The 57,671-nt window shown below is 61.4% G+C and carries 45 protein-coding genes and 1 pseudogene (1 of these 46 running past the window's edge); 28 read left to right on the top strand and 18 right to left on the bottom strand.

Features of this window, described 5'->3' with window-relative positions; genetic code table 11:
- Together AC2FNJ_RS10190 and AC2FNJ_RS10195 are read left to right on the top strand one after the other, a co-directional pair.
- The coding region (locus tag AC2FNJ_RS10190; RefSeq protein ID WP_496764123.1) for a hypothetical protein at positions 1–210 on the top strand (210 nt) is incomplete at its 5' end.
- Positions 211–327: 117 nt separating this feature from the next.
- The gene (locus AC2FNJ_RS10195) at positions 328–1,356 is read left to right on the top strand and encodes a right-handed parallel beta-helix repeat-containing protein (RefSeq protein WP_496764124.1); all 1,029 of its coding nucleotides are present in this window, start codon (positions 328–330) and stop codon (positions 1,354–1,356) included.
- Positions 1,357–1,425: 69 nt separating this feature from the next.
- Here the strand turns inward: AC2FNJ_RS10195 and AC2FNJ_RS10200 are convergent, their stop codons facing one another.
- Positions 1,426–2,274, bottom strand: coding sequence for a sulfotransferase (locus tag AC2FNJ_RS10200; RefSeq protein ID WP_496764125.1), 849 nt, complete (start codon positions 2,272–2,274; stop codon positions 1,426–1,428).
- Between the two features lie 249 nt (positions 2,275–2,523).
- Here AC2FNJ_RS10200 and AC2FNJ_RS10205 point away from each other — a divergent pair, with 249 nt between their 5' ends.
- The 9 genes from AC2FNJ_RS10205 (at position 2,524) to AC2FNJ_RS10245 (ending at position 18,630) form a co-directional block, all read left to right on the top strand.
- Positions 2,524–4,002: a lipopolysaccharide biosynthesis protein gene (locus tag AC2FNJ_RS10205; protein WP_496764126.1), complete on the top strand. Its 1,479-nt coding sequence runs from the start codon at positions 2,524–2,526 to the stop codon at positions 4,000–4,002.
- A gap of 133 nt (positions 4,003–4,135) precedes the next feature.
- Positions 4,136–5,008, top strand: coding sequence for a glycosyltransferase (locus tag AC2FNJ_RS10210; RefSeq protein WP_496764127.1), 873 nt, complete (start codon positions 4,136–4,138; stop codon positions 5,006–5,008).
- 126 nt (positions 5,009–5,134) lie between these two features.
- Positions 5,135–11,479, top strand: coding sequence for an Ig-like domain-containing protein (locus AC2FNJ_RS10215; protein ID WP_496764128.1), 6,345 nt, complete (start codon positions 5,135–5,137; stop codon positions 11,477–11,479).
- A 161-nt stretch (positions 11,480–11,640) separates the two neighbouring features.
- Entirely contained in the window at positions 11,641–12,417 is a 777-nt protein-coding gene (rfbF, locus tag AC2FNJ_RS10220) for a glucose-1-phosphate cytidylyltransferase (protein WP_496764129.1), read from the top strand.
- Positions 12,418–12,419: 2 nt separating this feature from the next.
- A complete protein-coding gene (locus tag AC2FNJ_RS10225; protein WP_496764130.1) occupies positions 12,420–14,741 on the top strand; it encodes an NAD-dependent epimerase/dehydratase family protein in 2,322 nt (773 codons plus the stop codon).
- A gap of 17 nt (positions 14,742–14,758) precedes the next feature.
- Positions 14,759–15,934 (top strand): class I SAM-dependent methyltransferase, encoded by a 1,176-nt coding sequence (locus tag AC2FNJ_RS10230; RefSeq protein ID WP_496764131.1) that lies wholly within the window; start codon positions 14,759–14,761, stop codon positions 15,932–15,934.
- A complete protein-coding gene (locus AC2FNJ_RS10235; RefSeq protein WP_496764132.1) occupies positions 15,931–17,106 on the top strand; it encodes a class I SAM-dependent methyltransferase in 1,176 nt (391 codons plus the stop codon). Before AC2FNJ_RS10230 ends, AC2FNJ_RS10235 begins: the two co-directional genes overlap by 4 nt.
- 3 nt (positions 17,107–17,109) lie before the next feature.
- Entirely contained in the window at positions 17,110–17,496 is a 387-nt protein-coding gene (locus tag AC2FNJ_RS10240) for a hypothetical protein (RefSeq protein ID WP_496764133.1), read from the top strand.
- A gap of 228 nt (positions 17,497–17,724) precedes the next feature.
- Entirely contained in the window at positions 17,725–18,630 is a 906-nt protein-coding gene (locus AC2FNJ_RS10245) for a sulfotransferase domain-containing protein (RefSeq protein WP_496764134.1), read from the top strand.
- 15 nt (positions 18,631–18,645) lie between these two features.
- Here AC2FNJ_RS10245 and AC2FNJ_RS10250 read toward each other — a convergent pair whose 3' ends face one another.
- The 6 genes from AC2FNJ_RS10250 to AC2FNJ_RS10275 form a co-directional block, all read right to left on the bottom strand.
- Entirely contained in the window at positions 18,646–19,866 is a 1,221-nt protein-coding gene (locus tag AC2FNJ_RS10250) for a glycosyltransferase family 4 protein (protein ID WP_496764135.1), read from the bottom strand.
- 29 nt (positions 19,867–19,895) lie between these two features.
- Positions 19,896–21,164, bottom strand: coding sequence for a nucleotide sugar dehydrogenase (locus AC2FNJ_RS10255; RefSeq protein WP_496764136.1), 1,269 nt, complete (start codon positions 21,162–21,164; stop codon positions 19,896–19,898).
- 88 nt (positions 21,165–21,252) lie between these two features.
- Positions 21,253–22,647 carry a mannose-1-phosphate guanylyltransferase/mannose-6-phosphate isomerase gene (locus AC2FNJ_RS10260; RefSeq protein ID WP_496764137.1) on the bottom strand — a complete coding sequence of 465 codons (1,395 nt, stop codon included), beginning with the start codon at positions 22,645–22,647 and terminating at the stop codon, positions 21,253–21,255.
- 108 nt (positions 22,648–22,755) lie between these two features.
- A complete protein-coding gene (locus AC2FNJ_RS10265; protein WP_496764138.1) occupies positions 22,756–23,595 on the bottom strand; it encodes a CpsD/CapB family tyrosine-protein kinase in 840 nt (279 codons plus the stop codon).
- Between the two features lie 41 nt (positions 23,596–23,636).
- Entirely contained in the window at positions 23,637–25,163 is a 1,527-nt protein-coding gene (locus AC2FNJ_RS10270; RefSeq protein WP_496764139.1) for a GumC family protein, read from the bottom strand.
- 52 nt (positions 25,164–25,215) lie between these two features.
- The gene (locus AC2FNJ_RS10275; protein WP_496764140.1) at positions 25,216–26,133 is read right to left on the bottom strand and encodes an ExeA family protein; all 918 of its coding nucleotides are present in this window, start codon (positions 26,131–26,133) and stop codon (positions 25,216–25,218) included.
- Positions 26,134–26,834: 701 nt separating this feature from the next.
- Between AC2FNJ_RS10275 and AC2FNJ_RS10280 the strand changes: the two genes are divergently transcribed.
- Both AC2FNJ_RS10280 and gmd read left to right on the top strand, forming a co-directional pair.
- Positions 26,835–27,773, top strand: coding sequence for a glycosyltransferase family 2 protein (locus AC2FNJ_RS10280; protein ID WP_496764141.1), 939 nt, complete (start codon positions 26,835–26,837; stop codon positions 27,771–27,773).
- A 385-nt stretch (positions 27,774–28,158) separates the two neighbouring features.
- A complete protein-coding gene (gene gmd / locus AC2FNJ_RS10285) occupies positions 28,159–29,277 on the top strand; it encodes a GDP-mannose 4,6-dehydratase (protein ID WP_496764142.1) in 1,119 nt (372 codons plus the stop codon).
- A 25-nt stretch (positions 29,278–29,302) separates the two neighbouring features.
- On the opposite strand, the gene AC2FNJ_RS10290 is transcribed toward gmd, so the two are convergent.
- Positions 29,303–30,322 (bottom strand): replication initiator protein A, encoded by a 1,020-nt coding sequence (locus AC2FNJ_RS10290; RefSeq protein ID WP_496764143.1) that lies wholly within the window; start codon positions 30,320–30,322, stop codon positions 29,303–29,305.
- Between the two features lie 434 nt (positions 30,323–30,756).
- On the opposite strand from AC2FNJ_RS10290, the gene AC2FNJ_RS10295 reads away from it, so the two are divergent.
- On the top strand, positions 30,757–32,145 hold the full coding sequence (locus AC2FNJ_RS10295) for an AAA family ATPase (protein ID WP_496764144.1): 1,389 nt from the start codon (positions 30,757–30,759) through the stop codon (positions 32,143–32,145).
- A gap of 32 nt (positions 32,146–32,177) precedes the next feature.
- Positions 32,178–33,242: a ParB N-terminal domain-containing protein gene (locus tag AC2FNJ_RS10300; protein WP_496764145.1), complete on the top strand. Its 1,065-nt coding sequence runs from the start codon at positions 32,178–32,180 to the stop codon at positions 33,240–33,242.
- Between the two features lie 25 nt (positions 33,243–33,267).
- Here AC2FNJ_RS10300 and AC2FNJ_RS10305 read toward each other — a convergent pair whose 3' ends face one another.
- Positions 33,268–34,578, bottom strand: coding sequence for a UDP-glucose dehydrogenase family protein (locus tag AC2FNJ_RS10305; RefSeq protein ID WP_496764146.1), 1,311 nt, complete (start codon positions 34,576–34,578; stop codon positions 33,268–33,270).
- A gap of 559 nt (positions 34,579–35,137) precedes the next feature.
- On the opposite strand from AC2FNJ_RS10305, the gene AC2FNJ_RS10310 reads away from it, so the two are divergent.
- Entirely contained in the window at positions 35,138–35,491 is a 354-nt protein-coding gene (locus AC2FNJ_RS10310; RefSeq protein WP_496764147.1) for a hypothetical protein, read from the top strand.
- A gap of 660 nt (positions 35,492–36,151) precedes the next feature.
- Here AC2FNJ_RS10310 and AC2FNJ_RS10315 read toward each other — a convergent pair.
- Both AC2FNJ_RS10315 and AC2FNJ_RS10320 read right to left on the bottom strand, forming a co-directional pair.
- Positions 36,152–36,469 carry a type II toxin-antitoxin system RelE/ParE family toxin gene (locus tag AC2FNJ_RS10315; RefSeq protein WP_496764148.1) on the bottom strand — a complete coding sequence of 106 codons (318 nt, stop codon included), beginning with the start codon at positions 36,467–36,469 and terminating at the stop codon, positions 36,152–36,154.
- Between the two features lie 4 nt (positions 36,470–36,473).
- Entirely contained in the window at positions 36,474–36,737 is a 264-nt protein-coding gene (locus tag AC2FNJ_RS10320; protein ID WP_496764149.1) for a ribbon-helix-helix domain-containing protein, read from the bottom strand.
- 209 nt (positions 36,738–36,946) lie between these two features.
- Here AC2FNJ_RS10320 and AC2FNJ_RS10325 point away from each other — a divergent pair, with 209 nt between their 5' ends.
- Together AC2FNJ_RS10325 and AC2FNJ_RS10330 are read left to right on the top strand one after the other, a co-directional pair.
- On the top strand, positions 36,947–37,261 hold the full coding sequence (locus AC2FNJ_RS10325) for a hypothetical protein (RefSeq protein WP_496764150.1): 315 nt from the start codon (positions 36,947–36,949) through the stop codon (positions 37,259–37,261).
- Positions 37,262–37,673: 412 nt separating this feature from the next.
- The gene (locus AC2FNJ_RS10330; RefSeq protein ID WP_496764147.1) at positions 37,674–38,027 is read left to right on the top strand and encodes a hypothetical protein; all 354 of its coding nucleotides are present in this window, start codon (positions 37,674–37,676) and stop codon (positions 38,025–38,027) included.
- A gap of 660 nt (positions 38,028–38,687) precedes the next feature.
- Here the strand turns inward: AC2FNJ_RS10330 and AC2FNJ_RS10335 are convergent.
- The 5 genes from AC2FNJ_RS10335 to AC2FNJ_RS10355 all read right to left on the bottom strand — a co-directional run bounded on the left by AC2FNJ_RS10335 (position 38,688) and on the right by AC2FNJ_RS10355 (position 43,581).
- The gene (locus tag AC2FNJ_RS10335; protein WP_496764148.1) at positions 38,688–39,005 is read right to left on the bottom strand and encodes a type II toxin-antitoxin system RelE/ParE family toxin; all 318 of its coding nucleotides are present in this window, start codon (positions 39,003–39,005) and stop codon (positions 38,688–38,690) included.
- A gap of 373 nt (positions 39,006–39,378) precedes the next feature.
- Entirely contained in the window at positions 39,379–40,833 is a 1,455-nt protein-coding gene (locus tag AC2FNJ_RS10340; RefSeq protein ID WP_496764151.1) for a mannose-1-phosphate guanylyltransferase/mannose-6-phosphate isomerase, read from the bottom strand.
- Between the two features lie 27 nt (positions 40,834–40,860).
- Positions 40,861–41,829 (bottom strand): GDP-L-fucose synthase, encoded by a 969-nt coding sequence (fcl, locus tag AC2FNJ_RS10345; RefSeq protein ID WP_496764152.1) that lies wholly within the window; start codon positions 41,827–41,829, stop codon positions 40,861–40,863.
- Between the two features lie 155 nt (positions 41,830–41,984).
- Positions 41,985–42,215, bottom strand: coding sequence for a transposase domain-containing protein (locus AC2FNJ_RS10350; RefSeq protein WP_496764184.1), 231 nt, complete (start codon positions 42,213–42,215; stop codon positions 41,985–41,987).
- Positions 42,216–42,279: 64 nt separating this feature from the next.
- Complete coding sequence (locus AC2FNJ_RS10355; RefSeq protein WP_496764153.1) at positions 42,280–43,581, bottom strand: tetratricopeptide repeat protein; 1,302 nt, start codon at positions 43,579–43,581, stop codon at positions 42,280–42,282.
- 214 nt (positions 43,582–43,795) lie between these two features.
- Here AC2FNJ_RS10355 and AC2FNJ_RS10360 point away from each other — a divergent pair, with 214 nt between their 5' ends.
- The 6 genes and pseudogenes from AC2FNJ_RS10360 to AC2FNJ_RS10385 all read left to right on the top strand — a co-directional run bounded on the left by AC2FNJ_RS10360 (position 43,796) and on the right by AC2FNJ_RS10385 (position 51,066).
- Positions 43,796–44,686 carry a transferrin-binding protein-like solute binding protein gene (locus AC2FNJ_RS10360; protein ID WP_496764154.1) on the top strand — a complete coding sequence of 297 codons (891 nt, stop codon included), beginning with the start codon at positions 43,796–43,798 and terminating at the stop codon, positions 44,684–44,686.
- A gap of 13 nt (positions 44,687–44,699) precedes the next feature.
- A pseudogene (locus AC2FNJ_RS10365) lies at positions 44,700–44,978 on the top strand (integrase core domain-containing protein); the annotation flags it as partial.
- Between the two features lie 832 nt (positions 44,979–45,810).
- On the top strand, positions 45,811–46,299 hold the full coding sequence (locus AC2FNJ_RS10370; protein WP_496764155.1) for a hypothetical protein: 489 nt from the start codon (positions 45,811–45,813) through the stop codon (positions 46,297–46,299).
- A 319-nt stretch (positions 46,300–46,618) separates the two neighbouring features.
- Complete coding sequence (locus AC2FNJ_RS10375; protein ID WP_496764156.1) at positions 46,619–48,787, top strand: calcium-binding protein; 2,169 nt, start codon at positions 46,619–46,621, stop codon at positions 48,785–48,787.
- 309 nt (positions 48,788–49,096) lie between these two features.
- Positions 49,097–49,990, top strand: coding sequence for a UTP--glucose-1-phosphate uridylyltransferase GalU (gene galU / locus AC2FNJ_RS10380; protein WP_496764157.1), 894 nt, complete (start codon positions 49,097–49,099; stop codon positions 49,988–49,990).
- Between the two features lie 221 nt (positions 49,991–50,211).
- On the top strand, positions 50,212–51,066 hold the full coding sequence (locus AC2FNJ_RS10385; RefSeq protein ID WP_496764158.1) for an ExeA family protein: 855 nt from the start codon (positions 50,212–50,214) through the stop codon (positions 51,064–51,066).
- A gap of 15 nt (positions 51,067–51,081) precedes the next feature.
- Here AC2FNJ_RS10385 and xrtD read toward each other — a convergent pair whose 3' ends face one another.
- A complete protein-coding gene (gene xrtD, locus AC2FNJ_RS10390; protein WP_496764159.1) occupies positions 51,082–52,680 on the bottom strand; it encodes a VPLPA-CTERM-specific exosortase XrtD in 1,599 nt (532 codons plus the stop codon).
- 114 nt (positions 52,681–52,794) lie between these two features.
- Positions 52,795–54,192: a hypothetical protein gene (locus tag AC2FNJ_RS10395; RefSeq protein ID WP_496764160.1), complete on the bottom strand. Its 1,398-nt coding sequence runs from the start codon at positions 54,190–54,192 to the stop codon at positions 52,795–52,797.
- A gap of 419 nt (positions 54,193–54,611) precedes the next feature.
- On the opposite strand from AC2FNJ_RS10395, the gene rfbC reads away from it, so the two are divergent.
- The 4 genes in view from rfbC to rfbA are tightly spaced (each overlapping or abutting the next) and all read left to right on the top strand, a layout consistent with a single transcriptional unit that may run on beyond the window.
- Positions 54,612–55,172, top strand: a complete 561-nt coding sequence (gene rfbC, locus AC2FNJ_RS10400; protein WP_496764161.1) for a dTDP-4-dehydrorhamnose 3,5-epimerase — start codon at positions 54,612–54,614, stop codon at positions 55,170–55,172.
- Positions 55,169–56,209 (top strand): dTDP-glucose 4,6-dehydratase, encoded by a 1,041-nt coding sequence (gene rfbB, locus AC2FNJ_RS10405; protein WP_496764162.1) that lies wholly within the window; start codon positions 55,169–55,171, stop codon positions 56,207–56,209. Before rfbC ends, rfbB begins: the two co-directional genes overlap by 4 nt.
- Positions 56,206–57,057 (top strand): dTDP-4-dehydrorhamnose reductase, encoded by an 852-nt coding sequence (rfbD, locus tag AC2FNJ_RS10410; protein ID WP_496764163.1) that lies wholly within the window; start codon positions 56,206–56,208, stop codon positions 57,055–57,057. The genes rfbB and rfbD overlap by 4 nt, the downstream gene beginning before the upstream one ends.
- A protein-coding gene (rfbA, locus tag AC2FNJ_RS10415; RefSeq protein ID WP_496764164.1) for a glucose-1-phosphate thymidylyltransferase RfbA crosses the window boundary here: on the top strand, positions 57,057–57,671 show its 5' portion. It continues 258 nt past the right edge of the window; only the first 615 of its 873 coding nucleotides appear in the window; it begins with the start codon at positions 57,057–57,059; the stop codon falls past the right edge of the window. The genes rfbD and rfbA overlap by 1 nt, the downstream gene beginning before the upstream one ends.

Here is a 57,671-nt window from a genome sequence, read left to right on the forward strand (position 1 = left end):
GAACTCATCCTGAAACTGCCCGGCGTTTTTCATCCCACATCAGAAATCTCATTCTGGGCGGTCGCCGTCGTTGCGCTGATCCTGACACAGGTGCAGGCGGTGCTGTCATTCCGGATCTTCGAGGGTCCACTGATGCGATACGGACGGAGCCTTGAAAAGCAGGATGGAAATCAGCCTGTCGTAACGGCTTCCGAGAAGGATTTGACCTAGAAAGGGGGGGACGTGCGAAAAAGGCTCATCTTGATCGCGGTGTGTACGACGCTTGCCAGAGCTCTCATCCCAGCGCCGGTACAAGCGACAGACCTTGCGACCGAGCTTCAAAGCGCTTTGTCCAAAGCGTCGGGCGGTGAAACGATCCTGCTGAAATCCGGCGATTATGGCAAGGTGGATATCAGGAACCTGAAGTTCAACGACTACGTCACCATTGCCTCTGCCAACGGCGCCCAAGGCGCAACTTTCGAGGGGGTGAATATCCAGAATTCCAGCTATCTGCGCATTGACGGTGTCCTTGTGGATTCACCAAGCGCCCGCGCAGCCATCGGGATCAATGGCAGTCATCATATCGAGGTGCTCAATTCCGAGATCAACGGGCCGATCACGACTCCTGGCACCCCGATTTTCGACGTCAACTTCGGCATCGAGGTTCGGGACGGCAGCCACCACATCCGGATAGAAAACAACGATATCCACCATGTTGCGGTGGGGGTCGGCAACTATGGTACCAACAACTTCGTACTCGCCGAAAACGCTTTCAACTATCTTGGCTCCGACGCATTCAAATTTGCCGGCGTCGACGGCGGTCTGATCAAGAACAACATGGGTCCGACCCATTTCTATCCCTACGAGGATACCCACGCCGATTTCATGCAGTTCCAGGGGCCGCCGTCGAAAAACCTCGAGATCACGGGCAACGTGCTGCTGCTGCGAAACCGCTTCGATATGCAGGGGATCTTCTTTGGCGGCAACGGCACGCACAGCAACGTCGCCATCCAGCAGAACATCATCTACACCCAGATGGCCAACGGCATCCGCATCAAGAACGGGACCGGCGTCGCCGTCAGTCACAACACGCTGATCAACGCGCTCAGCGCCGACCGGCCGGTGACGCGGATCTCGGTCCCGCCCGGCGCGTTGGTGCAATACAATATCGATTCAAGAAAGAAGGGCGGGCTGAAGGGCACGAACATCGCGATGCAGCATCTCGATCCGTCCGGCGGGTTCCACTATTCGGATCTGTTCGTCGGGTTGATGGAACATCGGGGCATCACCATCGCAAACCTGCGACCGGTTCCGGGCAGCCCGGCGGAAAGCCATGGCGCCTCTGCCCGGCTCAAGGCACTGAAGGCGGGCGATTAGGGCCTGGCGCACCAAACGGCAAATCGGTTTCACGGAACGCCGTCTGTCACCAGAACCGACAGGACGCGCTTAGGCCTGCGAAGCAGCTTCCCGGGCCGGGAGGCCTCCGGGCGTCAGGGATGTATCGGCCGGAACGGTCTCGGCGCTGGTCTGGGCCGTGGGCGAGGGCAGCGACGGGCAATGGATGTCGTTGCTCCATTCCTCTTCGGGGATCCCGAGATCGTTCAGGGCCGACCGGATCATCTCGACATTCTTGATCCGTGGTCCGGACTTCGGATTGCGGTTCGCATGCGGTTTCTTCGCGAGCGGCGGGTGCCCCAGGAAGGTGGCGATTTTCTCCGCGGCATGGGGATCCCGGATATAATTGATCAGCAACAGATCCTCCGGCCGTTCCCGGTAGTGGTTCAGGACATCGATGTGATAGGCGTTGCGTTGAATGGTCCAGGCCCGGATGGAGCTTTCCTTGATCGTCCATAGCGGATGGCGCTTCTTGTTCGGCGGCAGACGGCGGATATGTTCCAACCGGCTGTCAATCCAGGTGTCGAGATCGCGAACCTGCAGAATGAATTTCGCATTCGGAAACATTTCATCCAACTTGCGGAAATTGTCCGGAATGCCGTCGCAAAAGGCGTCATACATCCGATACATCGTGGTGCGGGACGTGTCGCGCCATTTCGTCCCGTGATACGAGTGATACCCGAGGTCCTGAAAGATCCGGTGCAGGGAGGTTGTTCCGCTCTTGTTCTCGCCGATGGCGAAGACTTTTCTGGCATTCCGGCCTGCAAAAAAACGGGTCAGACTGCTGCGTCCCGAGACGACAAACTCAGCCAAATCAAGTTTCATAATCGCACTCTCCCGCACAATCACCGTTAAACAAATGCCCAGGCCACCTGCCTGCCGACCGGATAATGCTGGCATCCCGGCGCCATGGCAATGCTTTTCCAGATCTTCGGAACACTACCGGAACGGGCGGCGCCCCGCGCAGGTGATCCCGCAGAAACACCCGCGGATTTCCCCCAGAATTGCCTTGAACTTTTGCGGAATTCGGCAAAAAGGTTAGGCGCATTCTTGTAGACGGTATGATTGAGTATGGGCGGCCCCCCGCGGAATAGTGCAAGTCGTTACGTTGTGAACGCCTCCAGTTCGATCGCGACCGCCATTCTCCGCATGACGGCGCTGGTTTGGGTCAACCAGTATCTTTTGCGCCGGATCGAGCCGGCGGAATACGCGCTGGTGCCGGTGATCGCCTCCCTGCTGATTGTGGCTGAGATTGTCCCGACCATCTTTCTGCGCGGCCTGGCCCGGTTCATGGTCGAAGCCGACGCCCGGCGCGACGGGCGCAACATGACGTCGATCGTCTCCTCGATGGTTCCGGTTCTCTTTGTGGTTGCAGCGGTGCTGTTCGCCGCCGGCCTGCTGGCGGTGGTTCATATCGATCTGGTCATCACCGTGGCGCCGCAATACCGGGGCCAGGCCCAGGCGATGCTGCTCATGTTGGTATCCGTCCTGTGCCTGAGAATCGCGGCGACGCCCTTCCGGGTCGGCCTGCACGTGCGGATGCGGTTCGTCGAACAGAACCTGATCCTGCTGGGAACCGAGATGTTGCGGGTCGGCCTGCTGCTGCTGTTGCTGCTGGCGGTCAGCACACAGGTTCTGTGGGTGGCGGTGGCCTCTTCGGTGGCGAATACGGTGAACATGCTGATCCTGATCATCTGTACCGTCCGCATCCTGCCCGACGCCCGTCTGCGCCTGTCGGCCATATCCTTCGCAACCATCCGGCGGCTGCTCGGCTTCAGCCTCTGGACCCTGTTCCAGGGTCTTAACAATCTGGTGCTGAAGGCGCTTCCGGCGCTGCTGCTCAACCGGCACAGCTCCGCCACGGACGTGGCCTCGTTCCATGTGGGCAGCCTGGCCGACGCCCAGATTCGCAGGCTGGTCATCGCCGCTTCGGCCCCGGCCAAGCCGGCCCTGACCACGATCTACGCGACCGAAGGCGAAAGCGCGCTCCAGAGTTTCTACTATCGGGGCGGGCGCTACTATCTGTGGGTCACGATGTTCCTGCTGCCGCCCCTGCTGGTTTTCGCCTATCCGCTGATCACGCTCTATGCCGGCGAGCGCTATATCCTGGCGGCCCCGGTCATGCTGCTGCTGCTGGGGATCTATCCGATCGCCTGGGCCAGCGGGATGTTTTACGAGATCGCCTATGCGATCGGCCGGATCCGCGCCTTCAACATCTGCACCATGGTCCTCAGCCTGTGCGCCCTGGCCGGCATGTGGTATTTCGTGGTCATCCGCGACATGGGCGCGCTGGGAGCGGCGCTGGGGCTGAGCGGGGCCTATGCCCTGGTCTATCTGTTCCTGATGTGGCCGGTCGGGCTCTGGTTGGTCCGGGGACGGTGGTCGGTCTTCGCGCGGCAGACATTGCTACCCGGTCTGGGCCCTTTCGCCTCCGCCTGTCTGGCATGTCTGATTTTCGCGCAGGCCTGGCCCATCGATGGCTGGGGAAAGTTTTTCATCGGCTGCGCTCTGTCAGCCCTTGTTTATACCGCGGTGCTGTTCATCATGTGCCTCGATCCGCAGGATCGGATTCTCTTGACCCGAGCGCGGCGCAAGATTGGCGCGCGGCTGAAGGGAAAGAACAAATAGCATGGCTGCCAGAGCGTAGAGAAATGAAACAAATCTTCAACAAAGGGCGAATTGTTTCGACATTTTTCGGATGGACTTAAAAGCACCCACTCTCTCTCGGCAAGGTAGTTCTCAGCCCATTGTCAGCATCGGCATGCCGGTTTTCAATGGCGGGAAATTCATCGCCCAGGCGCTGGAGGCAATTCTGGCTCAGGATCTGGGCGATTTCGAACTGATCATTTCCGACAATGCTTCAACGGATGACACCGCAGAAATATGCGCGGACTATGCCGCCAGGGATGCGCGGATCTCCTATACGCGGCAACCCGAGAATCTGGGCGCCGCAAAGAACTACAACTACGTCTTTCAGACCGCATCCGCGAAGTATTTCAAATGGGCCGCGCATGACGATCTGCTGAAGCCGCAGTTTCTGACCCGTTGCGTTCAAAGGTTTGAAGAACTGGAGACCCCTCCGGTCATCGTCTACCCCCGTTCCGAGTTCATCAATGAATCCGGGCAGGTTCTGCGCGCGGACCGGAACTCCATGCACACAACCTCCATCTCACCTGCCGTGCGTGTGTTTCGCTCGGTGCAGGCCATGGGTCTGGTAACCTCGGTTTTCGGAGTATTTCAGCGCGAGGCCCTGGCCCGGACGCGATTGATCGGAAGTTTTGTCGCCTCCGATTACGTGTTGCTGCTGGAATGTGCCCTGCTGGGAAACATCGTCCACCTCGAAGGCGAACCGTTGTTTCAGCGCCGCATTCATGGCGACATGTCGCGGCAGGCAAACCGGACCGAGGAAGAGGTGCTGCGCTGGTTCGACCCGGCGGCGCGGGCAAAACTGTCGTCCAAACAACGCCTGTATCTCGAATTTTTGAAGTCGATATACGAAATCAACGGGCTGAACGCCTTTCAAAGAACCCTGTGCGCGACATCGCTGCTGAGCGGGTTTGCGGTCCGGCGGTCGCGCGTCACCGCAGGGCGCTGGCGGCGGCAGATCCTTGGTGGGCGCGACCGGCTCCCTTGATTTCCGTCTGCGAAATGCGGCACAATGACGGTGATAAAATATACTTGTTGGTCTCTATGCCCCGCCTGCGCATTGCTGTAGATGTAGGGGGGCATGTTTTTTAGTGTTTGATGAGTGAGTGAAGCCATGAGTGTTTCCGACGATTTTGCGTCAGGTGTACTGGATTCTGTTTGGACAATTGAGGGCCCGGCAGGAATTTCCCACGCACTGGGGGCGAATGCCACGGACGCCTATCTGGAACTGGTGACGCCGGATGGTGACTATGACGTCTGGAACACCAACAACGGCGCCCGCGCGATGCAAGCGACGGCGGATACCGATTTCCAGATCGAAACGCGGTTTCTGACCACACCCACCGAAAAGTACCAACTCCAGGGTCTGCTGGTCGAGCAGGACGCCGACAACTGGATCCGGTTCGGCACCTATTCCAACGGCAAGAAGCTCTTCGCCACCGCAATCGTCACCGTTGACGGCGTGTCGACACAACTGCTCCGGGTCAGGATTCCCGAAGGCACCGCACCCTATCTGCGGGTTGACCGGACCGGCGATGTCTGGACCATGGAATACTCCCTGGACGGCAGCACCTGGGTGACGGCAGGCGATTTCACCCATGACCTGACGGTCGCGAAAACCGGTGTGTATGCCGGCAATACCGGCAATGCGGCGGGTTACACCGCGCAGGTGGACTACTTCGAGAACACCGCGGACCCGCTGGTGGACGAGGACGGCACCATCGTGCCCCCCAACAGCCCGCCGGATGCGGTCGATGACGGGCTCGCCACCGACGAGGACGTGGCGCTGGTGATCAATGTCGCCGCCGACCTGCTGGCCAATGACAGCGACCCCGAGGGCGACCCGATCGGCCTCACCGGCATCACCCAGCCCGCCAACGGCACGCTGACCGACAATGGCGACGGCACCTATACCTACACCCCGGATCCGGGCTTCTCCGGAACCGACAGCTTCACCTACACCATCTCGGACGGCACCGGCACCGACACCGCGACGGTGAACGTCACCGTCAACGACACCACGCCCTCCAACGATCCGCCAAATGCGGTCGATGACGGGCTCGCCACTGACGAGGACGTGGCGCTGGTGATCGACGTGGCCGCCGACCTGCTGGCCAATGACAACGACCCCGAGGGCGACCCGATCAGCCTCACCGGCACCACCCAGCCCGCCAACGGCACGCTGACCGACAATGGCGACGGCACCTATACCTACACCCCGGATCCGGGCTTCTCCGGAACCGACAGCTTCACCTACACCATCTCGGACGGCAACAGCACCGACACCGCGACGGTCAATCTGACCGTGGGCACGCCGCCGCCGCCGAGCGGGCCGATGTCGGACGATTTTGCATCGGGGGTCTTGGATTCGGCTTGGAGCATCGAAGGTCCATCCGGGATTTCCGCCGGCCTCGGAACGAATGCCACGGACGCCTATCTGGAACTGGTGACGCCGGACGGTGACTATGACGTCTGGGACGCCAACAACGGCGCCCGCGCGATGCAGGCCACCGACAATACCGATTTCCAGATCGGAACCCGCTTCCTGACCACACCGACCGAGAAATTCCAACTGCAGGGCCTGCTGGTCGAGCAGGACGCCGACAACTGGATCCGGTTCGACACCTATTCCAACGGCAGAAAGCTCTTTGCATTTGCCGCGATCACCGTTGACAGCGTGTCGACCCAGATGTTCCGGGTCACGATCTCGGGCGGTACGGCCCCTTATCTGCGGGTCGACCGGACCGGCGATGTCTGGACCATGGAATATTCCCTGGACGGCAGCGTCTGGGTGACGGCGGGCAGCTTCTCGCACACGCTGAACGTGACGCAAACCGGGGTATTCGCCGGCAATACCAGCAATGCGACGGGTTACACCGCGCAGGTGGACTACTTCGAGAACACCGCGGACCCGCTGGTGGACGAGGACGGCACCATCGTGCCCCCCAACAGCCCGCCGGATGCGGTCGATGACGGGCTCGCCACCGACGAGGACGTGGCGCTGGTGATCAATGTCGCCGCCGACCTGCTGGCCAATGACAGCGACCCCGAGGGCGACCCGATCAGCCTCACCGGCACCACCCAGCCCGCCAACGGCACGCTGACCGACAATGGCGACGGCACCTATACCTACACCCCGGATCCGGGCTTCTCCGGAACCGACAGCTTCACCTACACGATCTCGGACGGCACCGGCACCGACACCGCAACGGTGAACGTCACCGTCAACGACACCACGCCTTCCAACGATCCGCCAAATGCCGTCGATGACGGGCTCGCCACCGACGAGGACGTGGCGCTGGTGATCAATATCGCCGCCGACCTGCTGGCAAATGACAGCGACCCCGAGGGCGACCCGATCAGCCTCACCGGCACCACCCAGCCCGCCAACGGCACGCTGACCGACAATGGCGACGGCACCTATACCTACACCCCGGATCCGGGCTTCTCCGGAACCGACAGCTTCACCTACACGATCTCGGATGGCACCGGCACCGACACCGCAACGGTGAACGTCACCGTCAACGACACCACGCCCTCCAACGATCCGCCGCAGGCGACGAATGACGGCTATCAGCTGGACGCCCAGGGGAACCTGACCGTTTCGGCGGCGGACGGCGTGCTGCGCAACGACTCCGATCCGGACGGGGATGCGTTGAGCGTGACGCTCGAAACCGGGCCGTCGAACGGCACGCTGACCCTCAACGCCGATGGCAGCTTCACCTATGCGGCCGATCCCGGCCATCTGGGCAGCGACAGCTTCACCTACCGGGTGAGCGACCCCTCGGGTATGAGCGACGTGGCGACGGTCACGCTCGGCTCGGGCAACAGCGCGCCGGTCATCACCACCGGCAGCAGCCGCTTTTCCAAGACCGTGGTCAGCACCGCCATGCCGCTGACCCATATCGCCCTGGCCGCGGATTTCGACCATGACGGCGATCTCGACATCGTGGCGACCTCGGAACAGAATGACTCCGTCGTCTGGTTCGAGAATGACGGCGCCTTCGGCTTCACGCCGCATACTATCGACGCCGCCCTGGACTCCTCCTATCCGGCCTCGCTGGCCGATCTCGATCAGGACGGCCACATGGACGTGCTGGTGGGAGGCTACCGCGAGGATGTCTATGCCTGGTACCGCAATGACGGGGCGGGGAATTTCACCAAGAACGTGATCCTCAACGAAAACGGGGCGCATTCGATCTTCGCCGCCGATTTCGACGGGGACGGCGATCTGGATCTGGTCACCGCCGGGCAGGAGGCCAACACCATCTCGTGGCACGAGAATGACGGCAACCAGTCCTTCTCCACCCATGTCATCGACGCCGCCTCGATGGCGGCGAAATCCTCGCTGCCGGTGGATCTGGACGGCGATGGCGATCTCGATATCGTGACGGCCAGTTTCGACGACGACACCGTGGCGTGGTATGAAAACGACGGCAGCCAGACCTTCACCAAGCGCCTGATCGATACGGGGGCCGACGGCGCCTATTTCACCACCACGGCGGATATCGACGGGGATGGCGATCTGGATGTCCTGAACGCCAGCAAGAACGACGACACGATCGCTTGGTACCGCAATGACGGCGGCATCTTCACCAAGATCCTGATCGCCGCCAATGCCGATGCGGCGCGTTATGTGGACGTGGCCGACATCGATGGCGACGGCGACATCGACGTGACCTCGGCCAGCGTCGACGACAATACGATCCGGCTGTTCCTCAACGACGGGTCGGGGAACTTCACCACCGTGATTGCGGACGACAACGCGATCGGCGCCTACGGGGCGGTGCCCATCGACATGAACGGGGACGGGCTGGTCGATATTCTCGGGGCCAGCAAGACCGACGGCACCATCTCGGTGTTGTTCCACGAAAAACTCCAGGCCGTCGAGCTTGAGCCCGGCAACAGCCTGGCGATCGGACCCTCGCTGCTTGCGGCCACGGATGCCGAGCAATCGGCGGCGCAGCTGACCTATATTCTGGATGCGCTGCCCGGGCTGGGCGAGCTGCGCCTGGACGGCGTCGCCCTTGGCGTCGGGGACGGCTTCACCCAGGAGGACGTGGATCTCGGCCGCGTGTCCTATCACCAGAGCGGCTCGGTCGAAGGCAATGACAGCATCGTGCTGAAGTTGAGCGACGGGATCGCACCCGCCGCAACCGTCAGTCTCGACCTGACGATCGCGACCCCGCCGCCGCCGAGCGGCCTGATCTCGGACGATTTCGCTTCCGGAGTTCTGGATCCGGCCTGGAGCATCGAAGGCCCCGCCGGGATTTCCTCGGGCTTCGCGACGAATGCAAGCGACGCCTATCTGGAACTGGTGACGCCGGATGGCGACTATGACGTCTGGGACACCAACAACGGCGCCCGCGCGATGCAGGCGGTCGCCGATGTGGATTTCCAGATCGAGACCCGGTTCCTGAGCACGCCAACCGAGCGCTATCAGATCCAGGGCCTGCTGGTCGAACAGGATGCGGACAACTGGATCCGCTTCGACACCTATTCCAACGGCAGCAATTTCTATGCCTTTGCCGGGATCACGGTGAATGGCGATTCCTCGACCGCGTTCAAGGTCACGATCCCCGGCGGCAGCGCGCCCTATCTGCGCCTCACGCGGGCCGGAGATGACTGGACGCTGGAGTATTCCACCGACGGGGCCGCCTGGGTCACCGCGGGCAACTTTACCCATGCGCTGACCGTGACCAAGACCGGAGTGTTTGCAGGCAATACCGCAAATGCGTCGGGCTTTGTCGCGCAGGTGGATTATTTCGAGAACACCGCCGAACCGATCGCCGACGAGGATGGCAGCTATACCCCGATCAATCTAGCGCCGGATGCCGTGGATGACGGGCTGGTCACACCGGTCGACGCAGCCCTGCTGATCGACGTCAATTCGGATTTGCTGGCCAATGACAGCGATCCGAACAGCGACCCGATCAGCCTCACCGGCATCACCCAGCCCGCCAACGGCACGCTGACCGACAATGGCAACGGCACCTATACCTACACGCCGGATCCGGGCTTCTCCGGTGATGACAGCTTCACCTACACCATCTCGGACGGCGATCTCACGGACACAGCGACGGTCACCATCGCGGTCGGCAATCCGATCGATGTCTGGTACGGCCTCACGCAGAGCTTCGGCAGTCCCGGTGAAGGCCAGGAACGCATCAACATCCTGGGCAATGTCGGCGGCAACGTCACATCGCTGACCTATTCGCTCAATGGCGGCCCCGAACAGACCCTGTCCGTGGGCGCCGATGGCATCCGCCTGCAGAATCCGGGCGATTTCAACGTGGACATCTTCTACGCCGATCTCGACGGCTCGGCCGCCGATGACGTGGTGACGATCACCGCGACCCTGGCCGGGGGCGCGGTCGTGACCCGCGATGTGGTTGTCGAATACGAGTCCGGTAACGACTGGAGTCCGAATTACAGCATCGACTGGTCCACGGTCACGGACATTCAGGATGTGCTTCAGGTGGTGGACGGAACCTGGTCCTGGGACGCCAACGGCGCACGTCCCGTCGATCTGGGCTATGACCGGCTGCTGGTCCTGGGCGATCAGGGCTGGGACAATTACGAGGTCAACCTGACCATCGACATGCATGATCTGCAGAACGAGCACCCCGTGGTGGGCGGCGGATTCACCTTTGGGATGATGTGGAACGGCCATACGGATTCGCGTTATGGCGACATCCAGCCCCTGTCCGGCTGGGAGCCCGGCGCGGCGTTCTACTACACGAACGAACGCTTCAAGAATCACAGCTACCACGAATGGTCCGAGGTTCTGGGCGTGACGCCCAAACTGAACCTGCAGGAAGGCCTGACCTACAATTTCACCATCCGGGTGGAACAGACCGGAATCTATGACCGGGTCTACAGCCTCAAGGTCTGGGAAGAAGGCACGACCGAGCCGGTGGACTGGACCCTGCAATCGGTCGAAACCTTCAGCCTCGCCGAAGCGCCCGCCACCGGCTCGCTTTATCTCAACGCCCATTACTTCGACGTGACCTTCGGCGATCTCACCGTGACCGAGATCACCGGCAACGACATCATCCAGGGCGACGACAGCGCCGAGATCCAGGTCGCGGTCGATACCGGCAGCGCCACGCCGGGCCAGGGCGAGATCGACGTCTTCGTCGGTGCCGGCGGCACGGATGTCTTCGTCTTCGGGGACGAGAACGGCACCTATTACGACGACGGGATCGGCGCCGATGCCGGCGAGAGCGATTACGGCTTCGTCTGGGACTTCGAGACGGGACTCGACCAAGTGCAGCTGAACGGGTCGGCCTCGGACTATGTGCTGAGCACGGACGCGCCGGGCCTGACGCCGGGAACCGCGATCTGGCGGGTGGGCCAGAACGGCGATGCGGATGAACTTGTCGGGATATTGAACGGGATCTACGGCCTGACTCTGAACGACGACGAATTCATCTATACCGACTCGCTTCTGGTGTAAGAAGGACTCCAAAACATCACACTGTTTTCGGACACGAAACGATGTCGGGTAAAATATTGCCAGTTTTCTGGAGGAATGTTTCACTTCCCTTCGACGGCCCGGCGCCTTGTCGGAAATTTCCGGCAAGGATCTGGGCGCATTTGCATTGACGGAGAATTTTCATGAAAATCGCTATTCTCGCCGGGGGCAAAGGCACGCGTCTGGCCGAGGAAACCTCGATCCGGCCCAAACCCATGGTCGAGATCGGGGGCATGCCCATCCTTTGGCACATCATGATGATCTATTCCCATTACGGGTATAACGACTTTGCCGTCGCGCTCGGCTACATGGGCAACTACATCAAGCGCTACTTCGCCGAATACGGGACGCTGGCGGGCAACATCACGGTCAACATGGGCCGGCCCGAGCCGGTGGTGCGCCACGATCAGGATCATGCCCCCTGGACGGTCGATCTGATCGAAACCGGCGGCGAGACCCTGACCGGCGGCCGGGTCAAGCGGCTGCAGCCCTATCTGGGCGACGGAACCTTCATGCTGACCTGGGGCGACGGGGTGTCCGACGTGGACCTCCACAAGCTGCTGGCGTTCCACCGCCATCACGGCAAGCTGGCGACGATCACGGCGGTGCGCCCGCCCGCCCGCTACGGGCACATGCGGTTCGACGGCGACCAGGTGACCGCCTTCGAGGAAAAGCCGCAGACCGCCGAGGGCTGGATCAACGGCGCCTTCTTCGTGCTGGAACCGCAGGTCTTCGACTACATCGAGGGCGACATGGTCATGTTCGAACATGCCCCGCTGGAAAATCTGGCCAGGGACGGTCAGCTGATGGCCTATCGTCACGACGGGTTCTGGGCGGCGATGGATACGCTGCGCGACAAGCACAATCTGCAAAAACTCTGGGATTCAGGTGAACGCCCCTGGGCGGTGTGGGAGAAATGAGCATGCGAGTACTGGTGACAGGCCACCGCGGTTATATCGGAACGGTGTTGACCCCGATGCTGGAAGCGGCCGGGCATGACGTCGTGGGAATCGACAGCGATCTTTACGAGCGCTGCACCTTCGCCCCCGGGGGCGAGATGCCGCAGGTTCCGACGATCCTCAAGGACATCCGCGAGATCGAGACGGCCGACCTGCTGGGCTTCGACGCGGTGCTGCATCTGGCGGCGCTGTCCAACGATCCGCTGGGCGATTTCCGCCCCGAGACCACCTATGACATCAATTTCGAAGGCACCATGAACGTGGCCCGCGCCGCCAAGGCGGCGGGGGTGTCGCGCTTCGTGTTTTCCTCCTCCTGCTCGAATTACGGGGCCTCGGGCGCCGATTTCATCGACGAGACCGGGGCCTTCAACCCGGTGACGCCCTATGGCGAGAGCAAGGTCCGGTCCGAGCAGGCGCTGGCGGACCTGGCCGATGACGGTTTCTGCCCGACCTTCCTGCGCTCGGCCACGGCTTATGGCGTCAGCCCGCGCATCCGCTTCGATCTGGTGCTGAACAACCTGGTCGCCTGGGCGGTGACCACCGGCAACATCCACATGAAGTCCGACGGCACGCCCTGGCGGCCGATCACCCATATCGAGGATATCAGCCGCGCCTTCCTGGCGACGCTCGACACCCCGGTCGAGAAGATCCGCAACGAGGCGTTCAACGTCGGCGTGACCGAGCACAACTACCAGATCCGCGAACTGGCCGAGATCGTGGCCGACGTGGTGCCGGGCTGCGAGGTGACCTTTGCCGAGGGCGCCGGGCCGGACAAGCGGTCCTACCGGGTGAACTGCGACAAGATCCAGCGGGTCATGCCGCAGTTCAAGCCGCAATGGGACGCCCGCCGGGGCGCGCAGTCGCTCTACGAGGCCTACCTGGCGCAGAAGCTGACGCTGGAAGAGTTCGAAGGCCCCCGCTATCAGCGGATCGGGCATATCAAGAAGCTGATCGCCGACGACATCATCGACGTCACGCTCAAGCATACCCCGGCGGGCGCGGCGGCGCGGCCCCGCGACGACGCCGAGGCGGCGCAGGCGGATTTCGCCGCCGACAGCGCCAGGGTCAACTGCATCTCCTGCGGCCACAAGGGGCTGGAGCCGATCCTCGATCTGGGGCTGATGCCGCGGTCGGACGGGCTGCTGGACGCCAACGGGCTGGCGCAGAAGGAGTCGCTGGTGCCGCTCAGGCTGGGCTATTGCCCGGACTGCACCCTGGTGCAGCTGCTGGAAACCCGGCCGCCCGAGGAGATGTTCGGCGACGACTATGTCTATTTCTCGTCCTATTCCGAGGATCTGCTGAAACATTCCCGCGACAACGCGCTCGAACTGATCGAGCGCCGCAGGCTCGGCCCGGACAATCTCGTGGTCGAGATCGCCTCGAACGACGGCTACATGCTGCGGAACTTCAAGGAAAAGGGCATCCAGGTGCTCGGCGTCGATCCGGCCACCCAGCCGGCCACCGCGGCGCGCGAAAAGGGCATCGACACGGTGATCGACTTTTTCGGCACCCGGGTCGCCGGCGCGCTGCGCGCAGAGGGACGGCGGGCCGATGTCATCATCGCCAACAACGTGGTGGCCCATGTGGCCGATCAGAACGATCTGGTGGCGGGGATGGCCGAGCTGCTGGCCGAGGACGGCGCGGTGGTGGTCGAGTTTCCCTATGTCCGCGACATGATCGATTTCATCGAGTTCGACACCATCTATCACGAACACCTGTGCTATTTCTCGGTCGGCTCGGCCAAGGCGCTGTTCGAGCGGCACGGGCTGTATCTCAACGACGTGCGCCGCCTGCCGATCCATGGCGGGTCGTTGCGGCTCTATTTCGGCAAGACCGCCGCGCCCGCCGAGGCGGTGCAGGCCATTCTGGCCGAGGAACGGGCGCTGGGGCTCGACCGGTTCGACTATTACAAGACCTTCGGCGCCCGGGTGCGCGCGTTCCGCGAACAGGCCCGCAAGCTGGTCGGCAACCTGAAGGCCGACGGCAAGCGGATCGCAGCCTATGGCGCGGCGGCCAAGGGCACGATCATGCTGAACTTCCTCAATCTGAATGACCGGGCCATCGAATATGCGGTGGACAGGAACGTGCACAAGCAGGGCAAGTACATGCCCGGGGTGCGCATCCGGATCGACCAGCCGGAACGGCTGATGGAGGACCGGCCGGATTACGTGATGATCCTGCCCTGGAACTTCCGCGACGAGATCATCCGCCAGCAGAGGGCCTTTCTGGAGGCCGGCGGCAAATTCGTCGTGCCGATCCCCGATCTCGAAATCGTCGGCGCCTGAAGGCGGGGCATCGTTTCATGACTGAAAAAACCGCATGCCCGGCCTGTACCGGGCGAAATCTCACGGAAATCTACCGGCTCGACGCCATTCCGGTGCAAAGCTGCATCCTGCTCGAAACCGAAACGGAGGCGCGGAATTTCCCGCGCCATCCGCTGGTGCTGATGTTCTGCGGCGATTGCGGGTTCGTGTTCAATTCCGTCTTCGACCTGTCGCTGGTCGACTACGCCTCGACCACCGAGGAAAGCCAGCATTTCTCGGGCACCTTCAACCGGTTCGCCCGCGATCTCGCGGCCGAGGTGGCGTCGCTTTACGATCTCAGGGGCAAACGCACCCTCGAGATCGGCTGCGGCAAGGGCGAGTTCCTGCAGGAGCTGGCCGAACAGACCGGCACCCGCGGCCTCGGTGTCGATCCCGGTTTCATCCCCGAACGCCTGCCGGGCGCGGACGGGCACGAGATCGCCTTTCAGCGCGAATATTTCGATCCCGGAACCATCGCCGAGATCCCCGATTTCGTCGCCTGCCGCCACACCCTGGAACACATCCCCGAGGTGGGACGGTTCATGCAGGACATCGCGCAGGTGATCGGCGGGCGCGGCGATGTCGGCATCTTCTTCGAAACCCCCGATGTCCAGCGGGTGCTGGCCGAAGGGGCGTTCTGGGACATCTATTTCGAACATTGCTCCTATTTCACCCAGGGCAGCCATGCCCGGCTGTTCCGGCGGGCCGGGTTCGACGTGACCCGGCTCTACCTGGCCTATGACGACCAGTACATCATCCAGTATGCCGCGCCGCAGGCCGGGCGCCCCGCCCTGCCGCAGGAGGACGATCTGGACACCGTCCGCGCCCTGGCCGCCGCCTTTCCGCAAAAGGTGGCCGAAACCCGCCGCCACTGGACCGAATTCGTTCGCACCCGCCACGCCGCGGGCCGACGGGTGGCGATCTGGGGCGGCGGCTCCAAGGGCGTGTCGTTCCTGACTACCAACGACCTGGGGGCCGAGGTGGCGCAGGTCATCGACATCAATCCGTTCAAGCAGGGCAAATACCTGCCCGGAACCGGGCATCTGGTCAGCGGCCCCGACAGCCTGCGGCAGATGCCGCCCGACACCGTGATCGTGATGAACCCGATCTACCTGCCCGAGATCGGGGCGCAACTGTCCGAGATGGGCCTCAACCCGGAGCTCGTTGCCGTATGACCGACGGATCCCCGACACCCTGCCCGCTCTGCGCCGCGCGAAAGGCGCAGGACATCTTCCGGCTGGACGCGGTTCCGGTGATCTGCAACCAGCTCTGGCCGGATGCCGAGGCCGCGCGCGCGGCGCCGGCCGGGACGGTGGATCTCAAGCTCTGCCCCGATTGCGGCTTCATCTGGAACAGCGCCTTTGCGCCGGACCGCATGGTCTATGCGCCCGGCTACGAAAACGCGCTGCATTTCTCGCCCAGGTTCCAGGCCTTCGCCGAGGAGCTGGCCGCGGGTCTGGTGGCGCGGCACGGGCTGGAAGGCCGGCATGTGGTCGAGATCGGCTGCGGCGACGGGCACATGCTGGACCTGATGGCGCAGAACGGGGTGGCGAGCGCCACCGGATTCGATCCGTCGATGGCGGGCAAGCCGACGCCGTTCACCGCCCGCGACTCGGTCGAGATCGTGGGCGAGTATTTCCGGTCGGATCAGCTGGACCGGCCGTTCGACGCGATCCTGTGCCGCCATGTGCTGGAACATCTCGACGCGCCGGTGCCGCTTCTGGCCGATATCCGCCGCGCGATCGGCGACCGGGACGTTCCCGTCTATTTCGAGGTGCCGAACGCGGGCTGGATGCTGGACGCGGTGTCGATGTGGGACGTGATCTACGAGCATGTGGGGTACTGGAGCGCGCCGGCGATCACCACCCTGTTCCGCCGCACCGGGTTCGAGCCGGTCTCGGTCGGCGCCGGATACGGCGATCAGTTCCTGATGGTCGAGGCCGTCCCCGCCGACCCCGTTCCGGACTATCTGGACGCCGGCACGGGCGCGGTCTGCCAGGCGGCGGCGGCGTTCGGCAGGGCGGCCAATGCCGAGCTCGACCGCTGGCGCGACCGGCTGTCGGACTTCGGCGGCACCGCCGTCATCTGGGGCGCGGGCTCCAAGGGGATCACCTTTGCCAACGCGCTTGGCGCGGCCGCCCGCCCGCTGGCGGCGCTGGTCGATCTCAACACCCGCAAACACGGGCTGGTGGCCCCCGGCGTGGCCCTGCCGGTGATCGCCCCCGAGGCGCTGGCCCAGGTGAATCCCGATCTGGTCCTGATCTCGAACGCGCTCTACCAGGAGGAAATCACCGCGCAGGTGCGGGCGATGGGCCTGCGGCCGGAATTCGCCGTCATCGCGGGATAGCACATGGCGGTCGAACACAAGAACATCGTCGTCTCGAAGAAGCTGGTCGCCATCAATTCCGCAAGCACCGTGGTCGCCCGCGTGGTGAACTTTCTGGTGCTGATGTGGGTCTATCAGTACCTCCTGACGCGCCTGCCGACCCCGGGATGGTCATGTGACCTGCCATATGTAGCAGACAAAAAAATGCCGCACGGGTGGGCGGAACTGGCTTTTTTGAGTATCTTGGAAAGACCGTATTGTTTGGCCGGTCCTGCTTGGCCGGGGACTCAACAAAAGCGAGCGTCAGTACCACGGAGTGATCACGAGGCGCACATGACCATGCCGCAACAGGGCGGCACCATAGCAATGACGTCACCTGCCATGCGGGACGGGCTCCGGGGGACCCGATAATGAGTGGAATGTTTTTTCAGATTGCCCGTTTCCGGCGGGACCGCACCTTTCAAAACCGCCTGTCACATCTTCGAAGTTCGGGTGACACAAAGTCTTTATTTAGATCCTGAATATGCCTTGATGTACCGGGCAGACCGCGCCCGGCCTCACATCACGGCAGAGCATCAAGTCACGCCTATACTGGAGAAGCAGCAGGTCAACCGGTTTCGAGAGCTTCGGAGAAACTCCATGCATATGCCACAGAGAACTTTGCCAAACCTCTTCATTATTGGCGCCGCAAAATCAGGCAGCACATCCATGGGGAAATGGCTCCGGGATCATCCGGAGATCTGCGGAACCAAGGACAACGAGGCCCGGTTCCTGATGGATGCGGACGACCCGCTGAAAAAACCCGGCGGATATCATGAAACGGGTCTGGACGGCTACGGGGATTTTCTGGAAGACGACGCGGAAAAGGCGCGCTATCGCCTGGATGTTTCACCGCAATATTACTACCAGGAAACGGCAAGGCGGATCATCCCCAATCTGCGCCGGAAACATCTCATCTTCCTGGCCAGAAAACCGTCCGCCCGGATCTATTCCCTGTTCAATTACGCAAAGAACAACGTAGGTTTCCTGCCTCAGGATCTCGAATTCGCGAATTTCGTAGACGCCCTGCAAAACGGTTCGAGACCCGACCTGATTTCTCACCGGCCAATGCTGCGAGATGCCATTGAACATTGTCAGTACGTGTTGTTTCTGAAGGAATGGGCAGAACTCGTCAGACCGCAGAACATGTCCGTGCTGATTTTCGAAGAGATCGTGGCAAATCCCGTCAAGGCGCTTTGTGAGCTTGAACGCGCGTTGGGCCTTGGAACCGAATTCTATCGAACCTACGACTTCCCGAAAGCGAACGAGACGGTCAAGGTCAAGTCCATCAAGCTGCACAGATTGGTCCGTTCGGCTCGAAGAAACATGCCGGGGGGCGTGAAGACCTTGTTCAAGCCACTGTATTTGAGTCTGAATACCGGAAAAGCCTCCAGGAAGATATCCGACCGGGACAGGCAGGCCATGGCGGATATCGATGCAGGGCTACAGCATTGGAACACGCAACTGGCCCAGTTCATGGGCCGAGATCGCGAAATCTGGGATTAGCCCCGGCCCATCCTGTCAGAGCGGCTTTTTCTGGACGGCCCGCGTATAGGCCCCGATCAGGGGCTCGACCTGGTGGTCCCAGCCCAGTTCCGCTTCGACCCGCGCCCGGCCGAACCGGCCCATTTCCGCCGCCTGCTCCGGGTTGTCGAGAAGCTCAAGAATCTTGTCCGCCATGTCCCGGGTATCGTTGGGAGCGGCATAAAGCGAGGCCTTGCCGGCGGAAAACCGTCCCTCGGTCACGTCAAATTGCACAATGGGTTTCGAAAACGCCATATACTCCAATATCTTGTTCATCGTCGACTTGTCGTTCATCGGATTGACCCGATCCGGGTTCACACATAGATCCGCCGTCGAAAGCACTTCGAACAGATCGGCATCGGGTGCGCGGCCGGTAAACGTGACGTGGTCGGTCAAACCCAGTTCATCGGCCTGGGCTTTCAGCCCGTCCAGCGCGCTTCCCCCGCCCACGAGCACGAACTGCACGTCGCGCGCGCGGTCCTGTACGATGATACGCGCCGCATCCAGCAGAAGGTCGATACCTTCCTGATCCCCCATGACGCCGACATAGCCGACCAGATGTGCACGCCCGTTGCGCCATTTCGGGTTCGGCTCGCCGACCACCAGCCGATTGAGATCGGGCCCCGAGCGCACCACGAACACATCCTCGGACGCCATGCCGCCCCGCTCTTGCGCGATCGCCCGGTAGCTTTCGTTCGTCGAGATGACGACATCCGCGGTGCGGAACGTCCAACGCTCGAACAGCACCATGAGTTTCCAGAAGAACCCCCTCTTGCCGAACTTGGCCTCGTACAGTTCCGGGTTGATGTCATGATGATCGAAAATGAACCGTTTGCCGAACAGCTTGAACGGCAAGGCGACGAGAAAGATCAAATCCGGCGGATTGCAGGCCTGGATGGTATCGAACCCGTGGCGCCGGGCGATTTTCAGCGCCAATCTCAGCTCGTGGAACAGCGCGGCGCCGTATTCCAGCAAATACCCCAGCGCGCCGCTGGCATCCAATGGCAGATCGTGGCGGTAGATATGCACCCCTTCGATCTCTTCATACCGCGCTTCATACCCTTTCCCGGTCGGGCAGATCACGGCGACGTCCGCCCCCGCCGCACGCAATGTGCGGCACTCCTGCCAGACCCGCCGGTCGAAAGGAACCGGCAGGTTCTCGACGATGATCAGCACCCGCCGGCCGGACAGCGGGCGCTGCTGCCGGGCGGCATCCATCTTCGGGGTTTGGATTGGCGCTGAATCCTTCACGGCAACTGCCCCACATGACGAATGTCCGGGCCGTTCGACAGATCCAGACTGTCAATGGTCGCATTCGACGCGATGACCCTGTCATACCGGGTCTTCTCGACATGGGCGCGATCGACCAGCAGGCGCTCCAGGGCCGGCAGCTGACTGTAGGCATATCCCAGATTGGCGCCGACAAGCTTGGTGGCGTCGATACTGGGGTCATAGATCTCCAGGTTGTATCCAGCAGCCAGAAGCTTGCGGGCCAGATCGACATTCGGGCTTTCCCGCAAGTCATCCACGCCGGCCTTGAAGGCCAGGCCGGCCAGCAGAATCCGCGCCGTCTTGTCCAGGCCTTCGGTGGCATATTCGAACAGCCGGTGTTTGTGCATCTCGTTTGAAATGAGCAAATTGCTGATCAGCGGCATGCTGGCGCCGATATCGGTTGCGATATTCTGAAACGCACGAACGTCCTTCGGCAGGCAGGAGCCTCCGAACGCCCCGCCGGGGCGCAGGTAATGCGGCGAAATGTTGAGCTTTGTGTCGGCGACGAATATCTGGTGCACCTGCTGCGCCGATATCCCCAAAGCAAGACAGACCCGGCCGACCTCATTGGCAAAGGCGACCTTTGTCGCATGCCAGCTGTTGTCGACGAATTTGGTGATCTCCGCCTCACGATATCTGACGATGAACGCGGGGGCGTCGATATTCGCGTTCAAGTCCTCCATCACGTCATTCGGCAATCCGTCCCGGGTTCCGACCACGATCTTCGGGGGGTTGAAGTAGTCCTCGACGGCGCTGCCCTCGCGCAGGAACTCGGGATTGTAGACCACGGAAACCATCCGTTCCGCCGCGTCGCCCAGGGTGGCTTCGAAGATGGGCAGGACCAGCTCCTCGACCGTTCCCGGCCGAAAAGTCGAGCGATAGGCCACCGTCAGCGGACGCGCCCGTTCGCGGGTCAGCGCCTCTGCGATCTGCCGTGTCACATCCGCGATGAACCCCATATTGTGCGACCCGTCCGCCGCCGAGGGCGTGCCCACGCAGACAATGACCAGATCGCAATCATCCAGGTGCGCTCCGATGGCGGTGTCCGCCGCGATCCGCCCTGCGTCCAGACCCTCCTGCAGCATCTGCTGCACGCGAGGTTCCACGATCGGGGCCTGTCCGGCATTGATCTGGCGTACCTTCTCCGGGTTGACGTCGATCCCGATCACTTCGTGACCTTCGCTCGCGATACAGCACGCGGCCGTGAAACCGACATACCCCAAACCCAAAACTGCAATCTTCATCAAATTCAACCCGATTTTGGTAATCCAGAATTCGCTTCAAACACCACGGCACGCGCCGGCTTCAAGGGTGCCGACGTGCCGTGCGGGATCATCCCCGGTTGTAGATGTCTTCATAACGCACGATGTCATCCTCTCCCAGATAGGAACCGGTCTGCACCTCGATCAGATACATCGGCAGCTTGCCGGGATTCTCCATCCGGTGGACCGCGCCCAGCGGAATGTAGACGGAGTCGTTCTCGGACAGCAGTTTGACCTCTTCGCCCACCGTGACCCGCGCGGTGCCGCCCACCACGACCCAGTGTTCGGCACGGTGATGATGGCTCTGCAGGCTCAGGATGCCGCCGGGCTTGACCATGATGCGCTTGACCTGGAACCGGCCGCCCAGGCAGAGCGTTTCGTACCAGCCCCAGGGCCGGTGAAAGCGCGGATAGTCGACGGCCTGCGGTGCGCCCTCGCGCCGGAGCACGGCGACGGCCGCGCCCACATCCTGCGCGCGGTCCATGTCGGCCACGAGGATCGCGTCGCGCGTGGCGATCGCGGCGATGTTCTTCAGCCCCAGCCCGACCAGCCGGACACTTTCCTCCTCACTGCGCAGGAGCGTGTTCTCGCAATCCACCGCGGTGGCCGGTCCCGTGCAGGCGACGCCCTTGTCATCCGTGGGCAGCATCGCGTGCAGCGCGTCCCAGCCATCCAGATCGGACCAGCCCGACTCGAGCTGGACTGCGACGGCGTTTCCGGCCTTCGCAAGGACCGCGGATTCGATCGCCGCGGTGGGGATCTTCTCATAGGATTCCGCGTCCAGGCGAAGGGCGCCGAGGTCGTCTTCCCCCCGTTTCAGAGCCTGACGGCACAGTTCGGCCAGTTCAGGGGCATGGGCGTCGAAGGCGGAAACGATATCGCCGACGCGGAACAGATACATACCGGTATTCGCCAACGCGTGTGCTGCGGGTGCGGGCTCGGACGCTTCGTGGAATCCGTTCAGTTGCAGCGCCCGCCCCGGCTCTGCCGGGTCGGCCAGAGCCAAATGGCCGTTCCCCCTCCGCGAAGGGTCGGGTGTGGCGCCGAAGGCGACCAATGCGCCCTGCCGGGCGGCGTCCGCGCCCGTCTGGATCGCCCGATGGAACGCGTCCGCATCCGATATCGCATGATCGGCCAGCACAACCAGCATCAAGGTGTCGGGGGTTTCCGCCAGGCTCAACGCCGCAGTCAAAACCGCCGGCGCAACCCCGCGCGGCAAGGGTTCCAGAAGAACCCGTCCATCGCTCAGCCCCAACTGTGCTGCCTGCTCTTCCACCAGAAAGCGGCAATCCTGGTTGGTGAGAAACACGGGGGCTGCGAATTCGGCACCGGACACCCGCCGCAGAGTATTCTGAAAGAGGCTTTCCCCTTTCGTCATCTCAACGAACTGCTTGACATAGGCGGCCCGGGAGCTTGGCCAGAGCTCACTTCCGGTTCCGCCGCTCAGAATGACAGGGACAATCACCTTGTTTGCTCCAATACCGGTTCGTTTGCGTCGTCGGAATTTATCAAATGTCCGTATCCGTCGGTTCGTATCGTTCGAAACAGCGCGCGGAATATTTGCGGGCCAGACCTATTCGGCAGCCCCATAGCCATAGCCGTACCCGTATACCCCATCCGTGTAGTGGGCCTTGTTGAGAACCACGCCCATCACGTTGGTCAGCTCCGCCAGCTGGCGCTCGGCCACATCGACCTGATCGATGGTGGTGCGTTCCGCCTCGGCCAGAAGCAGGGCGCAGTCGGCGTTTCGAAGGAACCCGAAATTGTCGTCCACCTCCATCAGGGGCGGCATGTCGTACAGCACGATATCCGGCTCGAAATCGGCTTCGATCGCCTCCAGTACCTCGGGGGTCTTTCCGCTTTGCAGGATCTCGGCGGCGTTCCGGACGGGGCTGCCGTTGAAGCCGAGCGCGACGTTGGCACCGAGCCGGCGGCCGTGCTCGGAAAACGGCACCGTCCCCTGCAGCACGTCGCCCATCGTATGGGCGCAGTTCTGGTCGAAGATCTTCCGCAAGCCGCCGCGGCGCAGGTCGAGATCCAGAATCATGGTGCGCAGATCGGCCTGGCGTTCGAAGCTGAAGGCGAGATTGGCGGCGGTGGTGCTCTTGCCGCAGGCGCTGTGCGGCGAGACCAGCGCAACCCGTTTCCAGCCATTGGCCCGCGCCTGCTGCAGGATGCGGGTGCGCAGCATGTCGAAGGGCCCCACCTTGGTGCCGTTGGCGCTCGCGATCAGCCGGTTGCGGCTGATGGCGCGCGGCGGCACCGTGATCGGCTTGAGCCCTTCCCAGCGGTCGCGCAAGGCTTCGTCCGCCGGTTTTGCGGGCGCCGTCGCCGGCTCGACGGACGGTTGCGCCCGGCCGATCTTCTGCCGCTGCGTACGGGCCTTTTCTATGGCAACCTGCAGTTTCTCCATCGACCGTCATCCTTCCCGATCAAATTCCTTCGCGCCGCGCCTCACCAGCGCGTGCCAATCCTGTCCATGACCTGTTCGGCAACCAGGTCCAGTGGCTGATAATAGGTGTGTATCGCGTAAACGCCCGCCGACACACTGATGAGTATGATCGCCAGCCGCGCCAGTTTGAACGCCCGCCGGCGCCAGACTTCCCCCGGCGTGGTGATATAGGGGATGGTCGCCAGCGGCGTGATCCCCAGGCGGGCCACCAGATCCTCGGGCCGTCGGATCGAACGGTTCAGCAGTTCCAGCAGCACGACCAGGCCGAACCCGGCCAGAATACCCACGAAACTGCCGCCGCCGGCGATCATGAGCCGGTTGGGCTTGGAGGGCTGGGTCGGCACGACCGGAGGTTCGATCACCGACACTCGCTGACCCTGCGCCGTCACCTCGATCCGCTCGCCGGTACTGGCCCGCGACAGGCGGTCGACGGCCAGGTTGTATTGCTGTTGAATGTTATTCCGATCCAGCGTCAGTTCCTCGACCCGGATCGAGGTGGCCGGGGTCCGGTTGATCATCTCGGTCACTTCTTCCAGCTGCTCTTTCGTGGCTGCTTGCTGTTTCTGGAGCACGTCAATGCGTGTTGCGAGTTCAGCCAACTGTACGTCCAGCAGCGCATTGCCGGTCGTCGTCCCCTCGAACTCCGGCTGCGGTTGCACCGTCTTCTCAAGCTCGGCGATGCGCGCCCTGAGCACCCTCACCCGCGGGTTTTCCTCGGAATAGATGACCAAGGCCTCGCTGAGCTGGCGGCGCAGATCCTCGAGCTGCTGGCGTTCCGGAGACGGCTGCGCCGCCTCGTACCCGCTCACCCGCCCGGTGGATTCGAAGATCAGCACCAGGTTCTTGCGCTGATCCTCCAACCCGGCGATCTCGCGCTCGAGAAGCGCCAGCCGCTCCTGCAGGAGGGTCTGCCTGCTGAGCTTGTAGTTGAGACCTTCCGGAAGCGCGTCGGCGTTTTCGGTCTTGAACGCCAGAAGACGGGCGTTGCCTTCGGCCAATTCCTCGCTCAGCCGCGCCACTTCCTGTTCGAAGAAGTCCAGCGTCTGCGACGCGCGCCCGGTGCGGGATTCGACATCTTCCTGCTGAATCAGGGTCAGATATTCGTTGAGAACGCCCGCCGCGATCATCCCCGAGCGGGCCTCGAAGCTGATCTGCATCAGCGGCACCGGGTCCTTGAAGTTGCTGCCCGCCACAACAGTCCGCGCCCGCATTGCCTCGACAATCCGGTCCGCGGTCATCTCGGACATGTTTTCAAACACCTTCTGCCGGTTGGCGATGTCGAGCAGGTTCGCGCGGGTCAGCAGCCGCTGTTCGAGGATCTCGAGTTGCTGTTGTGCCGGGGTGCGCACCGTCGAGGCGGCCAGCTCGTCCGGGATCCGCGGCGCTTCGACGATCAGCTTCATCTCCGACACATAGGCCGGCGGCAGCGAATAGGCGACGATGACCGAGACGGCGCTGATCACCGCCGCGACCAGCATGAAATACGGCAGGCGCCGCGAGAAGATCGACCAATAATACCGGATATCCACGTTCAGCCTTTCCGTTTCCCGTCAACCTGCGCCCGGTTGCAATGCCATGGCGTCATCCCGCCTTTTCCTCGGGCGCCACGCGTTCTTCCTGCCGGAGCGTCAGCACCTGAAACTGCTCCTTCTCCGCGGCCTCGGGCAGGGAGAAGGCGCCGAAGAACACGCCGTCCTCGAGCACGTTCCGCACGATCCGGTCCGACACCACCTTGCTGTCGTCGCTCCAGGCATAGAGCATGGCGAACTCGCAAAGCTGGTTGACCAGCCGCGGAATGCCGCCCGTCGCCCGGTGGATCAGCGCGCAGGCGTCCTCCGGGAACTCCTCCCCGGTGCCGCCCACCACCCTGAGGCGATGCGCGATATAGTCCCGGACGGTCCCGCGATCCATGCCCGGCAGATGAAAGCTCGCCGCCACCCTCTGGGCCAGCTGGCGCATGCCCGGGTCCAGAACCATGTCGCGCAGTTCGGGCTGGCCGACCAGGATCAGCTGAATCAGCTCGTCCTTGTTGGCATTGATGTTGGTCAGCATGCGCAGTTCTTCCAGACCTTCGCGCGACAGGTTCTGCGCCTCGTCGAAGATCAGCACCACCCGCCGGCCGGCGGCATATTCCGCAATCAGGAAATCCTGCAGCTTCTGGAACAGCTGCACATAGGGCGCCCGCGGATTGGCCTCGACATCCAGCGCGTTCAGAACCCATTGCAGCATCTCGCCGCGTCCGCGCTGCGCGTTCGAGATCAGCCCGGTCGTGACATCCTCGTCCATCTGGCCGAGCAGCTTCTGGATCAGCGTCGTCTTGCCCGATCCGATCTCGCCGGTGATCAGCGTGATCGGCGCCCGGGACATGACCCCGAATTCCAGAACCATGAAGGCGCGCCTGTGCGGCTCCGACCAGAACAGGAAACCGGGATCCGGCAGCAGGGTGAATGGCCGCTCGGTCAGTCCGAAATGCCCAATATAGAGATCCTCAGAACTCATGCGACCGACAACCTTGCAAAACACCTACACTCAAACACGGGTCGCGCAACACCACGCTCCCGGCAACGAACCTTGGACGATCGGGCCGGCTTTTCAAGGCCGAAGTGACTCAATCATGCCACGATTGTAGCGGTCGCGGCTCCCGCCGCCTACCCCTTGGCACCATTCGGTCGAAACGGGCATTGTCCTAACCTGTACATCTTTAGACCATTTTCAAAAGGATCGCGGAACTTCGCAGAACGGTTCGACGGTCGCGCCGCGTTCAAGAATCGATACCAAAGACATGAAAACCCATGCACTGCATCCGCTTCATGAACAATGAGACAAAATCCTGCGCCAGCGCGCAAATCACATGTTGTCGAATCTTGAAACGCGTTTGGCCTCGTCAAAACACAGGCAATGTCAGCGACATATGCCGTTTTTTGCAGCATAGAATTGACCCCGGGCCGGATCCGGTCGGCTTCTCGGCGACCCCTTTGCCAAGCCCGCGGACACCCATCGCCTTGAGGGTCAGCCGTCCGCCCGGGATAAGGACGTGTTCAATGATGGAAGATCGACGGGGGAGAGGGTTGCAAGTCCGAAGTGTTTCGCACGCGAAACACGGTATTTCCAAGGGTTGTGTTGAACCAGGACGTTGGCCATAGAATGGCCGGAAACCACCGTTGTTTTTAGTACGCCGATTGTGGCAATGGAAAAGTTCTATGACCGAAACCGTTCCAAAAATTTCCATTCTCGTCATCAGTTACAATACCCGAGACATGACGCTCGACTGCCTGCGCTCGGTTCGGGCAGAGACACGATTGCCCTATGAACTGATCGTGGTGGACAATGCGTCGAACGACGGGTCGGCCGAAGCGATTGCCGCGGAATTTCCGGATATTGTCCTTCTGGCCGAAACCCAGAACCATGGTTTTGCCAAGGCGAACAACATCGCGGCCGAACGGGCACAGGGGGAATATCTGCTGTTGCTGAACCCCGACACCGTTGTGCTGGACGGGGCCATCGACAAGTTGGTCGCATTTGCCGGACGGAACCCGGAGGCACGGATATGGGGCGGGCGAACTCTCTATGAGGATCGCAGCCTGAACCCCACCTCCTGCTGGCGCAGAATGAGCCTGTGGAACATATTTTGCCGGACGTCCGGTCTGACCGGCATCTTTCCGAACAGCCCGCTTTTCAATTCGGAGGCCTACGGCGGATGGGATCGCGGATCCGAGCGCTGGGTCGATATCGTGACGGGATGCTTTCTGCTGATCCGGCGCTCGGATTGGCACGCCTTGGGAGGGTTCGACCTGACCTTCTTCATGTATGGAGAAGAGGCCGACCTCTGCCTTCGCGCCGCCCGTGACATCGGGGCTGCGCCGCGCGTGACGCCCGAGGCCGTGATCGTGCATTACGGCGGCGCTTCGGAAAAGGTCCGCAGTGAAAAGATGGTGCGCCTTCTCAGCGCCAAGAGCGAACTGATCGCACGCCACATCCCGGTTTGGCAGAGACTGCCGGCCCGAGCCCTGTTCAGAATTTGGCCCTGGACCAGAAAGCTTGCGTTTTCGGTTCAGAACCCGGAGGGCGAAAACGCTCGGGTCTGGAAAGAAATCTGGAACCGCCGGCGTGAGTGGCAGCATGGCTTTCCTAAGCATTAGCGCCATAGAAATTGCGAAGCGCTGGGGGCATCCGCTGGGTCTGTGCCTTCGAAAGACCGTACCCCGTTCTCGGGCGGGCGGCCCGAGGCGGCTTTCACACTCGCCAGTGGTCATTTCGTGCCAAATCCAATCATAACTGATAACTGAACGTTATCAATTATTCAATCCAAGGCTCCGAACTATCCCGGGTAATGCGCATAACCTATCATGAATGAACGCCATAACGACCAGTCCCCAAAATATGGAGGAAAAACCGGGATCACAAAACATCCGCGAATGCGCCTCCCCTGCCCCGCCGCGCCGCCGTCTTTCGGATCGTCCCTTCCAGCCCCGGGGCAATCAGGATAGACCGGCCCCGAAAACCGCACCTATTCGGAAGAACCATATGAAAAAAGCGCTGATCACCGGTATCACCGGCCAGGACGGCTCGTATCTGGCGGAGTTCCTGCTGGACAAGGGCTATGAGGTGCATGGCATCAAGCGCCGGGCCTCGCTGTTCAACACCGACCGGGTGGATCACATCTATCAGGATCCGCATACCGACCATGCCCGGTTCCGCCTGCATTACGGCGATCTCACCGACAGTTCGAACCTGACCCGCATCCTGCAGGAGGTGCAGCCCGACGAGGTCTACAACCTGGGCGCCCAGAGCCACGTGGCGGTCAGTTTCGAGGCCCCGGAATACACCGCCGACGTGGACGCGATCGGCACCCTGCGCCTCTTGGAGTCGATCCGGTTTCTGGGGCTGGAGAAGAAGACCCGCTTCTACCAGGCCTCCACCTCGGAGCTGTACGGCCTGGTGCAGGAAGTGCCGCAGCGCGAGACGACGCCGTTTCACCCGCGCTCGCCCTATGCGGTGGCCAAGCTCTATGCCTACTGGATCACGGTGAACTATCGCGAGGCCTACGGGATGTATGCCTGCAACGGGATTCTCTTCAACCACGAAAGCCCGCGCCGGGGCGAGACCTTCGTGACCCGCAAGATCACCCGGGGGCTGGCCAACATCGCCCAGGGGCTGGAGCCCTGCCTCTACATGGGCAATATCGACGCGCTGCGCGACTGGGGCCATGCCAGGGATTACGTGCGCATGCAGTGGATGATGCTGCAGCAGGACGCGCCCGAGGACTTCGTGATCGCCACCGGGGTGCAGTATTCGGTGCGCGAGTTCATCACCTGGGCGGCGGCGGAACTGGGTCTGACATTGGCGTTTTCCGGCTCCGGGACCGAGGAAATCGCCACCGTCACGGCGATCGAGGGCGACAAGGCCCCGGCGCTGAAGGTGGGCGACGTGATCCTGCGCATCGACCCGCGCTATTTCCGCCCGGCCGAGGTGGAGACGCTGCTGGGCGATCCGTCGCGGGCCAAGCAGAAACTGGGCTGGGAGCCCGAGATCACCGTGCAGGAGATGTGCGCCGAGATGGTGGCCGAGGATCTCCGGACCGCGCGCCGCCATGCGCTGCTGAAGGAGCACGGCATGGACCTGCCGGTTTCGGTCGAGCAATGACGCAAGGCGCGACGCCCGGCCGGCCTCAGGCGCCGGCCCGCTTGCGCACCCAGCCCAGGAAGGCCGCGTCGGGCTTTCTCAGCCGCGGCGCGCCCGAGCGCGCCCAGACCCCGCGCCATTCCGCCTCGAGTCCGTAGACATCCGCCCCCGGCATCAGCCGCCGCGCTTCTTCCAGCACCTCCGGACCGAGCGCGGGGGGCGCCCGGTCGGGCTCGACCAGGCCGGCCCGGGGGCTGAACCGGATCAGGTCGCCCGGCTCCTCGCGCATCTCGTAATCGGGCAGATGGTCGGCCGCGATCATGTCGCGCAGCATCTTGCGGAACACCCGGCGCGGGCTGGCGCTGCCGGATTTCTTCAGCAGGGTCTCCACCGACACCGTCCAGGCGGGCTGGCGGCCGCAATGCTTGCGCGCCAGTTCGTAGACCCGCCGCTCCAGCGGCTTGCGCAGGCGGAAATAGTCGCGGCTGAGCGTCAGCACCGATTTCGACAGCACCGCGCGGTAGAGCCATTCGCTGAGCGTCACCGCCACGCTGATCATCCGCCCGCCGCGGGTCTTGCGCACGATCTCCCAGCGCTCGATCAGGCCGAATCCGGTGGTGGTCTCCTGCTCGCCGGTCACGATGTTGGTGGTGATGCGGGTGCCCGCCAGCCGCTCGAAGGCTTCGCGCAGGCGGCGATAGGCGTCTCCGCTGGTCTCGCGGTTGGTCGCCGCCAGCAGGTCATGCGCCTTGAGCGTCAGCGTGCGGTTCACCCGCCGCCCGGCATTGATCGCCGCCATCAGCTGGCTGATGCAGAAGATCAGGATGTCCTTGTCATGGATCGTGGCCAGCCCCTTGACCGATGGCGTCACCGTGATCCGCACCCCGTTGTGCTCATAGTCCAGGATCCGCCGGTCGGGACGGGTCGCCAGCGAAAACAGCGGATGCTCCATGCTGGCCAGGTCATCCTTGGGGATCGCATCGAAAATGTCGCAGACGAAGAAATCGCCCTGCTGCCGGCGGTCCGGGAGAAGCCCCCCGGCCGTATCTGTGACTGCCCTGCCCATCGCTCTCTGCCTTGCCGCCCTCTTGCGGGGCCCTGTTCGCGGTCGGTATCCGACTCGTTTTCTTTCGTGGTTTCAGTGACACCCACCCTAGAGTTATCCACAAGCCCGCACAACGGTTTCCATCGGGGGTTCGGAGTCGCGCCATCGGGGGTTCGGAATCGTTTCTTCGGGGTTTCAGAGTCGGCAAGGCCCCCGAAAACCGCCTCAAGCCCCTTGTTTGATTGGGCTTTCCCCGCGGATCATTCCTCCCGTAACAGGAAATAACACGAATCTAACACCCGAAAAAATTCGCACCCCCCCCGAAATTTGCGCCATATTGGCACCACCATCCCCTTATTTTGCTGAGAAAAACCGCGCCTTGTGCGCGTTTTCCTTTCATGTATCGCGTTTTTGCGTATCATGGGGAAAACACGATACATCGAGCGGTATTCATCATGGCGAAGGACGGCACCCCCCTCCCCCCCTATTTCAACATCGATGCCGATGCGGCGCTGGCGGATCTGGACTTGCCCACAGGCTCGGACGGGTTCGCGGCGATCGCCCAGGCCTGCGCCCGCGGGCGCGCCGATCTGGCCAGCCGCGGCCTGAACGAGGACGGGCGCAAGACGCTGCGGCTGTTCTCCACCTGGGAGATCACCCGCTATCTGATTCCGGTGGCCCAGGCCCATTTCCGCCGCGTGCTGAAGCAGAACCCGGACCTGCCGCAGGGCCGGTCCGAGACCGAGGGCGGCGCCAAGTGGTTCACCCTGGACGAGGTGCTGCGGCTGCGCGCGTTTTTCGGGGCGCAGGGCTCGAAGGCCAAGAACTACCTGCCCTACCGCCCCGCCGGCCAGCCCGCCAAGATGGTGGCGGTGGCCAATTTCAAGGGCGGGGTGGGCAAGACCTCGACGGCGGCGCATCTGGCGATGTCGGCCGCGCTCGACGGCTACAAGGTGCTGGTGGTCGATCTCGACAGCCAGGGCTCGATGACCTCGATCTTCGGCGGCAAGGTCGAGGACGAATGGCAGACCGCCTTTCCGCTGCTGGCCCGCCACTACGGCGAATATCTGCGGATCGAGAACCAGCGCCGGCTCGACAGGGGCGATCCGCCCCAGCCGCTCGACGAGGCGCTGAACGCGGCGATGAACATGACCGCGCGGGACGTGATCCAGTCCACCCACTGGCCCAATATCGACCTGATCGGCGCGCAGCTGAACCTGTACTGGGCCGAATTCCAAATCCCGGTCTGGCGGATGCAGGCGCGCGGCTGGAAGCTGTGGGACGCGCTGACCGAGAGGCTGGCGGCGGACGGGGTGCTGGACGCCTACGACCTTGTGTTCATCGACACGCCCCCGGCGCTGGGATACCTGACCATCAACGGTCTGGCGGCGGCGGACATCCTGCTGGTGCCGCTGGGGGCGTCCTTCCTGGAATTCGACTCCACCGGCCGGTTCTTCGACATGCTGCATTCCACCTTCGCCAGCATCGAGGAGGGCGAGAATGTCGCCGCCCGCGCCCTGGGCCGGCCCGAGATGGCCTTTGAATGGGATGCGGTGCGGGCGGTGATCACCCGGTTCGACGGCGCCCAGCAGGGCGAGCTGGCGGCGCTGATGCAGGCCTATCTGGGCAAGACGCTGTCGCCGCACCGGCAGGACTTCACCGCGCTGATCGGCCAGGCGGGCGAGCAGGTGAGCGGCATCTACGAGGCCGACTACCGCGATTTCAACCGTGAGACCTATGCCCGCGGCCGCGAAACCTTCGACGCCACCTATGCCTCCTTCAAGCGGCTGCTGCTGGGTGTCTGGCGGCGCGACGAGCTGGCGGCGCAGCAGGCGGCGGAATGATCCTGCAAAGGGACAGGTGAGGAGGAGCAGAGATGGCCAAACGCAAGCGACTGACCCCGGCGCGGGTCGATTACCTGGGCGCCGCGCCCGAGACCAAATCGATGCCGCTGGGTGTGAACGCGGCCCCGATCGCGCAGGTGGCGGGCGAAGCCTCGGCCACGGCGGCGCTGGCGGAAGTGAGCGAGGCGCTGTCCCGCGCCCGGACCGAGGGGCGGATGATCGAGCTGCTGCCGCTGGAAGCCATCGACGAGCGCCACCTGGTCCGCGACCGGCTGGAGCAGAACGAGGAAGAGATGGTGTCGCTGATGGAGTCGCTGCGCGCCCGCGGCCAGCAGATGCCGATCGAGGTGGTGGCGCTGCCCGACCCCGCCGGCGGGCGGACCCATGGCCTGATCTCGGGCTGGCGGCGGCTGACGGCGCTGAAACGGCTCCACAAGGACAGTTCGGATCCGAAATTCGCGCGGGTGCGGGCGATGGTGATCACGCCGGAGACCGCGCAGGACGCCTATGTGGCGATGGTCGAGGAAAACGAGATCCGGGTGAACCTCAGCCATTACGAACGCGCGCGCATCGTGGTGCGGGCGATGAAGGAAGGGGTCTATCCCACCCAGAAGGCGGCGCTGCAGGGGCTGTTCGGCAATGCGACGCGGTCGAAACGCTCCAAGATCGGCACCTTCATGGCGCTGGTCGAGGCGTTCGACGCGGTGCTCTACTTCCCCTCCGCCATCAGCGAAAAGCTGGGCCTGGCGCTGGTCCGCGAGATGGGGCGCGATCCGGGCTTTGCCGATGCGCTGACCGACCGGCTGCGCGCCAGCCCGCGCGACGGCGCCGAGGCCGAGATGCGGATCCTGGCGGCGGCGCTGGCCGAGCGGGCCGCGCCTCCGGCTCCGCCCGCCGACCCCGAACCGCCCGCGCGGCCCCGGCTGCGCCAGCCCGGCCCCGCGACGGCGCCGGGCGAGCGGATCGTCACCCGCCCGGGTCCCGGGCTCGAGATGCGGTTCAGCCCGGATCAGCGGCGCATCGAACTGGTCGGCGACGCGGTCTCGGACCGGCTGGCCGAGGCGCTGGAGGACTGGCTGCGCGCGCTGCAAGGATGAACGAAACGTTTCGCGCGCGAAACGTTCACGACGCCCGGCCGACCCCGACATAGGACTCGAATCCGGCCTTTTCGGCCGATTTCGCCGAATAGATGTTGCGCAGATCGATCATGCGCGGGGTCTTCATGGCCTGCGCCAGCTGCGGCAGGTTGAGGGCGCGGAACTCGTTCCATTCGGTCAGCAGCACCACCGCATCCGCCCCGTCCGCCGCCTGATAGGGATCTTCCATCCAGGTCACGCCGGGCAGCAGCGCCTCGCCCTCGGCGCGGCCCTGCGGATCCACCACCCGCACCCGCGCCCCGCCGCCGATCAGGGCGGGCACGATGGTCAGCGACGGCGCCTCGCGCATGTCGTCGGTATTGGGCTTGAAGGTGACGCCCAGCACCGCCACGGTCTTGCCGTTGAAGCTGTCGCCGCAGGCGTCGCGGATCTTTTCGATCATCCGCTTCTTGACCTCGTCATTGACGCGGATGACGGTCTCGGTGATCTGCATCGGGTGGGCATGCTCCTGCCCGATCCGCGCCAGCGCCGCGGTGTCCTTGGGAAAGCACGACCCGCCATAGCCCGGACCCGCATGCAGGAACTTGTTGCCGATCCGGCCGTCCAGGCCGATGCCGCGCGCCACCTCTTTCACATCCGCACCGACCCGCTCGCACAGGCCGGCGATCTCGTTGATGAAGGTGATCTTGGTCGCCAGGAACGCGTTGGCGGCGTATTTGATCATCTCGGCGCTTTCCAGATCGGTGGTCAGGATCGGGAAATCGCGCAGGTAGAGCGGGCGGTAGATCTCGGCCATCACCTCGGCGGCGCGATCGCTCTCGACGCCGACCACCACCCGGTCGGGGCGCATGAAATCGTCGATCGCCGCGCCTTCGCGCAGGAATTCGGGATTCGAGGCGACATCGAACGCGGCGGCCGGATTGGCCGCGGCGATGACCTCGTGCACCTTGCGGTTGGTGCCCAGCGGCACGGTGGATTTGGTCACCACTACCGTATAGCCGTCGAGCGCATGGGCGATCTCTTCGGCCGCGGCCATCACATAGGTCAGGTCCGCATGCCCGTCGCCGCGCCGGGTCGGGGTGCCGACGGCGATGAAGACCGCATCGGCCACCGCCACCGCCGCCGCCAGGTTGGTGGTGAAGCTCAGCCGCCCGGCCGCAACGTTCTTGGCCATCAGCGCATCGAGGCCGGGCTCGTAGATCGGAACCTGGCCCGCCTGCAGCATCTCGATCTTGCGGGCGGCCTTGTCGACACAGATCACGTCATGGCCGAAATCCGAAAAACAGACCCCGGATACCAGACCAACGTAACCGGTGCCGATCATCGCAATGCGCATGCTTCAAATCCTTTCACTCATACCTGCCACGAGCCTGCTTGCCACTGAAAGAGTCGGTTCGGGGCTAAATGCCTTACCTTAACGCCACCAATTAGATGAACGAAGCAAGGCCAGAAAGTTGATAGTGAACCGAGCAGTTCTGTAAGTTGCTGAATGTCCCCGCACACAATGATTATGTCATCTCGCCCCCTCTCATGGTTGTCCTATGCCCGTCCGATTGTTGAGGCTTTGGGGACAATGGCCGGCGATTTCGGGGGCTTGAATACGCGTCGCTCTGAGATTCGGGGTTTTAGCGACAAGCCCTTCAGATTCGGGGTTTCGGTGACCGACGTCGGGGTTTCAGTGACCGACGTCGGGGTTTTAACGACAAACGTCGGGGTTTTAGCGACAGGCTCTTTAGATTCGGGGTTTCAGTGACAAGATTCGGGGTTTCAGTGACCGCCGTCTTCCAGGAGGCGTCTCGGGGTCAACTGCGGACTGGCCTTCCAGCCTGCACTCGGCTCTTTGCGTGCTGACTACGATAGTGCATCGCGAAACAACGACTTACACGAGATTAAATATGACCCGCAATTCCACTGCTGAAATACTATCCGATGCAATCAAGGCTTCTGGTCTGACCGATGCGGAGATCGCCGCCCGATCTGGCTTTTCCTATGCCAGTCAAGTGAAGATGATGGCGCTGGGATTAACGCGGTTGCCTCTTAAGCGCGTTCCGGCGCTGGCCCAGGTTCTCGGTCTGGATGAAGGAGCGCTTATGTTGGCGGCGCTAGAAGACGCTCCGGAGCGCACTGCAACAGCAGTGGTCCCAACACGAAGAGTATCGGGCACTGAAACTTCAATCGCTTTCCCGGGGTACCGCTGTCCTGAAGCAACCGCCGCCCGGAGCAATTCAGATCCGCCGGAAACGTCGTGATGTCGTTGTTACCGAGTGGGGCAGGGGGCTTTGAGAGTAGACCACTGCTCTGCTGTACTAGTCCCGGTATAGACGGGGATGCCGGCCTTGCGTCACAAGGTGACAGGAGAGCCAGTATGAGAAGAGTGGGGGCTTGCTTCCGGAGGCTGATGATCTCGCCCCCGGAAAAGCATATCGGCTACGGAAGCCCTTGAAGACAACGTTCATGACCGTTGTTGTCTGCATGTGAACCCATCCCCGTAATCACGGGATCCGACCTTCGTGCTCCTGGTGCATACATCCTATACACTGGTTGCTTTCTATAAGGGTTCGGTTGGTCAGAACTTGACGTTACATTGATTGTTCATGTGCGGTGAAGGTTTCTTATAGAGACGCGGTTGGGCTCAACCACGCATGCAACAGATGTTTCTGCCTGTCGCCCAACACATCTCGGTGCCGGTGCCCGGCAGGAAAAGGCATGATCGGTGCCGAACGCCCAGAGCTCATGGGCCGCCGAAGTCCTAGAGCCGGTTCGAGGGAACAATAATCCAGTCCCGAGGCGCAAATCCGCGGCCAGAGCGAAGCCTTGGAGAGGTGGATTGGCGACACCGGAGAGGACATGAGATGGATGTTTCGCAAAGGGACACCACATTACGCGGATGTGAAAGAACCGGCTTCGTCTCAGGCGGACCGCAGGTCGGCCTTGAAACGGTCGAGCTGATGCATCCGCTCATGCAAGATCGTGACGATGCCGACCTCGCCGTTCGACAGTCTTTTCCAGTAGACGAAATGCCGTTTGAACCGAAAGTAGTAGCCGGCGACGCCGAACTCGGCCGGGATCGGTTTGGATGCCACACCACCGGCATCGATCTCTTCGAATGAGGCAAACAGCTCGGTGATATAGACGTCGGCCTGGTCCGCTCCCCAGCGCCGTCTGGTGTAGCGGTATATCTCGTCAAGACGCAGCGCAGCCGCCTGCTGGATGCGAAATACCGCCAACCTGTCAGCCTCTATCCTTGTTCCGGGCAATCACATCCGCCGCCGTCAGCGGCTCATAGGCCCCGTCAGGCGCCGAAAAGGCCTGGACAAGTTCAGATTTCAGTACCTCGAAAGCTTCGCGTTCCACCCGCTCTTTATCACGTCGGATTAGGTCGCGGATGTATTCACTGACATTCTCATAAGAGCCGTTTTCGCCAACATTTGTGGCGACAAACTCGCAAAGGCTCCCGCTCACGCGGACTGTTAAAGTGGATGTAGTGCGTGACATGGCCGCTACCTCAAGCGAAATGTCACTAATATAACCAATATTGAGTACAGAACAAGATAACTGCGGAGCATGGAATAAGCCGATGTCAGTTAGAGGGTCACGTCCGTCAAGGTGGTGTAATTTGTCGGGTGGCCTGAGGGCATGCGTAGCCTGGGTGATCATCCAGATGGAGTTACGACATTTCACACACGGTCCAAGCCGAGACCATGGTGACCAAGATCAACATGGAGCTTCCTGTATGCCGTTGCCGAGTCCGTGTCCCAGATCTCGTAGAAACCGGCGATGAAGATTCGAGCGACGCGGTGTTGTTCAAGTTGAACATCGAATGGCAGATCGCCAACCGGTACATGATGTTGGAGGCGCTTACTCAAATCGACGGCGGGGAACTGACACTCAGATTCTTGGGGAAATGGCCACAGAGCGTCGCCTGGAGTGACTTTTGCTATGATGGGCTCCGCTCCCCTTGTGCGCATCGTAAAGGCTCTCTAAGGGAGCTCTGCGGCTTCTCGGCGCGCCACCGCTGATGGCTCAAGAGTCGTGTAGCAATGATTATGTCATCTCGCCCCCTCTCATGGTTGTCCTATGCCCGTCCGATTGTTGAGGCTTTGGGGACAATGGCCGGCGATTTCGGGGGCTTGAATACGCGTCGCTCTGAGATTCGGGGTTTTAGCGACAAGCCCTTCAGATTCGGGGTTTCGGTGACCGACGTCGGGGTTTCAGTGACCGACGTCGGGGTTTTAACGACAAACGTCGGGGTTTTAGCGACAGGCTCTTTAGATTCGGGGTTTCAGTGACAAGATTCGGGGTTTCAGTGACCGCCGTCTTCCAGGAGGCGTCTCGGGGTCAACTGCGGACTGGCCTTCCAGCCTGCACTCGGCTCTTTGCGTGCTGACTACGATAGTGCATCGCGAAACAACGACTTACACGAGATTAAATATGACCCGCAATTCCACTGCTGAAATACTATCCGATGCAATCAAGGCTTCTGGTCTGACCGATGCGGAGATCGCCGCCCGATCTGGCTTTTCCTATGCCAGTCAAGTGAAGATGATGGCGCTGGGATTAACGCGGTTGCCTCTTAAGCGCGTTCCGGCGCTGGCCCAGGTTCTCGGTCTGGATGAAGGAGCGCTTATGTTGGCGGCGCTAGAAGACGCTCCGGAGCGCACTGCAACAGCAGTGGTCCCAACACGAAGAGTATCGGGCACTGAAACTTCAATCGCTTTCCCGGGGTACCGCTGTCCTGAAGCAACCGCCGCCCGGAGCAATTCAGATCCGCCGGAAACGTCGTGATGTCGTTGTTACCGAGTGGGGCAGGGGGCTTTGAGAGTAGACCACTGCTCTGCTGTACTAGTCCCGGTATAGACGGGGATGCCGGCCTTGCGTCACAAGGTGACAGGAGAGCCAGTATGAGAAGAGTGGGGGCTTGCTTCCGGAGGCTGATGATCTCGCCCCCGGAAAAGCATATCGGCTACGGAAGCCCTTGAAGACAACGTTCATGACCGTTGTTGTCTGCATGTGAACCCATCCCCGTAATCACGGGATCCGACCTTCGTGCTCCTGGTGCATACATCCTATACACTGGTTGCTTTCTATAAGGGTTCGGTTGGTCAGAACTTGACGTTACATTGATTGTTCATGTGCGGTGAAGGTTTCTTATAGAGACGCGGTTGGGCTCAACCACGCATGCAACAGATGTTTCTGCCTGTCGCCCAACACATCTCGGTGCCGGTGCCCGGCAGGAAAAGGCATGATCGGTGCCGAACGCCCAGAGCTCATGGGCCGCCGAAGTCCTAGAGCCGGTTCGAGGGAACAATAATCCAGTCCCGAGGCGCAAATCCGCGGCCAGAGCGAAGCCTTGGAGAGGTGGATTGGCGACACCGGAGAGGACATGAGATGGATGTTTCGCAAAGGGACACCACATTACGCGGATGTGAAAGAACCGGCTTCGTCTCAGGCGGACCGCAGGTCGGCCTTGAAACGGTCGAGCTGATGCATCCGCTCATGCAAGATCGTGACGATGCCGACCTCGCCGTTCGACAGTCTTTTCCAGTAGACGAAATGCCGTTTGAACCGAAAGTAGTAGCCGGCGACGCCGAACTCGGCCGGGATCGGTTTGGATGCCACACCACCGGCATCGATCTCTTCGAATGAGGCAAACAGCTCGGTGATATAGACGTCGGCCTGGTCCGCTCCCCAGCGCCGTCTGGTGTAGCGGTATATCTCGTCAAGACGCAGCGCAGCCGCCTGCTGGATGCGAAATACCGCCAACCTGTCAGCCTCTATCCTTGTTCCGGGCAATCACATCCGCCGCCGTCAGCGGCTCATAGGCCCCGTCAGGCGCCGAAAAGGCCTGGACAAGTTCAGATTTAGTTGAAGAAAATTGATAAAAGCCAACCGTTCTAGGTCGAGAGCAATGGCTTTTGGGAAATTTAAAGCTTTCAGCACCTTACGAGGACGAGTCCCGTCTTAACCCCGTGATAGTCCCGTGACGATTCGTTGTTTTTCTTCACGGGACTCCTTGATGAATTCTGAAAGGTGAATATGAATAACTCTAATATAAATCTAAACGGGTGAGTTGCGAAGCTTGATATTTGTTCTGACTTGCAGGCTCGAAGCAATGAGCCTGTAACTCGACCTACTGTTACCCCTTGGTCCCCTGGCCACGCGCATAGACATCCTCGTAGCGGATGATGTCATCCTCGCCCAGATAGGTGCCGGTCTGCACCTCGATCAGCACCATGCCCACCTTGCCGGGATTCTCCAGCCGGTGCACCGCGCCCAGCGGGATGTAGACGGACTGGTTCTCGGTCACCAGTTGCACCTCGCCGTCGATCGTCACCCGGGCCGTGCCCTGCACCACGATCCAGTGCTCGGCGCGGTGGTGATGGCTCTGCAGGCTGAGCGCCCCGCCCGGGTTCACGTGGATGCGCTTGACCTGAAAACGCCCACCCACCGCCAGGCTCTCGAACCAGCCCCAGGGCCGGTAGTCGCGCGGCAGGGTCTCGGCCTGGGCCGCGCCCTTGGCCTTGAGCGCCGCCACCGCCCGCTTGACCTCCTGCGCCCGGTCCTTGCGGGCGACCAGCACCGCATCGGGCATCGCCACGGCGATCACGTCCTGCAACCCGATCCCGACCAGCTGCTGCGCGTCGGATTCGGCTCTGAGAAGGGTGTTTTCGCATTCCAGGGCGGTTGCAGGGCCGGAGATGACGACACCATCCGCGTCCGGGCCGCTTTCGCGCCAGACCGTGTCCCAGCCGCCCAGATCGGACCAGCCGCCGCCATAGGGCACGACGCTCAGGTTGTCGGCCTTCTCCATCACCGCATAGTCGATCGAGATCCCCTCCAGCGCCGCCCAGGGGTCGGGCGCCAGCCGGGTGAAGCCCAGATCGCGTTCGGCCCCTTCGACCGCCGCGCGCACACCGGCCAGCATCTCCGGCGCGAACGCCTCGAACGCGGCGATCAGGGTGGCGGTGGAGAACAGGAAGATGCCCGCATTCCACAGATGCCGGCCATCCGCGAGCATCGCCTGCGCCGCGGCCGCGTCGGGCTTTTCGACGAAGCGGCGCAACGGCTGCGGCACCGGCGCGAAATCCGCCTCCGGCGCCGCGCTCAGTTCCAGCCAGCCATATCCCGTCTCGGCCCGGTCGGGACGGATGCCGAAGGTGACGATCCGGCCCGCCTGCGCCGCGGCGGCGGCGGCGGCGGCCTGCACGGCGCCGCGGAACCGTGCCGCGTCGGGGATGACGTGATCGGACGGGGCCACCAGCATCAGCGCCCCCGGTTCCCGGGCCTCCAGCACCAGCGCGGCGGCAAGGATCGCAGGGGCGGTGTTGCGCGCCTCGGGCTCGATCAGGGTGGCGGCGGGGGCGATCTCGACCGCCGCCAGCTGTTCCAGCACGATGAAGCGGAAATCCGATCCGGTGATCACCAGCGGCGCGGCAAAGCCCTCGCCCGAAAGCCGGCGGGCCGAAGCCTGGAACAGGCTTTCCTCACCGGTCAGCCGGGCGAACTGCTTGGGATAGCTCTTGCGCGAGAGCGGCCAGAGCCGGGTGCCGGAACCGCCGCAGAGCAACAGGGGATGGATGATCTGGGCCATGCACTCGTTATCCTTGTCCTGCCCGGCCTACTGCCGGAATACGTCCTGATTGTCGAGAAACCACCGATAGGTTTCCGCGATCCCGTCGGCCAGCGGAATCCGCGCCCGCCAGCCCATGCCGGCCAGGCGGCTGACATCCATCAGCTTGCGCGGGGTGCCGTCGGGCTTGGCCGGATCGGTGGCGATGCGGCCCGAAAACCCGGTCTCCCCGGCCACCATCCGCGCCAGCTCCAGAATGCTGACATCGCGGCCCGTGCCCACGTTGATATGGCTCAGCATAGGCTCTGTTTTGGCTTCATATACCGCTTTCGGCAGGTCGAGCACGAAAAGCGCGGCCTCGGCCATGTCGTCCACATGCAGGAACTCGCGCCGGGGCGTGCCGGTGCCCCAGATCACCACCTCGTCCCGGCCCTCCTGCGCCGCCTCGTGGAAGCGGCGGATCAGGGCGGGCAGGACATGGGAGTTTTCGGGATGGAAATTGTCGCCCGGCCCGTAGAGGTTGGTGGGCATCACCGAGCGGTAGTCGGTGCCGTGCTCGCGGTTGTAGCTTTCGCACAGCTTGATGCCGGCGATCTTGGCGATGGCATAGGGTTCGTTGGTGGGCTCCAGCGGGCCGGTCAGCAGCGCGTCCTCGCGCATCGGCTGTTCGGCCAGCCGGGGATAGATGCAGCTCGACCCCAGCTGCAGCAGCCGGGTGACCCCGGCGGCGAAGGCCTGATGGATCACGTTGCATTCGATCATCAGGTTTTCATAGATGAACTGCGCCGGATAGCGGTTGTTGGCCAGGATGCCGCCGACCTTGGCGGCGGCCAGGATCACCACGTCGGGCCGCTCCGCCTCCATGAAAGCGCGCACGGCGGCCTGATCGGTCAGGTCCAGCTCGGCATGGCTGCGGGTGATCGGCTCCAGCGCCTCGCCCGCCGCCCTGCGGGCCTGCAGCCTGCGCAGGATCGCGCTTCCGACCATGCCGCGATGGCCTGCGACGTAGATCCTCATGTCACTGCCCACCTTCCGATCAGCCCCCGGAGGCCGGCGCCTGCGCGCGGCACCGGGTCCGGGGCGGTATCCCGAGTTTCCGAAACCCTGTCAAGTTTGCGGTTCTTGTTGAGTTGCAGTTTGTCGAGTGTAAGCGTCCGGTGTGACTGCTATTTTTAGGGCAGCAAGTCGTTTGCGCAGGTGATCTTGTAGTCGAGGATGCGGGCGATGGTATCGGCAAGCCAGGTTTGCGGATCGACGCCGTTGAGCTTGGCGGTCTCGATTAGGGTATGGGCGACCGCCGCGGTCCGTCCACCAGCGGGTGATCCGACGAAGAGGTAATTCTTGCGGCCGAGGGCGATGGCCCGCATGGCGCGTTCGGTGGTGTCATTGTCCAGTTCCAGGATGCCATGCGCGGGTGTCTCCTCAGTTGGAGAACGGGCTGCGTCAAGAGTTCAATCAGAAATTGACTTAAAAACGACGCTCAACGCCAACGTTGAACTTGTTCTCTCGATAACTGAAGGCATCAATACCAGATTTGGTCCGAGAATGCTCAAGCTCGACAAACGGCGAAAAACCGTTGCCAAAGAAAATGTCGTTCTTCTCGATCCGCAATGTAACTCCAAGGGTCTCTTCGTCCGGATCGCCAGTCAAAAGGGGATTGTTCTCGCTGAATTTTTTCTTTGAGTAGAACGCGCTAGGAGAAATGGTCAAGCCATAGCGCGCGTTGAAGCTTCCAAATACCCTGAGCCCACCGCGAGCATAATTGTCGAAGCTGTAATCCACATTCTTGTCTTCAAGAAACAAGCTCACACCAACCACATTTCGCCCCAAAAAAGATCGGCGAAAACCCAACTCCGCAAGGGTTTCGAAACCATCAAGGGCGTCGGATTTTAGATTATGAAGGCTTGTTGCACCAACGAAGCCAAACAACGAACCGCCAAACAAACCACGGTGCTCGAAAAAGGCCTCAAATCCCGCACGGTTCTCGAAGGCATCACCGGAAACAATCCGAGTGGAAAGAACCGGTGCTAGGGAGATGGTTGTTCTTGGGGAGAGAAGCCGAAGACCCACACGCCCAAAGATCTGATATTCGTCGTACATAGAAGAATTGGCTTCCTTCAAGTCGAACGACATGGCTGCAAAGGCGATGGTCTCTAGTGTCCCGAAAGTGACTTCCATCGGCTTTCGATAGTTCGTGCCCCCGACCACTTGCACACCCAACTTGCTGGTCGTGTCTCTATTCAAAATGAACGGCAGTTGCGCACCAGAAAAATTCAAAAGAACTTCATCGGTATCGTAGTCCCGAGTATTTCCGACTGATACCAACGAGACACTTAGATCCCAGTCAAAACCTCTCCTGGCATCAATGGCTCTGATGTAGTCTAAGACTCTGTACCTTACTGGATCAGGTAGGTCACTGGACAGAACTCTAAAAAACTCACTGCGAGAACGCCGCCACTGTTTGCTCAAAAAGTATGTCCTCGCGAGCTCGAGTCTCACCCGCACCAAGGTTGGATCTTCTGCAAGTATAGCGAGAAACTTCCGCGCCGCATGCTCCGGCCGCCCTCTATTCAAAAGATCAAGGCCAGCCAAGAACGTGCGCTCGATATTCGGATCACCAGCGGCCCTCGTGGGATTCACACGGGTTGGTTCAAACGCCAGCGCAAAGCTACCGGCACCCAGGGTTGCGCCTAGTACCAATCCCAATAGCAGCGTCCATCGGGGCCATTTTCCCATTGCTGTTGCGAGCATTTCCGGGTGTTGGGTCATTTTGTGTTGTGCGTTTATTCAATCTTCAGACATCAAGATAATTCTTAAGACGGAGTCGTTTAGTATCAGTGAAAAAACAAATGTTTGTTCGACAAACTACTTGCTGTCCCGTGGGTTGCCCTAAGCACCGAGAATGGGTGACTTTGGGATAGACAACACTCTGATGCCATATCGGTACACAAGAAGCTGGTAAGCTTTGGATTAAGGATTGGCTATGCGCTCTGCCTTGTTTCTCAGTGGTGCACAACTAGCTTTCATTAGCACCTTGTCAGCTTGTTCAAGTGGTGGAGGCAGTTCGTCAACAACGACGCCAGACGTGATTGCGTTTTCGGGATTCTCCGGCCTCCCCAGTAACGGGACTGCACAACTACAAGGGCAGGCGGTGGTTGCGAATTACACTATCGATCCGAGCACCGGCCAAGTTAAAATTTTTGGTCAAACTGGACCCAACTCAGCTATTGCGAGCTTCACAAACGAGAATGGCAAACTGGTTGCGGTAAGTGCTAATGGACCAGGAGCGAGTGTGAACTTTGATACTAGAAGGGGCGATACCGTCGAGGTCAGCAGTGATTTAGTGGGCGCAGTGTCACTTAGCCGAGAAGAAGTTGCGATCATTGCCGAACCAAACTCGTTTGGATATGAGTATCAGACTTACGGCACTTGGATTACCGGGCTAGGAGCCGGCTCAGGAAAATTTGGCGCGGGCTCTTATGGTGCCAAAACGGTGGCTTCCAGTATGCCAAGTGGAACCACTGCAACTTACAATGGGAACAGTCTAGGTACAGCAAAGCTTTCGGATGGGCAGCAATATTTGACCTCTTCCATCGTAACCGTTTCGACAGATTTTGTGACAGTTGATATTTCAAGTAGAAACACCGAAGCCGTCAGCAGGAAAGATGGAACGCTAAGCCCAGCTTCGGAACTTGACTTTATTGGGTCCGGAAGTGTTTCTGGTGCGATTTTCACCGCAAATTTGTCCGGTCCTGAAACCTCTGGCCGCGCTGATGGACAGTTTTACGGGCCGCAAGCCAATGAAGTTGGGGGAACCTTCCAAACAAGTGGTCCAAGCGGTATTATACATATTGGTTCCTTTGGCGCAAACTGAGGAAATTGTAATCAGCGCCTACACCGCAAGGGAAACCCGCATATTTGCCTGCCAGCTCGGTCTGAAACCCTGCTTCACGCCCGTGGCCAGCCCGCAGTCCAGCGGCATGTCGGAAGCCTTCGTCAAAATGCTCAAGCGCGACTACGCTCGCGTCAATCCGCTGCCGGATGCCGAAACCGTTCTGAGATTGGTTGGAGATTGGATCGAGGATTACAACGACAACCACCCACACAGCGGCCTGAAATGGCGCTCGCCACGCGAGTTCATCAGGGCCAACACCGAAACCGCTTAGGTGTCCGGTGAAACAGGGGCTGGTTCAGTATCGCAGTTGGTGAGAATTACTAATGGCTTAAAAGTGAAGTTAATAAAGCGGGAGCGTTTGAGCCCCCGCGTTATTGCACCGGCGCCGACGAACTGTCGATAGGGTTTCGGTTTGCGTTCCAGTAAGTTGATAAGTTTATCTGCTCATGAAAAAGATATCCGTTCGCAATTAAAAGACCGTGAATATTTTTTGCTAGGATCAGGATCTGTAATTTGTGGAGTTTGGCGGTGTTCCCCTTGAGGGATTCAAGGATCTGTCCGCACTGATTGCTGTGAGGCGATCGTGCTGTATCGGGTTTCACAAGCCCGGCATAGGCTGCGATCTGGCGCCGGTTGTCGAACTTCCAGAACAGTCCCTCATGCACCAGAGTGCTGGCAAACTCCGCGCCAATGTTGGGGTTCTCAACGCGTATGAGGAATACAGTTGCTAAGTCCTATAATGAGATTTTGGCACGCCAGTAGGTGACCTACTTACTGAGCGTTCGTGCGAAACAAGAGCTTCCTGCATTGCAATAAAAGAAGTTTGTTCTAGTGCAGCCACTGTTTGTTCTAAGCCGTTCATCACGGCAAATGTCTTCAGGTCATCTAGAACGTCAAACATCCATTCATATTGACTCACGAGTTCAGCCTTAAACTATTGTCGAGACCGTACCGAACTCACCTGCGAACAGTTAAAACTCCGTAAACGCCATCTGATCTGAGTTGTCTTTACCGGAGCCGAACTTTTTCCAGCATAGATGACCATGGAGTAAAGCGTTAAGGGAATGTTTGCCAGCCTTAATCAGATTTTGGCAGACAGGAGGATGGAACCGAAGATGTTCTGTACAACAACAACACCCTTCAGCTTGGAAGATGCCTGGCAGCTACTGCGTCGACCCCCAGCGGACGTTCAAGTTGCTTGGGAAAACTTCGAAGCGAACTTTGGAACACAGTGGATCCAAGGTTGCTGGCGCGTGAAACGTGCACCAAACTTCTTTGATATTCTCACAATGTGTACTTTCTTGGCGTTAATGGATTATTCCGTCGGCGCCCAAAGAGCCGTACCGATCTCGTGCTATGTAGTAGATGAGGTGTCATCATTTTGGGAACAAAATGGAAGTGATGATCTTTTTGGATTAGGAGAGCGAATCAAATTGCGCCGACTGATAATTCAGGCCTTAAATGAAGGCAAACAAAAATGCGTGATTGGTCTCAATGAGGCGGTGAAAATAGAGGTTGCTAATGCCGTATGCTCAGTGATTCGAAGCGCAAGGAAAGAAATCTTAAAGAACGTCTGTATAAATGAAAACTGAGATGCTCTGAAGTCTTTCGAACCAGGTGCTCAGTCCCATCATCTAGTGGATCGGGGGGGTGATGAATCGAACAGGTTTAGAAGTACATATTTGGCAGATACACTCGTAGGATGTGAGATTACTGAGCGCCTTTAGACGGCGAGTGAAGTTGTAGGCTTCTAGGAAGCCAGCAAGGTGAATTTCCATCGCTGTGATTAAGGTCAAAAGTACCTACAAAGATACTTAAATGCCCGGTTTATTAAGTTGGACGCCGCCAGCCTTATTATTCAATAACTGATTCAGTAGATAAGTCGTCAGCATTTTCTTGGGTGAGAAACGAATGTCCGACTACAGCTACACTCTTGCCGTAAATTCCAAAGGCGAACGGGTGAATCTCGAACATTTCGGGGGCAACATCTTGGGCTTTGACGACAACTTCGCTGATGCCAAAGCCGTCTTGGGACTCACTCAACTTCGGTACCCTGCCGGTCAAGCGCAGTCTGCAAATCTAACTCATATGCCTGGCGGAAAACTGCAGTCGGAACTGGTGGAGTTCATTCAATGGTCTGTTGCAACGGATACGCCTTTTACGCTTGTGCTGCCGGTTGCCGAAAAGTTGGCGTCACAGGTTCAAATGTCCGAGTTTGTCAAAGCGGTCTACGCAGAGCTAAATTACGCAGCTCCGCTTCTCAAAGGCTTCGAAGTCGGGAACGAGTATTTTGGAGATCAGGAACCTTCAAGCTATGGGCAAGACGCTGCCTTGGCAGTTGAACGCTTGGCAAATGCAATTAGTACGCTAAACGCGACTTCCCAAGGGATCTTTGTAGACCCAAGTATTCTCGTTCAAACGGCTCCACCTTGGGACTCAGGTCATGCTGGGAATATGGATGACCGAAACCTAGAAATTATACGGCATTTTGATAAAAATAAAGATCTGAGCGATGGTTTTCAGGCGTCTCTCGCCAGCGCCGCGGTAGATGGGTTAGTATCTCACTTCTATTTCACTAAAAAATTCGATACAGATCACGCGCCGTTTCAGGGTGATTGGACAGAGACCAAGCACCTAGCCGACCGAATTGCGAAGTGGGAAGAGTATTTTCCACAAGAACTAAATTACCACGTGACCGAGTGGAACGTGAAGAGTCAGAACTACAATCAGCAAGGATTGATTGCCGCATCAACCCTTTTAGAGGCCTTCGAGATCATGCTCAAGGAAGGCGTGGACGCAGCCGATATTTGGGGTGTTCGGCTTAAGAACTACAACGCATTGGCTGGCGGTAACACCCCTCACCACGACGTCGTACTTTCGCCCGGTGGTCAAATATTTTCTTGGATGCGAGAAAGCTTGTTCGATGAAAATGGCGCCGGATTGTCACTCGTAGACTTGAACATCTCACCAAGTGATGACTTGGCATTCGAGATTAACGCCTTCCAGAGTGATACCAAGACTGTACTATATGTTTCTAGTAGGACAGGTAGATTTGGGACTCAGGTAAACCTGGACTTAGGCTATTTGGGACTGATCTCCCCGAGCGTTTCCGCACGAAAGTTAGGAATCCTGTCTGAAAGTTCAGACGGCTTGAGTGATCGAGCCGTGTACGATGAAGACGGTGGTCTGATCGGCGGGACGCGGAACAGAATGAGAGAAATCGACGAAACGGAAAAAGCGGCCCTCGAAAAAAAGCTGGAAGGGCTTTTTCAGAACGGTGTGTTGGACAGTAGTATTTTTTCGTCTGATGAAAACGGCATGTACAAAACTTATCTACCGCCATCGGAAACTATCTTCCTGCGCCCGAACGTGGAAAGTGATGCAGCCGATGGAATTGAAGATTTCTATTTTGCTGGCGAAGTAGATGTTGCTACCGAAGTAACCACCGTTCCGATTGATGACATCTATGATGTGAATTTGGTTCTGGATCCATACGAAGTCGTTGAAATTACCTTGTTATCAGAACGACCAATTGCCCGCATTTCGGATGGCCAACCTGAATTTGGCAACGAGGTGCAAGGCATCTCAATTGGTTTGAATGAGTTGGCCCCATTGTTGGGGTGGTCAAATAAAAACGATAACTTACTTGGCAATGGGCGCGACCATGTGGTTGGTGGTACGGGTGACGATGTGATCCATGGCGGTGCCGGATATGACAAACTCGTTGGAGGCGACGGCAACGATGTTCTGTTTGGGAACGAAGGACGCGACCATTTGGAGGGAGGGGCAGGTAGTGATCAGTTGAGAGGTGGTCGAAACAACGATTATCTCCACGGCGGAGAGGGTGCAGACCTTTTCATATTTCTAGCGGGAGACGGGCTTGATCGGATCATGGACTTTGAGCTTGGGATTGATAGGGTTCATTTCATCGGTCTTGGGCTCACATTCGTAGACTTACAAATTACCCAAGAGGGAAGTAATGCGCGCGTCGACTACTCTAGCGTTTTGAATGAAGGCAGCGTGTTGTTTTGGGACACGCTGGCAATAGACCTTGGTAGCGACGATTTCCTGTTTTTTTGATGTCCGTGTACAAAGGCTGTGAATCCATGGAAGCCCACCTGTCCTAGCGCACTTAGTCAAAAGCCCTTCTACGACACAGGTGTAGTGGTCAAGCAGCTTTGGGCTGCAGTGCTTCCGAGGGCATGCATCGCCTAGATCTCGCTTCATCCTGCTGATTGTCCAAAAGAACACCTCAAAGACGTGTCTTGTCGCTGATTGTCCCGCCCCGGACCGGGGCGATGTTGAACCTGGTCGCGTTTCGGGATTAAACCGTTATATTGGCGTGATAGTCGGTGCAGGCCCCGTTTTTTCTTAGTTTGAGGATTGATCATGACACGCAAGGTGACCAAAGCCATTTTTCCCGTTGCGGGCCTGGGTACGCGGTTTCTGCCGGCCACCAAATCGGTTCCCAAGGAAATCATGACCCTGGTGGACCGGCCGCTGGTGCAATACGCCATCGACGAGGCGCGCGCCGCCGGCATCAAGGAATTCATCTTCGTCACCTCGCGCGGCAAATCCGCGCTCGAGGATTATTTTGACCACAATCCGATCCTCGAGCAGGAGTTGCGCAAGAAGGGCAAAAGCGACCTGCTCGAGACGCTCAAGGCCACCAACATGGAAAGCGGCGCCATCGCCTATATCCGCCAGCACCGGGCGCTGGGGCTGGGGCACGCGGTCTGGTGCGCCCGGCGGCTCATCGGCGACGAGCCCTTTGCGGTGATGCTGCCCGATGACGTGATCGCGGCGGAAAAGCCCTGCCTGCAGCAGATGGTCGAAGCCTATGCCGAAACCGGCGGCAACATGGTCGCCGCGATGGAGGTGCCGCCGGAAAAGACCAGTTCCTACGGCGTTCTGGACGTGGCCGAGGACATGGGCTCGGTGGTCTCGGTCAAGGGCATGGTGGAAAAGCCCAGGGCGGACGAGGCGCCGTCCAACCTCGCGGTGATCGGGCGCTACGTTCTGGACCCGTCGGTGCTGAAGAACCTCAACAAGATGAAGCAGGGCGCTGGGGGCGAGATCCAGCTGACCGACGCGATCGCCGAGGACATCCGGGCGGACATCCCGGTCTTCGGCTACCGCTTCCGCGGCCAGCGGTTCGATTGCGGCTCCAAGGCGGGGTTCCTGCAGGCGACCGTGGCCTTTGCGCTGGCCCGCGACGACCTGCGCGACGACCTGACCCGGTATCTCGACAGCCTATCCCAGACTGCAAAGGCGGCGGAATGATCGCAGCGCGGGACGATCCCGATTTGGTCACATTGCGAACCGGTCGGAACTGTGCAAGCATCCCGGTCTGCCGGTTCTGTGTCATATCCCTGTGATCTGATCGGTTTCCTGATGCGCAGGGCGGTCACGCCGCTTCGCGGAAGGCGCGGCAGACGGCAAATCACCGGGACGTGCGGCGATGCGGCGTCTGGAGGATGCGGATCTTGAAGCATGATGCGGGCATGACAACGCCGGACGAACTTTATGCCGGGCATTTCAATTTCCGGGAACGACCGTTCACCCTGGTGCCGGACCCGAGTTTCCTGTTCTGGACCGAACAGCATCGCCGGGCCTATGCGGTGCTCGAATTCGGCATCCTCTCGCGCGCGCCGATCACCCTGATCACCGGCGAGATCGGCTCGGGCAAGACGACGCTGCTGCAGAGGCTGCTGGGCCAGATGGATGACAGCCTGACCATCGGGCTGATCTCCAACTGCCAGGGCGGGCGCGGGGAACTGCTGCACTGGGTTCTGAACGCCCTGTCGGTCGAAACCGCCCCGTCGGAAAGCTATGTGGCCCTGTTCCAGAAGCTGCAGAGCTTCATCATCTCCGAATATGCCGCGGGCCGGCGGGTGGTGCTGGTCATCGACGAGGCGCAGAACCTGACGGCCGAAAGCCTCGAGGAACTGCGGATGCTGACCAACATCAATTCCAACAAGGACGAGCTGCTGCAGCTCATCCTGGTCGGTCAGCCCGAACTCAAGGATCTCGTGCGCAGCCCGGAGATGCGCCAGCTGGCGCAGCGGGTGACGGCGACCTTCTTCCTCGAAGCCATGGGTGAACCCACGGTGGCGGCCTATATCGCCCACCGCCTGCAGGTGGCCGGCGGCACGGGTTCGGAATTCACGCCCGGCGCCTGCACGCTGGTGCATGCGGCGACCGGGGGCATTCCGCGGCTGGTCAACCAGCTCTGCGAACTGGCGCTGCTTTATGCCTGGAGCGTGGACGACACCGACGTGACCGAGGCGACGGTGCAGCACGTCCTGGATGACGACGTGTTCTTCGGCCGCGTGACGCCCGAAGACGGCGCCTCGTGAGTGCGGCCCGGGCGCTTATAGCGGCACGTGGCGCGGCAGTCTCGGCAGGCTCAGCCCCATGAACTCGAGCAGTCGCGCATCGGCCTCGGCCTCGGTCTCGTCCGGGGCGATCGGGGTGGCATAGCGGATCAGGGCGCCGTCGGTGCGCCCCATGGTGACGCTGTCCAGGACCACGCCCATCTTGGCCTTGAAATCGTTGATCTGGCGCTTGCCGCGCTGTTCGAACCAGTAATAGACCAGCTGCTGGTTGAGGCCCTTCTGGATCACCGCGCGGTTCACCGCGAACGTGCCGTATGTCTCGACACCGGGTGCGACCTCGTACGCCTCCAGGCTGAAGATCTCCCAGCCGCCCACGGGCAGGCAGACCTGGGGCGAATGGATGCCGTCTCCTTCGGTCTGCCGGTCGTAGAAGGCCACGAACATGTTGACGAAGCCCGGCTCGCCCGGCCGGGCATAGGTGGTGTTGAGATAGTCGCTCGCCCCCAGCACCCGTTCGACACCCGGATCCAGCCGCGCGCTCGACCCCGACCAGTCGCCGAGCTGGCGCGGATAGAGCGAGAACGGATCGCGGTCGATCGGTCGGGCGTCGGGTTCCGGCTGCAGGGCCCAGGCGGCCGACACCGCCAGGGTCAGCAGCGCCGCCACCGCCAGCGCGGCCGAGGGCCGGATCGCCAGGATCTGCGCCGCGATCGGGCCGAAGCCGCGGGTGTCGAGGTCGATCGCCTCGGACAGCGGCTTGGGGTCCGGGCCCAGCCGCTGCAACACCACGGCCATGGCGAAGAGAATCGCGATGCAGATCAGAAAGATCACCCAGCCTTCGAAGAAATGCAGGAACCCTTCCGCCGCCTCGATCCCGTAGCGGTCCACCAGGATGCCGATGATCCCGATGCGCACCGAGTTCATCAGGATGGTCAGCGGCACCGCGGCGAGCAGCAGCACCAGCTTGTGCCAGAGCGGCCCGCGATAGAGCAGCGCGAAGAGATAGGAGAAGCTGAGGATCGGGAACAGGTAGCGCAGCCCGGAACAGGCCTCGGCCACCTGCAGCTTGTAGACGCCCAGGTCGATCACGTTGCCTTCGAGAAACACCGAAACGCCGGCCTGGCTGACGAACCAGACGCCGATCACCGAGGAAATCCACTGCAGGAAGATCGTCAGCTTCCAGTAGAGGAACTGCGGCAGCGGCAGCATGAAGACCAGGTGGATCACCGGCAGCTGGTGATGTTTCCCGCGGTTCCAGCCGAAGACGGTCAGGACCACGCCGCCCACCCAGATGATCATCGCATAGGTGACGATGTCGGCGATGCGGGTCAGGTTGCCGAACACCGCCAGCGCCAGGGCCAGCAGGATGACCACGATGCCGGGCCAGCGGTCGGTGACCTGGGGCGCGGTCGGCGGCATCCGTCGCATTTCGCGCAGGAAGAGATAGAGCGAGATGACCGGGATCAGGGGGCCGTGGCTGTATTCCGGCGTTGTCCAGGCCGCGCCCAGCGACACCAGCCCGATCCAGAAGATCGGAACTGATCCGGCCAGCAGCAGCAGGAACCAGGCGAGTCCGGCCGGGTTGACGGCCGGCAGGCTGCGGAAAAAGGCGGGAAGTTCGCGTGTTTCAGACATCAGGGATTTCGCCGCTCTCGAACTGATAAACAAATGAACACTGGCAAACCGAAACGATCCGGCTTTTCAGGGGCGCATCATAGGGTTTTGCCGCCAAGAAAGCGAGTCCCGCGATCAGCGCCGGGTGGTGAAACGCCGCGACAGGGTCAGAAACACCTCGTTGGAATCGCGGAAGGATTCAGTGTTGGATTCATAGTTCACGTATTCGTAACCGACCGAGAGATCCCAGTCGTCGGTGATCTCGCGCACATAGGCGGCGCGGAAAGTGCCGGCCGTCGAATCCCGGGAACTGCCCCGCCCGATCGCGGTCACGCTGGCATAGTCGAGATCGAAGGTCATGAAGGACAGGGAGTTGATCGCCACCTCATAGCCCAGCCGCGCGCGGGTGGTGCGGGTTTCCTGACTGCGGTTGTTGGTCCTGTAGACGCGCTCGTAGCTGCCAGTCAGGGTGGTGCGCGGCCTTTCGTAGACGAAGCTCAGGCTGCCGACCGGATTGGTCTCACCCAGCGGACCGCGCGTCACACCGAGACTGGCCACGACCTCACCCAGCGGCAGGTCGATCCCGCGGTCGAACAGGATCGTATCGCGCCGGCCGTTGACGGTGAGCAGCGAGGACAGGTCCACCCCGGCGGTGCCATTGGTCAGCTCGCGGGTCAGGACGAAACTGCCGGTCACCCCACGCTCCGTGATCTCGGGGAAGGTGTCGGTGGTTTCGTTGATGTCGGCATATCCGATCGTCGCGTCGAGCAGGGTGATCGGATCCACCTCGTAGCTCAGGGTGAAATCGGTGAAGCGGCTGATGCGGTCGGTGTTGTCCGCATCCTGCGCCCGGTAGTCTTCCTGCCCATAGCTCAGCCGGCCTTCCATCACCGGCGAGAACCGGAACCGGCCGAAGACTTCGCCGGAATTGATCTTGCGGGCAAAGAGATCGGGATCGGTAGTGTCGGTATAGCTGACCCGGCGATAGTCCAGCGCCACCCCCGCGCCGATGGGATCGTTCAGCCCGGTTTCGAAATTCAACCCCGCGGTGGCGGTTCGGCGCGTTCCGTCATCGAGGATCAACTCGTCATCGACGAGATCGCCCAGATCCTCGTCGAGCCGACGGAACGGGTTGTTGAAATCCAGATCGATCTCGCGATAACCCAGTTCGGTGCCGAACATGCTGTTGGCGCCGGTGCGGCCGTAGTTAAAAAGCGCCGCGGGGGAATCGAATTCGAACCCGCTGCTGCGGAGCGGGATGTCGGAGAACCGGAATATACCGCTCAACCCCAGCGCCAGCCGGTCCAGCGCGGTTTCGCGGGACAACTCGTAATCCACGGCATTGTCCCAGAGCGTCGAGGTGCCGGGAGACGGATCGTTCAGCCCGAAATTGTCGTTCACCCGCACCGACGAGGAGATGCCGAAGCTCTGCGTCAGCCCGCTCGCCCCGGCCTCCTGCGACGTGGCGGGGCGGATGGCGGCGATACTGGCGCAGACCGCCACGAAGACGCCGACTGTCCTGCTGCTGCTCATCCTCATTTGTTCGATCTTCCGCCTGCTCTGCCTGATCCTATTCTCTAACGCCGTTCGACACGGAAATCATGCCCGAAGCGCGCCGTCGTCGCGCCAGTCCCGCTGGACGTAACGCCAAAGCCACAATGACAGCGGCAATTGGCGCCTGCGGGTACAATCCCCCAGATATTGTGTCATCAGGGGGGCTTCATGGGAAGATTTACTTGAAACCGCCCCTGTCGGCAACGCCGGACAAAAGGCCGCCTCCCTGCGGGAATGACCGCGGCGAAAAATGCTGCCAGGTCTGGCCCGGCCGGCCGGTCATCGCGGCGGTTTTCCCACATATGCGCCCCCGGCGCGCTCTTTGCGCAGGGTGGCCGTGACAGGCCGGGGCCGGATTGTTATGGCTGTGCCGAGTGGCGCGCAACGCGAGGGGTTTCATGCAAATAGAGGACACGCATCTGCCGGGCGTCCGGATTCTCACGCCCAGGCGATTCGGCGACCAGCGGGGATTTTTCAGCGAAAGCTGGAACCGCCGGGCGCTGGCGGAGCACGGGATCGAGCTGGATTTCGTGCAGGACAACCATTCGCTGTCGGTCGCCGTGGGCACGGTCCGGGGGCTGCATTTCCAGGCGCCGCCGCATGCCCAGGACAAGCTGGTGCGCTGCGGACGCGGGCGGTTTTTCGACGTGACGGTGGATATCCGCAAGGGGTCGCCCACCTACGGGCAATGGGTCGGGGTCGAACTGTCGGCCGAGAACGGCCGCCAGCTGCTGGTGCCCAAGGGGTTCCTGCACGGTTTCGTCACCCGCGAACCCGACACCGAGATCTGCTACAAGTGCACCGACTATTACGCGCCTGACTGTGACGGCGCGGTGCGGTGGGACAGTTGCGGCATCGACTGGGGGCTGACCGGCGGTCCGGTCCTGTCCGACAAGGACGCCGCCGCGCCGCCGCTGGCGGCCTTCGACAGCCCCTTCGTATGGGAGGGCTCGGCGTGAAGCTTCTCGTCACCGGCGGCGCGGGGTTCATCGGCTCGGCGGTGGTGCGCCGGGCCATCGCGGAGGGGCACCGGGTGGTCAACCTCGACGCGCTGACCTATGCCGCCTGCCTGGACAACGTGGCCAGCGTCGCCAGTTCACCCGGATACGCCTTTGTAGAGGCTGATGTCCGCGACCGGGCGGCGATGGATGCGGTGCTGGCCGAACACCGGCCCGACGCCATCATGCATCTGGCCGCCGAATCCCACGTGGACCGGTCGATCGACGGGCCGGGCACCTTCATCGAGACCAACATCACCGGCACCTACACGCTGTTGGAGGCGGCCCGGGCCTATTGGACACGGGCCGGCAAGCCGCAGGCGTTCCGCTTTCACCACATCTCGACCGACGAGGTGTTCGGCTCGCTGGGCGCGACCGGCCAGTTCACCGAGGACACGCCCTATGATCCGCGCTCGCCCTATTCGGCCTCGAAGGCGGCCAGCGACCACCTGGTGCGCGCCTGGCACGAGACCTACGGGCTGCCGGTGGTGCTGTCGAACTGTTCGAACAATTACGGTCCCTACCATTTCCCAGAAAAGCTCGTTCCGGTGGTGATCCTGAACGCCCTGGCGGGCAAGGAGATCCCAGTCTACGGCAAGGGCGAGAACGTGCGCGACTGGCTGTATGTCGAGGATCACGCTGACGCGCTGCTCACCGTGCTGCAGAGGGGCCGGGTGGGCCGGTCCTACAACATCGGCGGCGAGAACGAGGCGCGCAACATCGACCTGGTGCGCATGATCTGCGCGATCCTCGACGAAAAGCGGCCGAAGAACAGACCCTATTCCGAGCAGATCGCCTTTGTCGCCGACCGGCCGGGCCATGACCTGCGCTATGCGATCGACCCGACCCGCATCCGCAGCGAGCTGGGCTGGCGGCCCTCGGTCACGCTGGAGGAAGGGCTGGAAAAGACGGTGCAGTGGTATCTGGACAACGAAAGCTGGTGGCGCGCCCTGCAGGACCGGCAGGGGGTCGGCGAGCGGCTGGGGGTCCGGGCATGATCCTGGTTTTCGGCCGGACCGGGCAACTGGCGCGCGAACTGGCGATGCTGGACGGGGTGACGTGCCTGGGGCGCGACCGGGCGGATCTGTCGGACCCGGCCGCCTGCGCGGCGGCGATCCGCGCGGCGAACCCCTCGGCGGTGATCAACGCCGCGGCCTATACGGCGGTGGACCGGGCGGAAGAGGAAGAGGCGTTGGCCATGGCGATCAACGGCACGGCGCCGGGGGCCATGGCCGAAGCCTGCGCCGATCTGGGTGTCCCGCTGGTGCACATCTCGACCGACTACGTCTTCGACGGCAGCGGCCGGACCCCGTGGCGCCCCGGCGACGCGACCGGCCCCCTGGGAGTCTACGGGCGCTCGAAACTGGCCGGCGAGCGGGCGGTGGCCGCAGCCGCAGCCGGAGGCACATATGCCATCCTGCGCACCGCGTGGGTGGTCTCCGCGCATGGGGCGAATTTCGTCAAGACCATGCTGCGGCTGGGAAAGGAGCGCGACCGGCTGACCATCGTGGCCGACCAGATCAGCGGGCCGACGCCGGCGCGGGCTCTCGCGGCGGCCTGTCTGGAGGTGGCGCGGCAACTCATCGCCGACCCGTCCAAGGCGGGGATCCACCATTTCGCGGGCAGCCCGGATGTCAGCTGGGCGGATTTCGCGCGCGAGATCTTCACGCAGGCGGGCATCGCCTGCGAGGTGGCGGACATCCCCAGCTCGGACTACCCGACCCCGGCGCGGCGACCGCTGAATTCGCGGCTGGATTGCACCGGTTTAGAGACTGTTTTTGGTATTTCCCGCCCCGACTGGCGGCTGGGGCTGAAGGATATTCTGAAGGATTTGGGAGAAATCTGATGGCAGGGCGCAAGGGCATCATCCTCGCCGGCGGCAGCGGCACGCGGCTTTATCCGATCACCATGGGCCTCAGCAAGCAGCTGCTGCCGATCTATGACAAGCCGATGATCTACTACCCGCTCAGCGTGCTGATGCTGGCGGGCATCCGCGAGATCTGCATCATCACCACGCCGCAGGATCAGGAGCAGTTCCGGCGCACGCTGGGGGACGGTTCGCAATGGGGGATCGCGCTCGACTACCGGGTCCAGCCCAGTCCCGACGGGCTGGCGCAGGCCTATATCCTGGCCGAGGATTTCCTGGCCGGCGCGCCTTCGGCGATGATTCTGGGAGACAACATCTTCTTCGGTCACGGCCTTCCCAGACTGCTGGCGGCGGCGGATGCGAAACCGTCGGGCGGCACCGTGTTCGGCTATCACGTGGCCGATCCGGAACGCTACGGCGTGGTGGCCTTCGACGGCGCGGGCCGGGCCAGCCAGATCATCGAAAAACCCGCGGTGCCGCCCTCGAACTATGCGGTGACGGGGCTCTATTTCCTGGACGCCAGCGCGCCGGCGCGGGCGCGGGCGGTGACGCCCTCGGCGCGGGGCGAGCTCGAGATCACCGATCTGCTGCAA

The sequence above is a fragment of the Ruegeria sp. BHSB196 genome, from assembly GCF_059613135.1.

Coding starts and splice junctions, on each gene's coding strand:
- AC2FNJ_RS10200 (WP_496764125.1), bottom strand. CDS start 2,274: ATGCCAGCATTATCCGGTCGGCAGGCAGGTGGCCTGGGCATTTGTTTA.
- AC2FNJ_RS10205 (WP_496764126.1), top strand. CDS start 2,524: ATGACGGCGCTGGTTTGGGTCAACCAGTATCTTTTGCGCCGGATCGAG.
- AC2FNJ_RS10210 (WP_496764127.1), top strand. CDS start 4,136: ATGCCGGTTTTCAATGGCGGGAAATTCATCGCCCAGGCGCTGGAGGCA.
- AC2FNJ_RS10215 (WP_496764128.1), top strand. CDS start 5,135: ATGAGTGTTTCCGACGATTTTGCGTCAGGTGTACTGGATTCTGTTTGG.
- rfbF (WP_496764129.1), top strand. CDS start 11,641: ATGAAAATCGCTATTCTCGCCGGGGGCAAAGGCACGCGTCTGGCCGAG.
- AC2FNJ_RS10225 (WP_496764130.1), top strand. CDS start 12,420: ATGCGAGTACTGGTGACAGGCCACCGCGGTTATATCGGAACGGTGTTG.
- AC2FNJ_RS10230 (WP_496764131.1), top strand. CDS start 14,759: ATGACTGAAAAAACCGCATGCCCGGCCTGTACCGGGCGAAATCTCACG.
- AC2FNJ_RS10235 (WP_496764132.1), top strand. CDS start 15,931: ATGACCGACGGATCCCCGACACCCTGCCCGCTCTGCGCCGCGCGAAAG.
- AC2FNJ_RS10240 (WP_496764133.1), top strand. CDS start 17,110: ATGGCGGTCGAACACAAGAACATCGTCGTCTCGAAGAAGCTGGTCGCC.
- AC2FNJ_RS10245 (WP_496764134.1), top strand. CDS start 17,725: ATGCATATGCCACAGAGAACTTTGCCAAACCTCTTCATTATTGGCGCC.
- AC2FNJ_RS10250 (WP_496764135.1), bottom strand. CDS start 19,866: ATGGATGCCGCCCGGCAGCAGCGCCCGCTGTCCGGCCGGCGGGTGCTG.
- AC2FNJ_RS10255 (WP_496764136.1), bottom strand. CDS start 21,164: ATGAAGATTGCAGTTTTGGGTTTGGGGTATGTCGGTTTCACGGCCGCG.
- AC2FNJ_RS10265 (WP_496764138.1), bottom strand. CDS start 23,595: ATGGAGAAACTGCAGGTTGCCATAGAAAAGGCCCGTACGCAGCGGCAG.
- AC2FNJ_RS10275 (WP_496764140.1), bottom strand. CDS start 26,133: ATGAGTTCTGAGGATCTCTATATTGGGCATTTCGGACTGACCGAGCGG.
- AC2FNJ_RS10280 (WP_496764141.1), top strand. CDS start 26,835: ATGACCGAAACCGTTCCAAAAATTTCCATTCTCGTCATCAGTTACAAT.
- gmd (WP_496764142.1), top strand. CDS start 28,159: ATGAAAAAAGCGCTGATCACCGGTATCACCGGCCAGGACGGCTCGTAT.
- AC2FNJ_RS10290 (WP_496764143.1), bottom strand. CDS start 30,322: ATGGGCAGGGCAGTCACAGATACGGCCGGGGGGCTTCTCCCGGACCGC.
- AC2FNJ_RS10295 (WP_496764144.1), top strand. CDS start 30,757: ATGGCGAAGGACGGCACCCCCCTCCCCCCCTATTTCAACATCGATGCC.
- AC2FNJ_RS10300 (WP_496764145.1), top strand. CDS start 32,178: ATGGCCAAACGCAAGCGACTGACCCCGGCGCGGGTCGATTACCTGGGC.
- AC2FNJ_RS10305 (WP_496764146.1), bottom strand. CDS start 34,578: ATGCGCATTGCGATGATCGGCACCGGTTACGTTGGTCTGGTATCCGGG.
- AC2FNJ_RS10310 (WP_496764147.1), top strand. CDS start 35,138: ATGACCCGCAATTCCACTGCTGAAATACTATCCGATGCAATCAAGGCT.
- AC2FNJ_RS10320 (WP_496764149.1), bottom strand. CDS start 36,737: ATGTCACGCACTACATCCACTTTAACAGTCCGCGTGAGCGGGAGCCTT.
- AC2FNJ_RS10330 (WP_496764147.1), top strand. CDS start 37,674: ATGACCCGCAATTCCACTGCTGAAATACTATCCGATGCAATCAAGGCT.
- AC2FNJ_RS10340 (WP_496764151.1), bottom strand. CDS start 40,833: ATGGCCCAGATCATCCATCCCCTGTTGCTCTGCGGCGGTTCCGGCACC.
- fcl (WP_496764152.1), bottom strand. CDS start 41,829: ATGAGGATCTACGTCGCAGGCCATCGCGGCATGGTCGGAAGCGCGATC.
- AC2FNJ_RS10355 (WP_496764153.1), bottom strand. CDS start 43,581: ATGACCCAACACCCGGAAATGCTCGCAACAGCAATGGGAAAATGGCCC.
- AC2FNJ_RS10360 (WP_496764154.1), top strand. CDS start 43,796: ATGCGCTCTGCCTTGTTTCTCAGTGGTGCACAACTAGCTTTCATTAGC.
- AC2FNJ_RS10370 (WP_496764155.1), top strand. CDS start 45,811: ATGGAACCGAAGATGTTCTGTACAACAACAACACCCTTCAGCTTGGAA.
- AC2FNJ_RS10375 (WP_496764156.1), top strand. CDS start 46,619: ATGTCCGACTACAGCTACACTCTTGCCGTAAATTCCAAAGGCGAACGG.
- galU (WP_496764157.1), top strand. CDS start 49,097: ATGACACGCAAGGTGACCAAAGCCATTTTTCCCGTTGCGGGCCTGGGT.
- AC2FNJ_RS10385 (WP_496764158.1), top strand. CDS start 50,212: ATGACAACGCCGGACGAACTTTATGCCGGGCATTTCAATTTCCGGGAA.
- xrtD (WP_496764159.1), bottom strand. CDS start 52,680: ATGTCTGAAACACGCGAACTTCCCGCCTTTTTCCGCAGCCTGCCGGCC.
- AC2FNJ_RS10395 (WP_496764160.1), bottom strand. CDS start 54,192: ATGAGCAGCAGCAGGACAGTCGGCGTCTTCGTGGCGGTCTGCGCCAGT.
- rfbC (WP_496764161.1), top strand. CDS start 54,612: ATGCAAATAGAGGACACGCATCTGCCGGGCGTCCGGATTCTCACGCCC.
- rfbD (WP_496764163.1), top strand. CDS start 56,206: ATGATCCTGGTTTTCGGCCGGACCGGGCAACTGGCGCGCGAACTGGCG.